Annotated in this window: 55 protein-coding genes (1 of these 55 running past the window's edge); 14 read left to right on the forward strand and 41 right to left on the reverse strand. The window is 65.0% G+C overall.

Translation table 11 applies throughout. The features are described 5' to 3' along the window. Nucleotides 1–2: 2 nt before the first annotated feature. The 15 genes from A5724_RS21195 to A5724_RS21265 all read right to left on the reverse strand — a co-directional run bounded on the left by A5724_RS21195 (nt 3) and on the right by A5724_RS21265 (nt 22,168). A complete protein-coding gene (locus A5724_RS21195; RefSeq protein ID WP_156752393.1) occupies nt 3–11,054 on the reverse strand; it encodes a hypothetical protein in 11,052 nt (3,683 codons plus the stop codon). A 55-nt stretch (nt 11,055–11,109) separates the two neighbouring features. Further along, nucleotides 11,110–11,400 (reverse strand): hypothetical protein, encoded by a 291-nt coding sequence (locus tag A5724_RS21200; RefSeq protein ID WP_156752394.1) that lies wholly within the window; start codon nt 11,398–11,400, stop codon nt 11,110–11,112. Continuing rightward, nucleotides 11,400–11,870, reverse strand: coding sequence for a YbaB/EbfC family nucleoid-associated protein (locus A5724_RS21205; protein ID WP_067806682.1), 471 nt, complete (start codon nt 11,868–11,870; stop codon nt 11,400–11,402). The genes A5724_RS21200 and A5724_RS21205 overlap by 1 nt, the downstream gene beginning before the upstream one ends. Nucleotides 11,871–11,907: 37 nt before the next feature. Beyond that, complete coding sequence (locus A5724_RS33250) at nt 11,908–12,672, reverse strand: hypothetical protein (protein ID WP_156752395.1); 765 nt, start codon at nt 12,670–12,672, stop codon at nt 11,908–11,910. 61 nt (nt 12,673–12,733) lie between these two features. Further along, the gene (locus A5724_RS21215) at nt 12,734–14,890 is read right to left on the reverse strand and encodes a hypothetical protein (RefSeq protein WP_067806685.1); all 2,157 of its coding nucleotides are present in this window, start codon (nt 14,888–14,890) and stop codon (nt 12,734–12,736) included. 17 nt (nt 14,891–14,907) lie between these two features. Further along, nucleotides 14,908–15,387 carry a hypothetical protein gene (locus A5724_RS21220; protein ID WP_067806688.1) on the reverse strand — a complete coding sequence of 160 codons (480 nt, stop codon included), beginning with the start codon at nt 15,385–15,387 and terminating at the stop codon, nt 14,908–14,910. A gap of 80 nt (nt 15,388–15,467) precedes the next feature. Continuing rightward, a complete protein-coding gene (locus tag A5724_RS21225) occupies nt 15,468–15,755 on the reverse strand; it encodes a WXG100 family type VII secretion target (protein WP_067806691.1) in 288 nt (95 codons plus the stop codon). An 11-nt stretch (nt 15,756–15,766) separates the two neighbouring features. Further along, nucleotides 15,767–16,036: a WXG100 family type VII secretion target gene (locus tag A5724_RS21230; protein WP_067806694.1), complete on the reverse strand. Its 270-nt coding sequence runs from the start codon at nt 16,034–16,036 to the stop codon at nt 15,767–15,769. A gap of 75 nt (nt 16,037–16,111) precedes the next feature. Further along, nucleotides 16,112–16,924 (reverse strand): ESX secretion-associated protein EspG, encoded by an 813-nt coding sequence (locus A5724_RS21235; RefSeq protein WP_067806697.1) that lies wholly within the window; start codon nt 16,922–16,924, stop codon nt 16,112–16,114. Next, nucleotides 16,921–18,030 carry a PPE domain-containing protein gene (locus A5724_RS21240; RefSeq protein ID WP_067806701.1) on the reverse strand — a complete coding sequence of 370 codons (1,110 nt, stop codon included), beginning with the start codon at nt 18,028–18,030 and terminating at the stop codon, nt 16,921–16,923. Before A5724_RS21240 ends, A5724_RS21235 begins: the two co-directional genes overlap by 4 nt. Nucleotides 18,031–18,259: 229 nt before the next feature. Further along, nucleotides 18,260–18,556: a PE family protein gene (locus A5724_RS21245; RefSeq protein WP_067806704.1), complete on the reverse strand. Its 297-nt coding sequence runs from the start codon at nt 18,554–18,556 to the stop codon at nt 18,260–18,262. Between the two features lie 15 nt (nt 18,557–18,571). Then, entirely contained in the window at nt 18,572–19,930 is a 1,359-nt protein-coding gene (locus tag A5724_RS21250; protein WP_156752396.1) for a hypothetical protein, read from the reverse strand. Nucleotides 19,931–19,943: 13 nt separating this feature from the next. Then, on the reverse strand, nt 19,944–20,222 hold the full coding sequence (locus A5724_RS21255; RefSeq protein ID WP_067806710.1) for a hypothetical protein: 279 nt from the start codon (nt 20,220–20,222) through the stop codon (nt 19,944–19,946). Nucleotides 20,223–20,249: 27 nt separating this feature from the next. After that, the gene (locus A5724_RS21260; RefSeq protein WP_067806712.1) at nt 20,250–21,587 is read right to left on the reverse strand and encodes a hypothetical protein; all 1,338 of its coding nucleotides are present in this window, start codon (nt 21,585–21,587) and stop codon (nt 20,250–20,252) included. 170 nt (nt 21,588–21,757) lie between these two features. After that, nucleotides 21,758–22,168: a hypothetical protein gene (locus A5724_RS21265; protein WP_067806715.1), complete on the reverse strand. Its 411-nt coding sequence runs from the start codon at nt 22,166–22,168 to the stop codon at nt 21,758–21,760. Nucleotides 22,169–22,207: 39 nt separating this feature from the next. On the opposite strand from A5724_RS21265, the gene A5724_RS21270 reads away from it, so the two are divergent. Both A5724_RS21270 and A5724_RS21275 read left to right on the forward strand, forming a co-directional pair. Further along, nucleotides 22,208–23,176 carry a diacylglycerol kinase family protein gene (locus A5724_RS21270; RefSeq protein ID WP_067806717.1) on the forward strand — a complete coding sequence of 323 codons (969 nt, stop codon included), beginning with the start codon at nt 22,208–22,210 and terminating at the stop codon, nt 23,174–23,176. A gap of 234 nt (nt 23,177–23,410) precedes the next feature. After that, nucleotides 23,411–23,665 (forward strand): WhiB family transcriptional regulator, encoded by a 255-nt coding sequence (locus tag A5724_RS21275; RefSeq protein WP_067806721.1) that lies wholly within the window; start codon nt 23,411–23,413, stop codon nt 23,663–23,665. 131 nt (nt 23,666–23,796) lie between these two features. Here the strand turns inward: A5724_RS21275 and A5724_RS21280 are convergent, their stop codons facing one another. Together A5724_RS21280 and A5724_RS21285 are read right to left on the reverse strand one after the other, a co-directional pair. Beyond that, on the reverse strand, nt 23,797–25,314 hold the full coding sequence (locus tag A5724_RS21280) for a sensor histidine kinase (protein WP_067806724.1): 1,518 nt from the start codon (nt 25,312–25,314) through the stop codon (nt 23,797–23,799). Between the two features lie 7 nt (nt 25,315–25,321). After that, nucleotides 25,322–25,537 (reverse strand): biotin/lipoyl-binding carrier protein, encoded by a 216-nt coding sequence (locus A5724_RS21285; protein ID WP_006245864.1) that lies wholly within the window; start codon nt 25,535–25,537, stop codon nt 25,322–25,324. Between the two features lie 115 nt (nt 25,538–25,652). Here A5724_RS21285 and A5724_RS35190 point away from each other — a divergent pair, with 115 nt between their 5' ends. Beyond that, nucleotides 25,653–25,748 carry a 50S ribosomal protein bL37 gene (locus tag A5724_RS35190; protein WP_006245863.1) on the forward strand — a complete coding sequence of 32 codons (96 nt, stop codon included), beginning with the start codon at nt 25,653–25,655 and terminating at the stop codon, nt 25,746–25,748. Here the strand turns inward: A5724_RS35190 and rsrA are convergent. Together rsrA and A5724_RS21295 are read right to left on the reverse strand one after the other, a co-directional pair. Continuing rightward, nucleotides 25,745–26,050, reverse strand: coding sequence for a mycothiol system anti-sigma-R factor (rsrA, locus tag A5724_RS21290; RefSeq protein WP_067806727.1), 306 nt, complete (start codon nt 26,048–26,050; stop codon nt 25,745–25,747). The genes A5724_RS35190 and rsrA overlap by 4 nt on opposite strands. Continuing rightward, nucleotides 26,047–26,709 (reverse strand): sigma-70 family RNA polymerase sigma factor, encoded by a 663-nt coding sequence (locus A5724_RS21295; RefSeq protein WP_232004935.1) that lies wholly within the window; start codon nt 26,707–26,709, stop codon nt 26,047–26,049. The genes rsrA and A5724_RS21295 overlap by 4 nt, the downstream gene beginning before the upstream one ends. A 198-nt stretch (nt 26,710–26,907) precedes the next feature. Between A5724_RS21295 and ybaK the strand changes: the two genes are divergently transcribed. Both ybaK and A5724_RS21305 read left to right on the forward strand, forming a co-directional pair. Beyond that, entirely contained in the window at nt 26,908–27,396 is a 489-nt protein-coding gene (gene ybaK / locus A5724_RS21300) for a Cys-tRNA(Pro) deacylase (RefSeq protein WP_067806734.1), read from the forward strand. Nucleotides 27,397–27,498: 102 nt separating this feature from the next. Continuing rightward, nucleotides 27,499–28,347, forward strand: a complete 849-nt coding sequence (locus tag A5724_RS21305) for an NAD(P)-dependent oxidoreductase (RefSeq protein WP_067806737.1) — start codon at nt 27,499–27,501, stop codon at nt 28,345–28,347. On the opposite strand, the gene A5724_RS21310 is transcribed toward A5724_RS21305, so the two are convergent. From A5724_RS21310 to A5724_RS21345, 8 genes are all read right to left on the reverse strand, one after another. Continuing rightward, nucleotides 28,344–29,504: an NDMA-dependent alcohol dehydrogenase gene (locus A5724_RS21310; protein WP_156752397.1), complete on the reverse strand. Its 1,161-nt coding sequence runs from the start codon at nt 29,502–29,504 to the stop codon at nt 28,344–28,346. The two genes, A5724_RS21305 and A5724_RS21310, sit on opposite strands and share 4 nt — an antisense overlap. Then, nucleotides 29,501–31,048 (reverse strand): aldehyde dehydrogenase family protein, encoded by a 1,548-nt coding sequence (locus A5724_RS21315; RefSeq protein ID WP_067806739.1) that lies wholly within the window; start codon nt 31,046–31,048, stop codon nt 29,501–29,503. Before A5724_RS21315 ends, A5724_RS21310 begins: the two co-directional genes overlap by 4 nt. 99 nt (nt 31,049–31,147) lie before the next feature. Next, nucleotides 31,148–31,390, reverse strand: coding sequence for a hypothetical protein (locus A5724_RS21320; protein ID WP_067806742.1), 243 nt, complete (start codon nt 31,388–31,390; stop codon nt 31,148–31,150). A 4-nt stretch (nt 31,391–31,394) separates the two neighbouring features. Beyond that, nucleotides 31,395–32,261 (reverse strand): oxygenase MpaB family protein, encoded by an 867-nt coding sequence (locus A5724_RS21325; protein ID WP_067806746.1) that lies wholly within the window; start codon nt 32,259–32,261, stop codon nt 31,395–31,397. Next, complete coding sequence (locus tag A5724_RS21330; RefSeq protein ID WP_067806749.1) at nt 32,258–32,440, reverse strand: hypothetical protein; 183 nt, start codon at nt 32,438–32,440, stop codon at nt 32,258–32,260. The genes A5724_RS21325 and A5724_RS21330 overlap by 4 nt, the downstream gene beginning before the upstream one ends. Nucleotides 32,441–32,527: 87 nt before the next feature. Further along, on the reverse strand, nt 32,528–33,352 hold the full coding sequence (locus A5724_RS21335) for an enoyl-CoA hydratase/isomerase family protein (RefSeq protein WP_067807234.1): 825 nt from the start codon (nt 33,350–33,352) through the stop codon (nt 32,528–32,530). A 5-nt stretch (nt 33,353–33,357) separates the two neighbouring features. Continuing rightward, nucleotides 33,358–33,939: a TetR/AcrR family transcriptional regulator gene (locus A5724_RS21340; RefSeq protein ID WP_067806754.1), complete on the reverse strand. Its 582-nt coding sequence runs from the start codon at nt 33,937–33,939 to the stop codon at nt 33,358–33,360. A 39-nt stretch (nt 33,940–33,978) separates the two neighbouring features. Next, nucleotides 33,979–34,719, reverse strand: a complete 741-nt coding sequence (locus A5724_RS21345) for an SOS response-associated peptidase (protein ID WP_067806756.1) — start codon at nt 34,717–34,719, stop codon at nt 33,979–33,981. 36 nt (nt 34,720–34,755) lie between these two features. On the opposite strand from A5724_RS21345, the gene aroA reads away from it, so the two are divergent. The 3 genes from aroA (at nt 34,756) to A5724_RS21360 (ending at nt 38,042) form a co-directional block, all read left to right on the forward strand. Beyond that, nucleotides 34,756–36,060 (forward strand): 3-phosphoshikimate 1-carboxyvinyltransferase, encoded by a 1,305-nt coding sequence (aroA, locus tag A5724_RS21350; RefSeq protein WP_067806759.1) that lies wholly within the window; start codon nt 34,756–34,758, stop codon nt 36,058–36,060. 7 nt (nt 36,061–36,067) lie between these two features. Next, the gene (rsgA, locus tag A5724_RS21355) at nt 36,068–37,048 is read left to right on the forward strand and encodes a ribosome small subunit-dependent GTPase A (protein WP_067806762.1); all 981 of its coding nucleotides are present in this window, start codon (nt 36,068–36,070) and stop codon (nt 37,046–37,048) included. Between the two features lie 130 nt (nt 37,049–37,178). Next, nucleotides 37,179–38,042, forward strand: a complete 864-nt coding sequence (locus A5724_RS21360; protein WP_067807237.1) for an SAM-dependent methyltransferase — start codon at nt 37,179–37,181, stop codon at nt 38,040–38,042. Between the two features lie 41 nt (nt 38,043–38,083). Here the strand turns inward: A5724_RS21360 and A5724_RS21365 are convergent, their stop codons facing one another. Further along, the gene (locus A5724_RS21365; protein ID WP_067806764.1) at nt 38,084–38,323 is read right to left on the reverse strand and encodes a hypothetical protein; all 240 of its coding nucleotides are present in this window, start codon (nt 38,321–38,323) and stop codon (nt 38,084–38,086) included. A gap of 160 nt (nt 38,324–38,483) precedes the next feature. Here A5724_RS21365 and A5724_RS21370 point away from each other — a divergent pair, with 160 nt between their 5' ends. Beyond that, entirely contained in the window at nt 38,484–39,332 is an 849-nt protein-coding gene (locus tag A5724_RS21370) for an aldo/keto reductase (protein ID WP_067806767.1), read from the forward strand. A gap of 22 nt (nt 39,333–39,354) precedes the next feature. Beyond that, a complete protein-coding gene (locus A5724_RS21375) occupies nt 39,355–39,996 on the forward strand; it encodes a class I SAM-dependent methyltransferase (protein WP_067806770.1) in 642 nt (213 codons plus the stop codon). A gap of 79 nt (nt 39,997–40,075) precedes the next feature. On the opposite strand, the gene A5724_RS21380 is transcribed toward A5724_RS21375, so the two are convergent. From A5724_RS21380 to A5724_RS21395, 4 genes are all read right to left on the reverse strand, one after another. After that, nucleotides 40,076–41,299 (reverse strand): fatty acid desaturase, encoded by a 1,224-nt coding sequence (locus A5724_RS21380; protein WP_067806773.1) that lies wholly within the window; start codon nt 41,297–41,299, stop codon nt 40,076–40,078. A gap of 70 nt (nt 41,300–41,369) precedes the next feature. Beyond that, the gene (locus tag A5724_RS21385) at nt 41,370–42,623 is read right to left on the reverse strand and encodes a ferredoxin reductase (protein WP_082965183.1); all 1,254 of its coding nucleotides are present in this window, start codon (nt 42,621–42,623) and stop codon (nt 41,370–41,372) included. Continuing rightward, entirely contained in the window at nt 42,623–43,090 is a 468-nt protein-coding gene (locus A5724_RS21390; RefSeq protein WP_197518749.1) for a hypothetical protein, read from the reverse strand. The genes A5724_RS21385 and A5724_RS21390 overlap by 1 nt, the downstream gene beginning before the upstream one ends. 46 nt (nt 43,091–43,136) lie before the next feature. After that, on the reverse strand, nt 43,137–44,546 hold the full coding sequence (locus tag A5724_RS21395) for a wax ester/triacylglycerol synthase family O-acyltransferase (protein ID WP_067806783.1): 1,410 nt from the start codon (nt 44,544–44,546) through the stop codon (nt 43,137–43,139). Nucleotides 44,547–44,733: 187 nt separating this feature from the next. On the opposite strand from A5724_RS21395, the gene A5724_RS21400 reads away from it, so the two are divergent. Continuing rightward, nucleotides 44,734–45,213 carry an Rv3235 family protein gene (locus A5724_RS21400; RefSeq protein WP_067806786.1) on the forward strand — a complete coding sequence of 160 codons (480 nt, stop codon included), beginning with the start codon at nt 44,734–44,736 and terminating at the stop codon, nt 45,211–45,213. On the opposite strand, the gene secA is transcribed toward A5724_RS21400, so the two are convergent. The 6 genes from secA to A5724_RS21430 all read right to left on the reverse strand — a co-directional run bounded on the left by secA (nt 45,210) and on the right by A5724_RS21430 (nt 51,106). Beyond that, complete coding sequence (gene secA / locus A5724_RS21405; RefSeq protein WP_067806789.1) at nt 45,210–48,041, reverse strand: preprotein translocase subunit SecA; 2,832 nt, start codon at nt 48,039–48,041, stop codon at nt 45,210–45,212. The genes A5724_RS21400 and secA overlap by 4 nt on opposite strands. A gap of 109 nt (nt 48,042–48,150) precedes the next feature. Beyond that, the gene (hpf, locus tag A5724_RS21410; protein WP_197518750.1) at nt 48,151–48,789 is read right to left on the reverse strand and encodes a ribosome hibernation-promoting factor, HPF/YfiA family; all 639 of its coding nucleotides are present in this window, start codon (nt 48,787–48,789) and stop codon (nt 48,151–48,153) included. Nucleotides 48,790–49,128: 339 nt separating this feature from the next. Further along, nucleotides 49,129–49,758: a ComF family protein gene (locus A5724_RS21415; RefSeq protein ID WP_067806794.1), complete on the reverse strand. Its 630-nt coding sequence runs from the start codon at nt 49,756–49,758 to the stop codon at nt 49,129–49,131. Nucleotides 49,759–49,786: 28 nt separating this feature from the next. Beyond that, complete coding sequence (locus tag A5724_RS21420) at nt 49,787–50,179, reverse strand: STAS domain-containing protein (RefSeq protein WP_067806797.1); 393 nt, start codon at nt 50,177–50,179, stop codon at nt 49,787–49,789. A gap of 81 nt (nt 50,180–50,260) precedes the next feature. Then, entirely contained in the window at nt 50,261–50,728 is a 468-nt protein-coding gene (locus A5724_RS21425) for an ATP-binding protein (protein ID WP_067806800.1), read from the reverse strand. Between the two features lie 9 nt (nt 50,729–50,737). Further along, entirely contained in the window at nt 50,738–51,106 is a 369-nt protein-coding gene (locus tag A5724_RS21430) for an STAS domain-containing protein (RefSeq protein WP_067806802.1), read from the reverse strand. 178 nt (nt 51,107–51,284) lie between these two features. Between A5724_RS21430 and A5724_RS21435 the strand changes: the two genes are divergently transcribed. From A5724_RS21435 to A5724_RS21445, 3 genes are read left to right on the forward strand one after another with little or no spacing between them, the layout of a single operon-like run. Then, on the forward strand, nt 51,285–51,749 hold the full coding sequence (locus A5724_RS21435; protein WP_067806805.1) for a (2Fe-2S)-binding protein: 465 nt from the start codon (nt 51,285–51,287) through the stop codon (nt 51,747–51,749). Beyond that, on the forward strand, nt 51,746–53,860 hold the full coding sequence (locus tag A5724_RS21440) for a molybdopterin cofactor-binding domain-containing protein (RefSeq protein ID WP_067806808.1): 2,115 nt from the start codon (nt 51,746–51,748) through the stop codon (nt 53,858–53,860). Before A5724_RS21435 ends, A5724_RS21440 begins: the two co-directional genes overlap by 4 nt. 40 nt (nt 53,861–53,900) lie before the next feature. After that, nucleotides 53,901–55,214, forward strand: a complete 1,314-nt coding sequence (locus A5724_RS21445; protein ID WP_067806811.1) for a DUF2252 domain-containing protein — start codon at nt 53,901–53,903, stop codon at nt 55,212–55,214. A gap of 4 nt (nt 55,215–55,218) precedes the next feature. Here A5724_RS21445 and A5724_RS21450 read toward each other — a convergent pair whose 3' ends face one another. The 3 genes in view from A5724_RS21450 to A5724_RS21460 are tightly spaced (at most 13 nt apart) and all read right to left on the reverse strand, a layout consistent with a single transcriptional unit that may run on beyond the window. Next, nucleotides 55,219–55,674, reverse strand: a complete 456-nt coding sequence (locus A5724_RS21450; RefSeq protein WP_067806814.1) for a ubiquinol-cytochrome c reductase iron-sulfur subunit — start codon at nt 55,672–55,674, stop codon at nt 55,219–55,221. Nucleotides 55,675–55,687: 13 nt separating this feature from the next. Beyond that, nucleotides 55,688–56,257: a DUF6529 family protein gene (locus A5724_RS21455; RefSeq protein ID WP_067806817.1), complete on the reverse strand. Its 570-nt coding sequence runs from the start codon at nt 56,255–56,257 to the stop codon at nt 55,688–55,690. Beyond that, nucleotides 56,250–56,657: the 3' portion of a hypothetical protein gene (locus A5724_RS21460; protein WP_067807240.1), read on the reverse strand. The gene runs 243 nt beyond the window's last position; 408 of the gene's 651 nt are visible here — the last part of the coding sequence; its start codon lies beyond the right edge, outside the window — the gene reads right to left on this strand; the stop codon is at nt 56,250–56,252. The genes A5724_RS21455 and A5724_RS21460 overlap by 8 nt, the downstream gene beginning before the upstream one ends.

The raw sequence follows: 56,657 nt of genomic DNA on the forward strand, positions 1-56,657 counted from the left end.
CTTCAACCTGGCGCCACGACAGCGTGGTTTCGCGGAGCCCACGCCCGACGACGCGTTCTCCGACATACCCCACCACGACCCACCACCGAGTCATCAACTGTCACACCCCGCACACCATCGGGATGCAACACACCAATCAACCACCCCGCCAACAACTCACACTGCACCTCAGACAACTCACCATGACCATCCCCCAACAACGCCGACAACGAATCCGACGCCATCAACCCGTCCAACTGCGCCACCGACAGCGCACCACCATGCCCAGGCCCCAACCACAACCGCACCTGCGCCCCACCAGCACGATTAAAAACACCACCACGACCGGAAACCCGCGCAAGTCCGCCACGATCCGATGCGTGGTCGGAAAGACGTTGACCTTCTAACGAATACTCGCCGTCGGTGGCGGTGTCGGTGATGTGGCTCGACGCCTCGACCGGACTGGGCGGCTCGCTGAAGGCATCGAACGGGTTCGGAAGCTCCCCGATGTCGTCGATGACGTCGAACGGGTTCGGCAGCAGGTCGGGCGAGCCCGGCTGCGGGGTCGGTAGCACGCGGTCCAGCAGCGCCTCCTGGGCCTCCGACGTTGTCATCCCCTCGGCCCGCAGCCGCTGGAACGTCGGCACCGCCGCGTTCAGCTCTTTGGTCAGGGTGGTCAGCTCGTGGTTCAGCGTGCCCAGCGCCTGCTGCCGAGCCAGCCCGGCCGGCAGTACGATCGCCGAGTCGATGCGCTCCTCGATGGAGGCGAGGCGGTCCAGCCAGGCCCGCGCGGTCTCCTGCACAGCGCGGACCTCGTCGGCGGTGACCCCGTCCGGCCGGGCCGGGTCGCCGCCCACCCGTCGGTCCCGCAACGCGGCGATCTCGTCATCGACGGTCCGGTGCTGCTCGATCCAGTCGTCCAGCTCCCGCATGCGGGTGGCGGCCAGATCGAAGACTTCGGCATTCTTCCGGGCGCCTTCCGCCCGGTCGTACAGATGGTGTGCGAAGGCGATCTCGTCGACCCGGGCCGATGGCTGGCTCACGTGCAGGAACGGCGACAGCTGCGTAATCTCGGTCGACCCGGTCTTCGGGTCGTACCGGAAGCCGAGGAAACCGGTGGTGTCCGCGGTCTGCTCGACCACCGCCCAGCCGTCGCTGGTCGTCTGGACGTCACCCTGGCCCGCCACGATCAATGTGCCGGGCAGCCGCCGGGCGAGTTGAGCGGCCGGGCCGTCGGCCGGGTTCGTCGCCGCCTCGCAGATCGACAGGATCACCTCGCTGCGGGGCCAGCGCGGATCCCGCTCGATGAGGTCGCCCAGCTCAGTGCCGCTCAGCCCCGGGCCGTCCGGGCGGCCGTCGGCCCACAGCTTCTCCGCGTCGCCGTGACTGGCCACCACGAAGTGACTCGCCTGGTCCGGGAACCGTTGGATGGGCTGAATGCCTGCGCCGTCGACGATGTCCTGACCGATGGCCAGGCCGACCGGCACCCGGTAGACCGCCACCTGACCGTGCCGGGCCGCCTCAATCTTCGTCGAGATCAGGTCGAGACTGACGACCGCCGCTTGGATGGCGTCGACGTCGGCCGGGTCGCCCAGGCTCGCATCGACGGCGTCGATCCACCGCAGAAGGGCGGTGTCGGCCGCATCGGCGTGGTCGCGCGCCACCGCCAGCCGGCGCCGCACGTCGGTGTTCGGCGGCACGACCGGGCCGTCACCATCCGCCGCAGTGACGTGCCCGGACCCAGACGGGCCAGCCTGACGCTGCCCTGGGCCTCGCGCCTCCTGCTCTGACCCGGTGGCCTGCGGCAGGGCGCTGCCACCCTTTTTCTCGACGCGCACAGGCAATCCAAGGACTGCTCTGACCAACTGATCGACCAAGTTTGGGGTGCTCACACGCTGCTCGTCAGCGGTGAGATTGCCGTAGGCCCGCTGGACCTCTGCCCCAACAGCTTTTACGTCGGTGGCGTCAACGTTCAACGACGCCAGCTTCGCCGCCGCGGCCGGATGCAAGCCCACCTCGTTGACAGCGCTACCGAGTACCCACCCGGCACGGTGCGGGTCGTTGGCTTCGAGGGCGGTCCAGGTTTCCCCGGCTATGCCTGACCGCCACCACGAAGGCCCGTCCGCATCGTCGCGATCGACGTCGGGACGCGCTTGTCGCGACGCGCTCGCCTTGCGACTTTCCCAAGCAGCCAAGTCGCGACGCGCATCGGCCAGCCACTGATCCCTCAGCGCCGAGAGTCCCGGTAAAGCTTCTAACTCCTCAACCCGCGATCGCAATTCCCCTTCGCTGCGCTGCCCGTCGTTGCGCTGCTTGCCCTTGCCCTTCGATGACATCTCGCTTTGCGAAGGCTGCCTCGACGGCTCGCCGTGCTCGGATAACGGCGTGTGCGGTCGCTGCTCCACCTCCGAGGCGAGCGAATCCTGCTGGTGCCCAGCGAGACTCGGGCTGACATTGTGGGTCGATGACTCGACCGGATGCGCAACCGAGGCAGCCGGCGGCAAGTCGACGGGATGCCGCACGGCCAGCGGCGGCGCGTTCGGTGATTCTGATTCATCGGTCGTCTCTTCAGCTGATGCCGGGGTGACCGTAGTCGGATGTAGCGGAGGCAGATTGATCAACACGTCTTGGGGTGGGCGCGGTTGTCCGCTTTCACCACCACCGTGAGGTGGCGCGGCCTCATCGATCCGCACTATGACAACGCGACGCGCCGCATTCTCGATCCTGTCGGGAATATCGCCGCGTAGTGGTCGTCCGCGAGATGTCGGGGGGGCGAATTCGACGCTGCCCGGACGCCCGGCAAGCAACAGCGTGACCTTGTCGTGGAGCGCCTGCGATATGAGGCGAGCGCGCTGATCGCCGACATCCGTGGCAGTAGTGTTTCGGCCAGACAACGACATCCAGCTGCCGTTGCCACCGCCGTCCACATGGACGATGAGAGGACCTCCGCCAGCTCCGGACCTGGCGGCCACCAATTCGGCCACATCGGCGGCGATAGCGTCAATGCTCTCGCGCTGCTTGTCGCCGATTTCCTTCCCCTCAACTTCGAAGTCGACATACCACGGTTCCGTCCTCAAACGCCGTAAAGGTGTGGGAAGGGGCTCGCGCGGCGTCGGCAACGGCCGACGAACCGCACGGTCCTGCGGTGAAGCGCCAGCCTCTGACGGGAACCCATCGTCGGGTTCCGCGAAGTCGCGCTGCTCCGCGAATCCTGCACCAGTACTGGAGGATTGGTGGCGAGGCACCAGGTTGGCGAATGGCACATAATCCGCGTCCTCTACCGCCCCAGTCGATGACCTAGACGGCCCCGCTGGTGATGTTGACGGATGCGCAATCGACTCAACGAGTGGCGACTCAGTATGGAGGATTGGGCTTCCGGTATCGGCGGGCGCAATCGGAAGACCGGCGTGGTGTGTGGTCGGAGTCGCGGCGGCCGGGTCCGACGCCAACAATGGCCCTGACGCGGTTGGCCCACCCAAAGGCTCCCGAGGTGGCCCGAGGTGAACACCTACCGGAGGCCTATCACTTGCCCCCCCAGCCGAACCACCCTGCCCACCGGAATTGTGTGGCATCGGTCGCGTAGCATCCGCGAGTTGCCCACGCCGTGGTGTCTGCCTCAAGTCATCCGAATCCGATGACGGTGCAGCAGATCTCGCCGAATCTATACTTGATTCGCGAGGGCGAGGAGCGCCTCCGCCGCGACGACGCACAACCCGCCGCATCGGCGGCCCCGACTCGGGGAGAGAATCAACCGGTTGCTGTTCCGAGCGCGGCTGGCGTCTTCGAAGAGGTGGTAGCTGCTGCGGCTGGCGTGCTCGCTGCCCCGCTACTTGGCCACCACGCGCATCACCCGAACGTTGCGACGGGGTCCCGGCTTTCCTGGGACGTCGCCGCGGGGCGCGCTCGGCGTCATCTGACTCAGACGACCAAGGAGTCTCACTCACAGTCCGCCGCGGGGGCCCACCGGTGGTGGCATGCGCCTGTGGGACGAGTTGCACTTCTAGCCGCTGGCTCGCCGGCCCGAGCAAAAGCGCCAGATCTTTTGCCTTCGTGGGATTTTCATTCAGATACCGGCCAATGGCGGCGACCAGTTTGGTCGTTGGCGCTTGCGGCTCGTCCACGCGGGCGGCCACCAGATTAGTCAACTCGGTGATCACATCGTGCCCGCTCGGATCAGCATTCAACTGATGGGCCAGAAAAGCGAATTTGTCGATGTCCTGCGTCGTCGCTACCAGCGTGTCGGCGTCGCGCCTGAACATCTCCTGATCACTGAAATTAGTCAGCCTCTTTGGTTTGAGATGCTTCGGTTCGCCGTAGTAGCGGGCCTCCAGCGCGACAGTGGCTAGCTGCCCGTCACCTCTCTCATTTAGCCGGTCCCCGCCCTTCGCCGTCGAGGTGGCAAACAACTGCGCCCGATCAAACAGCCGCCGATCATCGGGCGGATCCAGCACCTCATCCAGGAGTGCCTTGACGGTGAGCTTCCCACCCCCAAACGCGGAGATGTCGTGATTCATGAGATCGTCGGCCGCCAATTTCGGGTAATCCCTTTTGAAAGATCTCCCGAACAAGTCACGAATCTTCTGTGCGTGCTGACTCACTTCCCTGCGCTCTTCCGGCCCGAGCGCTCTCCAAATCGTCCGTAGCGATTGCCTAGGCATCACCAGCGTCTTTGTCTTTGCCAACCCTCCGCCGGTGTGAAGGTTGAAGATGATTGCGGCGACCTCGGCATACAGGAGTGCCATCGGCCCCATGATCGACACGAGTGGCTCAGACGCGACAAGCATCTGCATGTCCTCGTCCGGCGGACGTTTATCGGATGGGGCGTCGGTGTCCACCTGAGCCCGCCCCTGCACGATCAATCCCGCCACATCACGACCGAAACGCAGCCCCGAAAGAGCAAAACGCCGCCTCGGCTCCGATGGCCGCGCGTTGCTGGCGGCATGCTGAAGAAAGGCATAAATTCCAGCGACGGGGACATCCTCGGTGTACTGCACATAAAGCGGCGCGTCGGCGTGCATGTCCGGGTAGCGAGTGACCTCGATACTGGAGTGCCCATGGACCACATAATCGCCGTCCGCAGGGAACAATTTGCTGAGTCTCGTGCCGGGCTTCGCACTCCCCAACGTCTGAAGTAGGTCGGCGACGCGTTGCTCAAGCGAGTGACGTTCAAACGTTGAGAGTTCGCCCGCCAACGTACGTGCAGGCTCTGTCACGATCTCCGGCACCGAGATCTTCGTTTTTGGCTCGGTGGGGTGCGGTTCAGCGCCGGCGTGGTCTCTGGCTTCCGCAGTTTCGTAGTACTTGCCGTCTTTATCTACCCAGACGGTCTTCGTATCGACGACAACACTGATCATGTTGTCTTTGGACGTCAATAGGGTCGTCTTCGAATCCAAAGCCGAACCGAATATAGATAACCCGACGTTGTGGACTTCGATTTCAACGCCGTGCATTCCGAAACGATGCGATCTCGGGGGATCGAGGAGAGCTTCGGCATTGCTGATTCTGCGTGACCATTCACCCGGTGCGAGCACCCGGCCGTGGGGATCGATAACCACGGCCCATGCGCCTGCACCGGCACGCAACTCCGGGGGAACAAGATCCGGCCCAACATCGGCGCCGTATACACGCTGCTGCTGCGGATCAACCCAGCGCAACACTTCGCCACCATGATCAACGGTTGAGGGGTCGAGGGAATGCAGTGCCATCATGTGCCCAACAAACGGATCGGGTGCCATCATGTGCCCAACAAACGGATCGGTCTTGGCCGAGACAGGATTCAACAGGGGCACCGCCCGATTCGCCGCGACCACAGCCGTCGACCCCGGACGAGAGCGCACCGCCTCGCGCAACTGGCCCACATCTCTCAGCCGACCCCACCCCGGGCCGGCCACCACTCGACCTAACGCACCAGCCACCCCACCACGCTCGCGCACATCATCGTCGGAAACACCCAAAGGCCGCAGACCACCCGGATAGGCCTCTTCGAGAAACCATTTCATCGCTGCGCCACAGGCCATCCCCTCCGGAGCATCCGCCAGCTTCAGCTCAAGCCCTAACTCCGAATACGGCAATCCACCGCGGTCGACCCCCACTCCTGGCGGTGCAGGCAACTGGCGCGTCGGTCCTCCGACAAGTGTTGAACCGAAGGGCAATTGGCTAGCCGTATCCGGCAAACCTTCGTCACTGTCGTAGTCGCTGACTTCCCGATCGCCCGCCCGATCACGGCTGTGGCTGAACTTCTTGTCGACCTCGTCGCTAGCACCGCTGAAGCCACCTGGACCCCGTGAGGGCGCCACATGTGACAGACCGGCCGGTGGCCGGTGGGGTGGCTGGTGTTCGGCAGCAATGTGCAAGTCGGCGGTGTCGGTGGTGGTGGTGTGCGGTGGTGGGCCGCGGGCTTGGGGGGCCTGCCGAATTCCCATCCGCAGTGCGGCGTCGCTTTGGGAGACGGGTACTGCATCGCGTAGCCCTTGTTGCGAGTCAGTCAGGTCGACGCCGGTGTGCAGCGCGGCCCGGTACTGGATTACGGCCAGCTGGACCTGTGGATTATGCGACAACCGGAACAGGTCATCATCGGGGGAAATGTAGAACTTCACGCTGCCGGGGTCCCCGCTGCGCGCCGCGCGATTCTCGGCCTGAATGTCGATGTCTTTCGACACCTCCGAATGCCCGGTCACCACCACATGCAGGCCCCCCAACGCTTTGGCCGCATCGTCGAGCGGGATGTCCACCCCGCGCGCGCCCTGCATGTTGATCACCAACACCTTGCCCGGCTTGCCGGCCTGGGCCACCACCTCCTTGAATGCCTCATCGCGATCCACGCCCTGCTTCAAAAACCACTTCGCGTCGATACTGACGTGCTCGACATTGCGCTCATCCAAGTGCGCGGAGAGCTGTTTCACCAAGTCGTTGCGGTGCGCCAAAATCAACTGCGGACGCGCGGTGTCCCCCAGAGCCTGCATCTGTTGGACATCGTCGGCGATCGTGGTCAGCTTTTCTTTCAGATTGGCGCTCACACCAATCTCATGAGTGGTCAACCCCGATGTGTAATACCTTGAAATATCGGCGATCTGCGACGACAAACCCTGCTTGGCGAACAATTCGTTCTTGCCGTTGGCGGTTCCAGAGGCACCGACAACCTTCGAATATGTCTCATACAGGCCCTGTGAGGTCACCTTCTTATCGCCATCGGAGTCATGGCGCACGGTGAGACCGTGTTTGGCCTCCAACGCCTGGGCCAATCCCCCATTCCACCGACTCTCCGACGACGTGCGCGGGTCGTACAGAACCTGGTGGGTGGTCTGATCAATGATGTAGAGTTTGCCGGTCGTGTCATCGATCACGTAGTGGACGTTTTCGACATACTCCCAATGCGCCGCAGCGGCCATGTCCAGCTTGCCCAGCTGCGCATCAACCTCAGCGGGCGTCAACTTGCCGTGCGGGTTCAGCAGCGCAATGGCTTTGGCGATCCCAGCCTCGGTCAAACGCGCAGGCCCACCGACTGTGTCGGGTTCGCGGCCGAAGTCAGCATCGGTCAGTTCCCCAGTGGCCAACTTGTCGGACAAGAACTTGTGGATTCCCTTGATCGGGTCAGCTACCGCCCGCGGCGCGTCCGCACCGGTGCCCTCCGACAAGATGTAGTGACCGTTGGAATACACCAGCGCTTCATCGATCTCATCGATCTCGGCGTGAAATCCTGGCCCCACACCCGAATGCCCGCCAACCGACCCGTGCTTGAGCAACGTAAACGCGGCGTCTTGACTCGTACCCAGGTACACCGTGGGTTGACCCGGTCGAGGCGCCGGCGGCGGATTATCGGAATTCAACCGGTGCACCGCATACCCCAACGGTTCCATCACCGCCCGAAAATCGGGTTCCAACTGCTCAGCCAACACATCACGCGTGGTGTGCATGTGCACCGCCCCGCCCTCGCCGGCCTTGGCCAACTTGGCCGCCTCCAGCGCGTTACTCATCAAGAACAAATACGATTTGCCCTCCCCGGCAGCCATATTCACCACATCACCGCGCTCCAAGGCACCGCCGGCCGACAGCTGTGTCCACCGCAAGGACACACCCTTGGTGCGCCGCACCGCCTCATAGAGCGCGGCTTTCATATCATCGGGCGTGCCGCCCAACAACGCTTTCAGCTCCTCGGTACCCAGGTGGGTCAACCGCTCGGGTTCGGGAATGCTCGGACCAGATCGCCCGGCGATATCGAACATCGTGCGCGCGGTGTCATGCGCCTTGTTCGCCCCGGCCAGCCACGCCTCATAACGGACCGTGTCCAACGGCACCGGGGTTTCTTTCCACCCGCCCTGCCCATCCGGGAGCAACACCTTGGGCTGCGGCAGGCGGTGGCCGTTGTCATGCTTGATCTGGCGGTAGGCGATCGTTTCCCCGGTCTTGGTGTCGATCACCTTCTCGTTATCGCTGGCGAGAACATCTCCGTGGCCCGTCTTGACCACCTGTACCTCGCCCGGGTTCTCCCGAGCCCGGGACCAATTCCCATCGAGTCCGCGGTCATGGCTGGTGCCATCAGGCAAGACAACATGTTGAAGCACACCGTTGCTGTCAAACACTCCCCGGGTCCCACCAGGTAGCTCCACATGCGGCCCACCAAAACCGGGCCCCACATCGATCCGACCACCCTGTCCGGCAACAAGCCAACCGTCGACATCCCGATGCCAGGCCGTGCCATCAGCGAACCGATCATCACTGCCCACACCACCGCCGCCATCCGCTGGTGCCAATCGGTGCCGGTCAGGCTGCATTGACTCATCGGCCGAAACATCCTGAGCCACAGCCCCGTTCGACCTCGTCTTCTCCGAATCCGTGCCTGGGCCGTCACCAACCAAAGTCTCGGTGTCACTGGCGAAGTCATCGTGATCACCATCGCTGCCACGGTTGAGGTTGAACTCTTGGTCGACGTCGCTGTCACCGCGGGGAGTGATCTCAACGTCGTCACTGCCGAGCGCTTCGCTGGAGATCGATCGCGACTCGACGCTGGCATCAATCGGTTCGTCGACATGAGTTGCCGGCCGCTCAGACTGAGCGTGTCGTGCGAGGGCTTCTCGGACGAGCCGTTGCGTCTCCTGCGGCGACAACCTGGGCTTAGTCGACTTGCCCGCACCGTCTTTCGATACCACTGGCGACTCTGCCGACCGGAAGGGATTGTCCAATTTCGGCGGAGTTGCCGTCGGCTCACCCTGCCTGGCCGACGATGCCTGAGCTACTTGTCTTGTGCCCGAATCATTTTCCGATGTCGAAGTAGACTTGGCGGCCGATGCTGCGGACGCTTGGCTGGCCCCCTGCGGCGTCCCCGCCGAACCCGGCCCTGCAGGACCACGACCGCCGATTCCTGCGCCCGCCGACCGCTGCCCCGATTGGTCCCAAACCTCGGCACGCTGACCCGATCCCTTCGACGGCTGCCCGCTGCCAGACCCATTGGACTGCGCTGGATTTGCGCTCGAACTGTTCGACTCGACCGACGTACCGGTGTTTTGGGTGCCAGTTCCGTTACCCTGCGCGGTCGCTGCAACGCCAGTCTTTTGTCCAGCTAGTGTGCCGTTAGTCGATGACCCAGCGCTCTGACCGTTGTCCGTCGAAGTGGCTTGCCCGGCGGACGTACCATTCTGCGCACCAGTGCCCGAGTTCTGACCGTTGCCCGTCGAAGTGGCTTGCCCAGCGGACGTACCATTTTGCGCACCGGTGCCCGAGTTCTGACCACCGGCCGTCGCAGAACCCTGCCCACCCGCCGTACCACTCTGCGCACCACTGCCCGAGTTCTGACCGTTGCCCGTCGAAGTGGCTTGCCCAGCGGACGTACCATTCTGCGCACCAGTGCCCGAGTTCTGACCATTGGCCGACGCAGAACCCCGCCCCGTACCCGAATCATTCTGCGCGACAACGCCGTTGTTCTGCCCATCGGCCGACGCACCGCCACGCCCTGCCCCGATCGAGCTGCCGCCGTTGCCGTTATCGCCGACAAGTGTCTTTTCGGACTCTGACCACGTCGGACCGCCGGTGGAGCCGTAGGGATCCGCCGCGTTGACCGTTGGGTCATGCCCTAGATCGGAATCCTCCGTCAAGAAATCGTCGTCCGAGTCGCCGCCTAGTAGAGGTTTGGTTTCATCCCCATCGAACTCCTTTGGCGGTGGGGGGGCGTTGCCGTGATTTTCCTTGACGCCGTGGATCGCTCCCGTCATCGCACCGGGTATTGCACCGCCCAGCACCGATATAGCATCGATGTCACTGCCGGTAGCACCCGCTGCGGCGAGGTTGGCCGGTATCCCGATCGCGTAGTGAGTCGCAGCCCCTTTCACGATTTTCGTGATCACGTTCTTGGCTGGGGGGACGATGTGATTTACCGGATGGTGTAGGACGCCGCCGACCGCGCCACCGACTACACCGCCGATCGCGGCTTTCCCGATATTTTTTCCGCTGAACCCGGTGCCCCGCTTGTCGTGCTGGTATGCCTCGACCGCGACTTCTTGTAGCACGCTTTGCCAGAGCTCTTGAAATGCTTGCTTTCCGCCATACTTGATGACCTTGGGGAGGGTTACCGTGCCCTTACCGATATTTATGGCTTCTTCAATGCCGCGCAGAGCCTTCACAATTGTTTGGATCCATCGCAATTCCATGAGGGCCTCATAGCCCGGAATCCACTCCAACGAAATCCCGAAGGTGAAGGACGCGCTCGCAAGCGCATACGCGATCTCAAGCGCCGTCATCACCAACGTGGCAATGATGTTCACCTTGGCGTATTCGACATGCTGGGCGAAGTCGTGCGCCTCAGCACTCAGCGCCCTCAGTGCATCAACCTCATGGGCGATCGAGTTCTCGCCATCCAACAGGTCGTCGAACTGGGCCTTGGCCGCTGTGGCCGTGTCGCCGACGAGCACCGCGAGCGTGTCGTTGCGAACCTGGTCCAGCCCGGGAAGTAGCGCTTCTAGCTTATCGGCGGCCTGCTTCCAGTCGTCGGCGAGGCGATACATGGCGTCTTCATCGCCGTCGGGCCACTCCTGGCCGGCGATCACCGCCAGCCACTGCAACTCCGGCGGCATATGAATGGTCAAGAGCCCACCACGCCGTGTTTTATCTGAAGTTTAGGGCAAAACACACTAACTACGCCTACGAGTGTTTTTCCATGGTGTCGGCCGCGGTGTTCAATCCGTCCGCGTAGAAATCCAGAACATCAGTGAGGTTTTGGAGTATCTCGGTCGTATATTTGACCTGGTCCAGGTACCCGCCGGAGACCGTGGCGAACTGTTTGCCCATCTTGCCCGTTCCCCACGGCGCACCGCCTGAGTCGGCATTATTCAACGCCAGATTCTTCACACTTTTCGCATCATCTGACCGATCACTGAGTTCATTCGCCACTTTCCGCAAACCAGCCGGGGTCACTGCTACTTCTTTTGCCATCAGGCTTTCCTCACATTGGGATAAGCCGAACTCCCCTCGTCGACTTCGACTTGAGTCTCGGGTTCATTCGGTAGGGCTGTGGGCGGACTGAAAAACGACAACACTTCAGAGAAATCTGGCATTTCACCGTCAACGTCGGTCAACGACCGCATCGTCTGTCGGCGCCGAGTCATCGGCTCGAGCAGGGCCGCCGACTGGCGGCCAACGTCTTGTGCCGCCTTCCGAACCGCACTGACGATGTGGCCGCCGAGTTCGGCCAGCTCATTGTCATCGAGATAGTCTTCTTCGATCACGATGTCGCACACGACACCCTGCACGTCGACGGTGACCTCGACGGCACCTTCAGCGGCCGTCGCCTTGGCCATCAGCGACGTACGCTTCTCCTGCAGAGCGGCCAGATCTCGCATCTGCTCGTGCAGCAGCGACATCATGTCGCCGAGATCCTCTGCTCTCAAAAGGTTTTCCACCACACTGCCTTCCTTCTGCGTCGAAGCATCTAAATCCAGGTCACGTCAGGCCACGGCGTTTCTCCCGCAGGATCGCCACATCATCAGCGATGAGCCGGTCGATTCGTTCGTGAAGCAGCGACCTCGTCATCGGTTGAGCGCTGGCCATATCCGATGCAAAGATGTAGTCGCCGTCGTCTCGCACCTGGATCCACACCAGGGTCTCCTTATTCCAATCAGGTCCCCACTTCGCCCGTCGACGCCAATGACTCTGAACACTGGCGTAGGCAGTCACCTCCTCTTGGGGGACGGTGACATCCGCTCTGTCGGCAAACGTTTCAGAGACGGCGAAACCACCACTGTCATAGACATTTTGGTCTGGCAGCAGGTACTCGTTGACGACGATCGCAGGATGCCGCCCCGGCTTGTCGATAGGAGCCCTCTGAGCAATGGCCGCCCCGAGTTCGTACGGCGAAAGCCGATATACGTCAACGAGGTCCACGTCGGGCCTCTGTTGGGCAAGGAATCCTTGTTCGTCCTTCCGGTGCGCCACAATCCGTACGCTCGGCGTGTCGTTCGGGATGTATTGGATGTTCAACGTCACGCAGATGTCTGCGCCGGCATAGCTCACCATGTACTTGTCGAGGTGCTTCAAGTCGCCGCCTACGTACCTCTCGCGTACACCCGAGGCATGCGCGGCGACGTCTTCGACGCTGCCGAATTCCGCCGGCCGCGTATGCATGAACGGATACGGCAAGAAGTCGTAGTCGTGGACTTCGTTGAGCACCTTGAGGTCGTAGAGGTCGATGGTGTCCAGCAGAAGCAACTCCGTTTCGTACGTGTGCACGCCGAGGCGCCCGCCGCGCTTTCCGAAGTGGGTCACAGTGTCACCGGCCCCCGATTGTTTGGCCCGGCGTCACCTTTGGAACAAGGCGTGGGTCTCGTTGCGGGTGACTGTGTCGTCGTTCAGCAGCTGCTGTCCGTGCGGGTGGCTGGGCGGCTTCGTCGGTTTCGGTGCGCTGTTCGCCGTCATCGGCACCCAGCACCGGCACCACGGCGTCGATGTCGCCGAAGATCTCCTCGCCGTTCTTCTTGCGGCGCAATGCCTTGTTGGCCTTGTGCTCCTTGCCCCCCGGGCCGCGTTGACCGCCACCACCGCCGCCGCTACCCCCGCCAGCAGATCCGCCGGCTCCGGCCGAGGTCTCCGCCAGAGCTCGCTCGCCTGCTGCCATGGCGGGCAGTGCTCCCTTGGACGTCGCGGCAACTGGTGTCCCGGCCGGCCCGAGGCCGGCAGCGCCGCCGCGCGCCCCGAGCCCAGCGCCACCACCATTACCGCCGCCGGCGTGTCCCCCGGCCCCATCGAGCGTCTTCAGGTTCTTTGGGTCAAACTCCGGTGTTCCGTTGGGGATTCTTGATTTTCCTTGCAAGGCATTTAGTGCCTGCTGAGCGGCATCTGCAGCCTGGCCGGCCGCATTCGCGGCTTGGCCGGTGCCATCAGCGCCGTTCTGGCTAGGATTGCTGAGCAGGCTCTTACCAGTGCCTGCGGGGCTGTTCGTCGCGCCCGTGACCCCACCCAGCGCGCTGCTCAGACCGCTAGTGAGACCGCTCAATCCGCTCAGGGCACCCAATCCACTGTCGGCGCCTTGTGGCAGAGCCGAGAAATTGCCACCGGTCAGCGTCCGTAGATCAGCGGGGGTCATCCCGGGTGGGAGATTCGCCGCCAGAGCCTGCAAGGCCGCCGGCGGTAGGTTGGCCAAATTCGGGTCGGCCAACAGGCTCGACAGGGTGGTGGGATCGACCGTGCCACCGTTGGGGTCCTTCAACGCATTCGACACAGCATTGGAGTCAAATCCGTCACCGCCGCCACCGCCGTTCTTCAACGCATTCGCAACGGCGTTCGGATCAAACCCGTCACCGCCGCCACCGCCGTTCTTCAACGCATTCGCAACGGCGTTCGGATCAAACTTGTCACCGCCGCCACCGCCGTTCTTCAACGCATTCGCGATGGCGTTGGGATCAAACTTGTCACCGCCGCCACCGTTGGCACCCAGATTCTTCAAAGCCTTATCGAGTTGGTCACCGATGCCGCCGTCACCGCCGCCCACGCCGCCCGCGCCGCCCGCGCCCTTCGGATTGTTGGGATCCACACTGATTGGAGGCGCCTTGCCGAACGAAGGATTGCCCTGCGCGATGTCCTTGATCGCGGGGTTGTAAACAGTCCGTATCACGCTTTGCGCGTGGCTATCGAATTGGCTGTTGATGTCATTGACGTGGTGCGGGTATGCGTTGCGTAGCACGTCCAGCAACATCGCATCGTTGTGTACGTCCAACGCGATCCACATCATCATCCGCGAAAAGCCGGCTTCGAGAATGCCTAGGGCTTGCAGTCCTTTCGACAGATCAGCGATAGGGCCCTGGGACAAATCGGTGAACGTCAGCACATTGTTCTTCACCGCCTGAGCGGTCTCACCGTCCCAACCGTCAACGGCGACGAACTGAGTCGCAAAGTCCTGGGTGTCGCGCACGAGGTCGTTACCGAACTGGGTCCACAAATCGCTAAAATGCAGATCGATTGGCGTCTCCACCGCGACGTTCGCGAAAGCATTGCGCAGCTTGTCGAAGGTAAAGTTCTCCGGTACTTCGGGTACCACCGATGTCGGGTTTTTGGTTGCGCCCACTGCACCCAGGCCATCGAGCCCATTGGGCGGAGCGTCGAACTCATCGTCAACATTCGGCGTGAAGTCGGGTTTCGGGAGATGGTCTTTGTCCGCGACGCGAAAGTTGTGGCCCTGCAGCCATTTCAGTATCTTGTCGGGATCATTCCCAACCGCCTCAATCGCGCTAGCGACATCTGAACCTGTAGGATCAGCGCCACCCTCATTCCAATTCGGCGGTCGCGGCTCATCCTGATACCAGACATCACCGAACGTAGCATTGCCATTGTCGTCATAGGTGACGTGATAGATCGTGTTGCCGTTGACATCCTTCAACGGCTCATGCTTCTGCCCATCCGCCAAATTGCCGTACTCTCCGGGACCGGTCATACGAGATACAGCCCGCGCTAACCGTGATGCTCGATCGAGGCGCCGGCTTTACCTACTGCGTCCTGGAGCGCGTCAAGATAATCGATGCATTTCTGCGCCATGTCCTTCGCGCCGCCTGGGCCGTTGATGTCGTACAGCAGATTTTGTTTAGTCGCATGTGCCGAGGGGAGATCGCCCTCGTTGCCCATTTCGTCGATCGAATCCATGTATGACCGCGTGTATTGGAGCTGTTCTTTATATGTCTTGATGAGGGCGACAAGCTTCTTGCTCGACTCCGGCGTGAAGTGCAAATTGGGCGACCCGGCATCCGAGAATTTCTTGAGGTCACCCGTCAAATCGGTAATCGAGGCGCCGGTAGGATTGCCGGTGTCGCCGCCCCCGCCGGAGTCGCCCGAGTTGCCACCGGCGCCTCCGTTGCCGGAACTACCCGAGTTACCGGAACCGCCGCCGCCGTTGCCGGTATCACCCTTGTCGTCGCCTGAATTGGAAGTCGCCATCGTTGTCGTGCGCTCTCTTTCTGGTTCTGAGGAGGATGCCCGGGCTTGTTTCGTCGACCAACAAGCCCGGGCTTGCCTGCTTAATAACGAGAAGCGAGAAGCTTGTCGAGGGATTGCATGCTGTCCGCCTGCTCGTGCCCAGACCCCTGCAACTGGTCGAGCTGCTGCGCCGCGTCGTCCATTTTTGTCTTGATGAGTGCCATCTGCTGCTGCATGGCTTCGGGGGCGGAACCCTTGTAGGCGTCTTGCATCGCGTTGACGACCTGGGCTACGTCATCTTGCAGCTGGTGAAACTGCGCGATGCGGGTCTGAATTTCACCCAACGAGTCAGAGATTTGACCGAAGTTGTAGTGGATAACGTCGCTCATTGATCTACTCCTTAGCTTTCGTGTGCGATGTACTGGTTGAGGTCAGACTTCCCTTGCTCTGCAATCGAATCCAATGCGTTGATTACGGTGTCGAGATCGGCCATCAGCTCGTTGGACGCGGCCTGGTACCTCTGGGACTGCTGGCCGAGCCACCCCGTTGAGGTCAGATCCTGCGCCACGTTGTCCATCTGGTTCTTCAGGTTTTTGGCGTTCGCTTGCGCGTCAGTGACCTTCTGCAAATCGGCCCTGGCTTGTTCAACGGTGATACCCACGATGGGCATTGCGCTTCCTCCTTCGATAGATCACGCGAGTGTTTCTCGATGTACATAAATCCTTTGGCAGATTGGTGATTGGCGCTACCCGTCACCCCCTCCGGCTGTGGTCAGCTCTGCGAGCCGGGTGATCGCCTGAATGACTGCGTGATCGGTGCCGCCTTTGACGGTGGTCCATATTTCCCCCGTCGGCGACGCGCTCGGTACTGCGACGATGCGCCCACGTCTGGTGTAGAAGACACCTGCAGCCGCGGGGGCCCGGCAGATCCTGTCCTCATCAGCCACCAAGGCGTAGACCACGATCTCGGCAAATGCCTGCCGGGAGGCCAGCGCGGCACCCAGCGATAGCGCAACCGAAGTTTCGGCGCCCAGACTGCGGATCTGGTCCGCAAGAGCCACGGGATCGTCTGTGCCGGAGAGGCATTCCGCGAGCTGTTGCAGCGGCGCTGCGAACGGTTCCACAGGTGCGGCGTCGGCGCTTCGGAGTTCGCTCGCCAGAGCCTTTGCCATCGAGAGCGATTCCGCACCGTCGCGCAACGGCGACAATGTGACGACCTCCGAAATACGCCGGGCCACGACGGCAGTTGCGCCGCGTCGCGCAACGGCGACCCGTGCCGTACCTTCCGGCGTCACCATCCTAATTGCCCATTGGAGATCGGGCCGGTGCAAGGTTTCCAGCATTGCGGCCAGGCCGAGGTGCACTGCGCGGTCGGTGATCAAGTTGCGAGCCAACAGATTGCGCTTGGCGCGTTCGACTGCCGCGTCCCGATCCGGGATCGTGGCGTATCGCGGGCGAACATTCAGCACGCTGGGCAGGTCGAAAACGCCGAGCAGGCCGGCCACGGCTTGAAGTTCGTCGTGGCTCAGGCTGATCCGGTCTGACAGCGCGCTGGTCATAGCATCAGACCCTTGTCGATCCCGATGACCGCGGGTGCCGTCCAGTGGTTCGACACCTGTTCCAGGGTGGACTCGGGTTCCTCTGCGTACGCGGGGACGTCAGGCTGATCAGATTGAGCGAGTTCATCGAAGATCGAGGTGTCCGGGCCCCAACTGACACTGGACACCGTGAAGGCCGAGTCGCTCTGCTGGGCTGCAGGCAGCCAAGACACCGATGCATCTGACAGTCCGGCACCCGGCTCGCCGGTGCCATCGAGTGTTGCTGACGGCACGAGTGATTCGTGTTCGCGCTGTCCGCCGCCCGCTCGTGCCATGGCACCCGCACCCATTGGGCCATATCCACCACCCATGCCGCCGGTCCCGCTGCTCGAGTCGCTGCCAGTGCCGGTGGAGGAGAGCTGGCGCAGCCCTTTTCGGTCCGTGCTGGACGTCGCTTGGTTGGCCGCGAACGGCGCAAGTGGCGCGGGCGCCACGGCATCACTGACGGTTCGCCCTGTGGTATCGCCGCCCTCAGCGTTGTCATCAGCTGCCTTGGCTCGGCGTTCTGTCCGCAGTGCGTCGCCCTTGCACACATCAGGTGGAGTCGGTTGGTCCCAAGCAGTAGCTAAGGCGTTACACGACTCTTCGTATTGGTACATGACTGCCGTGGCGTCGGCCTGTTTGGCCGAAGTCGCATCATCCAGTTCGGCGAAGCGCCCGTTGAGGATTGCGCCGTTGTAAGCAGCCAGGGAATCCATCACGTCACGCGCGACCCTCTCCTGGACCGCCTCCGACAGACTCGGCATGGCCAGAACCGCAACACCGTTCGCGGTCGCAGCTTCCTCGGCCCGCTCACCGTTGGCGGCTGCACTGAGACTGACCGCTTGTAGCCATCCGCCGAACTGTTCGAGCTTGTCGATGACGACGTCGGCGCCTTGGCTGGTGAACGCTGCACGTACCTGGTCGAGCAGTTTTCCGTAGTCCTCAGCGACAGAAGCCATTTCGTCGGCAACCCGAACCCAGGCTGCGCCAGCTTGACCGACGGATCGCGGGCCTGGGCCGTCGGTGAGGTCTCGGGCCAGCTGCTCGGTGCTGCGCGATTCCCATGCCACGTTGGTGAATCCCATGCAATGACCTCCCCTCAACGCCGAAAGTCTAAGTCTGATCAGTTACAAGCGCGCGAAGTGCCGATTTCGATACCGTGCGGATGAATTACGTTGCCGGAGAACGTAAATTTCAGCCGCGATGACCTGATCGTCGAGTTGTGCGCGAGGTGCATACTCACTCAACGGGGCCGCAGCGCAGATGGTTCAAGGTGGACGTGTGGACCGGCGTTCAGGTAATGGCCTACAAGGGCTAGACAGCGAAGTCGTTTTCGGAGTCCAGGACGTTTTGCGTGTGTGCCCGCAAGGTCGCTGCGATCTCTCGCGCCTCGTTCGAGCCTTTACCCGCCGAATCGGCGAAGCCTGTGTGCACGTCATTCAGCGTCGACGCAACTCGCTGAGAGACCTCATCGCGGCCGGCCGCCACAACGGTCAGGTTCGGCGCTTCGACCGCCATGACCTTGTCGATGCGGTCGGCCAATGCATCGAGCTGGCCGGCCGCCTCCATGACATCGGACGGTTGCATGGAGAATTCTGAATTAATCGGCATGCTAAGGCTCCTTGTCTAGATCCGTAAATCCATATCTGAACGTTCGGCTGGATCGATCTGACCGAGCACCGGCGGGGCGGCGTTGCCGAGATCGCCGACGAGCTGGTCGTTTGAGGTGTGGAGAAACGCCGCCGGATTGTGACGCCCATCAGCGGCGCCCGCCTTTCCTGCACCACCCATCGGCCCGCCCGTCATCGCGGAGCCGCCGGCCCCGGCGGCCGCGCCGAGGGTGGCGCCGCTCTGTAAGGGTGTGCCGTCCGCACCAACTTTGGGTACCGCCGGGATTTGAGGAGCCAACTGCGAATTGGCGGCACCTGTGGGCATACCCTTTGCGGCGCCTGCACTTCCACCGGCTTTCGGCGACGCAGGCTTGTTCACTGCGGCAGGATCGTTTGTCGGATCGTTGGGGTTGCGGTCGTCAGGTCCACCAGCGCCGGACTGAGCCGCCTGCGTGGCGGCAGTCACCCCCTCCATCACCGGCGAGATCAGACTTGTCCCCACTTCTGTCAGCGGGCTCAAGAACTGCAAGGCCGACCCAATACCCGGTGCCGCTGCCGTGCTCACCGCAGGCACGGCGGCCGTGGTTGCGGTCGTCGCCGCCAGCCTGGACGTCGAGGCTGCCAGAGGAACGGGCGCACCTACCGCACTGACCTGCGCCGCCTGTGCGCCGATGGCTCCTTGCGCTTCGGTCATCGCGTCCGTGGCCTCTGTGACAGCTTCAGTCGCGGCTTGGATGGCCTGAGCTATTCCCCAGGGAAAAATGATGTTTGGTCCGATCGCGATGATCTTCGCGATGAACTCGTTGATGATGGCGATCAGGCGCGCTTCGGTCTGGCTGACCGTCGCGACGACCGAGGACAAGCTCTGCCCCAAGCTCGACGCCTGACTTGCCACCTTGCTTCCGTCGGCGACTGCTGCCGAAGTCGCGGCCCCTGCTGCGGGTCCGGCGACTCCCTGCCACACGCTCGCAAGCTGCGCCATACCCTGCGCCAAGGGTTCTGCGGCAGACTCGAACGCCTGTGAAATCCCCTGGAATATCTGCGTCGGGTCGGACCCGTTGTTGAACTGACCAGTCCCCAACGTCCCCAGTGCATCGGTGGCGGGCTTGATCATTTGCGTCGGATCCAGGGGATTCGCGGGTGCGGGCGCTCCGCCGTCGGTGCCATCCGGGGGCATCACATGCGACGGTATCCGCGGCAATCCGAGGCGGGCCAGAATGTCCTGAACCGGCTGATTCAGATAATCCGCCAGGTTTGTCTCATGGGCGTTGATGACCTGCTCGGGGTCAAAGGCAGGCTGCCCTTGTTGCACAAGGTCCGGTGAAATCGTATGCGCTGATGGAGTATTCGCTGCCGATTGCAGCGCGGCTGCCATTCGTGACTCGCGATCACACGCCGTCAGCGGCGAGGTACGCGGCGTTGGAGGCGTTGGTCTGCCCACCGATCGCGCCGTGAACCGCACCGACTGTCAATGTGCTGAACAAGTTGTTCGTCTGCGCGGAAGCGTAGGACAAAAGGTAATTGGCACCGATTGGGCCAACCGCTGCGACAGCCGCACTGAACATCGCTCCCGCGTCCGCGGACCCCGCATCCGAGATCATCTCCCCCGCGGCGGTGTTTGCGCTGGCGAATGCCTGCAGCCCTGCTGGGACGACCGAAAGGACCATGCCGTCAAACCTCTCTCGAGTGATGTGTTACGTCGTGTTGAGGAGCTCAAATCGCTTGCAGGACATATCTTGTGATGCCAATCGAACTGTATACGAATAGGCATCACACCGCAGCCGCTGCGACTGGTTCAATGCTGCAGTGAGGTCCCGATTAGGTTCGCCTGAAAGAGCATCGATAACCTCGTCCACTGCGGCCTCACTGTCGATGGCGGCGGTCAACAATGACGCGCACGCGGATCTTCTAGCGGACTGGGTTATTTCAGCCATCTCCACCAGCGTTGCCTCGTCAGCGGATCCCCAGACAGCTGGCAACGCCATCTGGAGTTCGTGATAGGTGTCCGTTGCGCCCCGCCACCAACCTTCTTCTGCCCACGAATACCAAAAACTCAACAACCCATGCTGACAACGGATATTGAGCACCGCTTCGTTCACCCACACCGGCGCGCCCGCGAACAGAACCGGCATAGGTTCGTCGCCGGAACAGCCGGCAGTCAACAGCGGCGACTCCGACCAGCCTCCCAATAGCACTGCCAGGTCGCCTGGCAGGAGAACCAACGTTGCACCGCTAGGGGTTTCGGACTCATACCAAGCAAGCCCCGGCGTGACTCTCAGGCCCTCTTCGGATTCAACACCCATGTGCAGCGCGCCAAGTACGGGCCACCGGGCCCACATGTCATGGACGCCTGCCAAGTCATCCATTGGCGTTGCTGCTCGACACGCAGCCATGTCGTCCAGATAGTTCTTGGTGGGCTGTAGTTGATCTCCGGGGAATGGATCGTCGCCGTAGTCGTAACCGACGACAATCTCGGCCTCGTTGCTGATATCGAACACCAGTCGCCACCACGACCCAGCCGACGCCACCGCTGTGAGATTGAGTTGTTCACGCACAAGCGCCGTGATGTTGTCCGGAACGTCGGCGAGCTGTAACCGCCTGCCGTCGGCGGTCTCGTATCCGACATACGCAGTTTCATCGGCGACGGTCAGTGCGAACTCCGCGCGGCACCATAGCCAGTCATCCGGAGCGAGGGAGATCAATTGTTGGCCAATGAGGTCGGCCCCCTCCGAGGTGAATGAATCCTGTGCCGCGCCACCGTTCACCTCGCCACCATCGTCGCCCTCTGAGGTACGGCCGAATTGGTGCATCGGCAATGCACCGTCCGATGACAGCGACGACATCCCGAACGCGCGCGCGTGTACCGACACCTGCTCGATCGCACCGGTATCGCTCACCAGGGATTTCGGTCGCTCGAGTGGTCGCTTCTGATCGTCCGATTCCGAGGTATACACCGACCAGCCGCTGTCGGATCGGTTTGCCGCCAAACCTTCAGTGGGGTAATCCAGTTCGGCGGCCCCGACGTTCTGCACTACCGCAAATATAGCTTCGGCGGCATTCACTTCCAGCGGTCTCTCATCGATCGCACAATGTCGATAACGTCAACGCGTCGAGATTTCATGCACCGCGGGAACCGAGATGCGGCGCAACCGAAAAGTGTTACCGCCGAACTGCTGCCGGGCCTCGACTAAGCGCGTGCCGGCTAATCTTTGCCGTCGGTATCCGTTGAAGCCGCACCAAGCCACTGCAGCGTCGCCGGACTGAACAACAGTGCGAGCGTCACCAGCGCGACGACAGCAACTGGAATGGCATACAGCCACTGCTGCGAGCCGACACCCATGTACCACGCCACCGGCAGCAGCAGAAGCTGCGCGAACACCGCGATGCCGCGGCCCCAACGCCGTCCTGTCCACAACGCCCACCCAGCGGCGAGCACAGCCCCGCCCATGATCACGAACCAGCCCGCGGTGCCGTATCCGCTGAGCCACGGCTGGTCCTCGACGCCGCTCAGATGGCGTACCACCAACACCACCGCGACACCCACCAGCACGACCCCCTCCAGCCCGACGATGACAGCGGCCTGGCGGACGGTTGATGGCGAGGGCACGATCACGCCGTCGAGCCTAGAGGCGGGCGGTTAGGCTCGGACCCCGTGCGCGCCGTGCTGATCGTCAACCCCAACGCGACGTCGACCACTCCAGCGGGCCGCGACCTGCTCGCCCACGCGCTGGAGAGTCGCGTGAAGCTGACCGTCGTGCACACCGACCACCGCGGCCACGCCATCGAAATCGGCAGGGATGCGACGCGGGACGGGGTCGACATGCTGATCGTGCACGGCGGCGACGGCACGGTGAACGAGGTCGTCAACGGCATTCTCGGCGAGGCGGGACCGGGCGGGCCCGCACCGGCTGTAGGCGTGGTGCCCGGCGGATCGGCGAACGTGTTCGCCCGCGCGCTGGGCATCAGCCCTGACCCGATCGAGGCGACCAATCAACTCATCGACCTGCTGTCGGCGCACGGAAGGCGAAAGTCCTGGCGCCGCATCGGCTTGATGGACTGCGGGGAGCGCTGGGGCGTGTTCACCGCAGGCATGGGCGTCGACGGCGACGTCGTGGCCGCTGTCGAGGCCCAACGCGCGAAGGGCCGCAAGGTGACGGCGTCGCGCTACATCCGCGTCGCGATCCGTGAGGTGCTCGCCAGCGTCCGCAAGGAACCGACCCTGACGCTGCACCTGCCGGACCGGGAGCCCGCCGCGGGGGTGCACTTCGCGTTCGTGTCGAACTCCAGTCCGTGGACGTATGCGAACACCCGGCCGGTGTGGACCAACCCCACGACGACGTTCGAGACGGGTCTCGGCGTGTTCGCCACCACGAGCGCGAACGTCTGGGCCAATTTGGGGCTGGTGCGCCAGATGATGAGTAAGAAACCGCGGTTAGAGGCGAGGCATTTGATACGCGACGACGACCTGGGGTGGGTGCGGGTGACCAGCGACACGCCGGTCGCGTGTCAAATCGACGGGGACTACCTCGGTCCGCGGGAGGCGATGACGTTCACGTCGGTGCCCGACGCGCTGGGCGTGGTTGCTCCTCCTGCAAAAGTACGCTCTGATCTGCGCAAATAGCACCGACTCGGCCGATTCAGGGCGCAGGTTGATTAAGTGTAGTACAAACGAATGAGGGGTCCGCCAACGACCCTAGTTAGTGACATTACCCACTTGTTAACTCGCGAGTATTGACATCTGTTCAGCCTGTGAAAGCATCGGAAGCAACAGTGCAGAAACATTTCGAATGCACGCGTTAACAGCCGAAGAAAAGCTCGTGCGCCCTGCTGCGCACACAGTTAGGAGATTAGAACCATGGATTGGCGCCACAAGGCGGTCTGTCGCGACGAGGACCCGGAACTGTTCTTCCCGGTGGGGAACAGCGGGCCGGCGATCGCGCAGATTGCTGACGCGAAGCTCGTCTGTAACCGCTGCCCGGTGACCACAGAGTGCCTCACCTGGGCGTTGGATTCAGGCCAGGACGCGGGCGTGTGGGGCGGCATGAGCGAGGACGAGCGTCGCGCACTCAAGCGCCGCAACGCCCGGACGAAGGCCCGCAGCGCGGTCTGACCCCAGAATTCAGTTACGGCCCCGGCAAAATTTGCCGGGGCCGTAACTGTGTGCAAATGCAATTGATGCGAAATAGATCACAAAAACCACAATTGCAAAATCAGGTCACAAACTGTGGCCGTACTGTGCGGTTACTGAGCCAATCGCGGCTTGCGGCCGATGGGAACGCGCAGCACCACATCGGTGCCGCCGGTCGGCACATCGTGCATGCCGAGCGAACCGTCGAGTTCCGCCGACACCAGGGTCCGCACGATCTGCAGCCCAAGCCGGTCGGACTTCTCCAGGCTGAACCCGTCCGGCAGGCCACGCCCGTCGTCGTGGACGACGACGTCCAGCCACCGCGCTGACCTCTCGGCGCGGATCGTCACGCAGCCCTGCGCCTTGGTGGCGTCGAAGGCGTGCTCGATGGCGTTCTGCACCAGTTCGGTGATCACCATGATCAACGCGGTGGCACGGTCGGCGTCGAGCACACCGAGGTCGCCAACCCGGTTGATGCGGATCGGAGTGTCAACTGTCGCAACGTCATTCATGATCGGCAGGATCCGGTCGACCACCTCGTCGAGGTTGACCTCCTCGTCCACCGACATCGACAGCGCGTCGTGCACAAGGGCAATGGACGACACCCGTCGGACGGATTCGATCAGCGCCTCGCGGCCCTCGGCGTTGTTGGTCCGCCTGGCCTGCAGCCGCAACAGCGCCGCAACGGTCTGCAGGTTGTTCTTCACCCGGTGGTGGATCTCGCGGATGGTGGCGTCCTTGGAAAGCAGCGCGCGGTCGCGGCGCTTGACCTCGGTGACGTCGCGGATCAACACCGCCGCGCCAACAGCCCTGCCGTGCACCACCAATGGCAGCGTGCGCAGCAGCACGGCCGCTCCCCCGGCGTCGACTTCCATCCGCATGCTCGATCCGCCTGCGAGCGAGTCACGGACGTGGTTGGCCAGTTCCTGTGCCTCGAACGGATCACCGATCAGCGGCCGTGTCACCGCGACCAGGTTGTGGCCCTCGAGTTCGGCGGCAAGGCCCATCCGGTGATAGGCCGAGATCGCGTTCGGACTGGCGAAGGTGACGACGCCCGCCTCGTCGAGGCGGATGAACCCGTCGCCGACGCGCGGACTGGACCGCGACATCGCCAGGTCGCCGACATTCGGAAACGTGCCCTCCGACAGCATCAGCAGCAGGTCGCCCGCGCAGTCCAGGTAGGCGCTCTCCAGCGGGCTGGCATTGTGGGCACCCAACGCCGTCTGATGCGTCAGCACGGCCACCACTTCGTTGTTGTAGCGCACAGGAACCGCTTCGACCTGCAGCCCCGCGGCGATTCTGGCCGCGATGTTGGAGTTGGCCGAATCCTGTTGTCCCGCATCGTTTTCCCGGCCGATCGTGCCGGAATGAAAAGCTGCGGTGACCAAGGGCAGCTGGTCGCCAGGGGTGACCGTACCGACGGCGTCGGCCAGCAGCACGGTCGGTGCGGTGTTCGGCCGCACCTGCGCGACGCACACCAGCTGACCGTCGTCGCGCCGTACCCACATCAGGTAGTCGGCGAACGACATGTCAGCTAGCAGTTGCCACTCCCCGACCACGGCATGCAGATGGTCCACGGCGCTGCCGGGTAGCACCGTGTGCTCGGCGAGCAGATCACCGAGGGTGGACATCGGAAAGTCAGCTGATCACGGCGATGAGGTCTCCGGCCTGGATGACGTCACCAACGGACACGCTCACCTTGCTGACGGTGCCGGCGACCTCGGCCAGCACCGGGATTTCCATCTTCATCGACTCCAACAGCACCAGGGTGTCGCCCTCACCGATCTGGTCGCCCTCGTGAACCACGACCTCGAGCACACTGGCCACGATCTCGGCGCGAACATCCTCGGCCATCTTCACCCCTTTCGGCTGCTCCATGCCGCTCTATCGAACCACAACGGCACGATTCGGGCGCGCTGCCAGGTCATGAGACAATGGCTGCAAAGCACAACCAGACGGAGGAACCATTATGGCCAAGCGTGGCCGCAAGAAGCGCGACCGCAAGCATTCCAAGGCCAACCACGGCAAGCGGCCCAACGCCGGCTCAAAGTCTGTGGGGCGCTAGCCCCGCCGAATGATGGTGGTGCGGCTGAGCTCGATGCGCAGCCGCTCACGTAGCCGATCAGGTGCCTTCTCTCCGCTGCACTTCTTCGCGATCAACGCCTTGACCCGCTCCTCGACGCCGTAATAGCGCAAGCAGCTGGGGCACTCCTCGAGATGATGGCGGAGCTTGTCGCGCGTCTCGGCGGTGCACTCACCGTCGAGCAGGGTCCATACCTCGGCGATCACCGCGGCGCACTCCGGGTGTTCGGGATCTACCGGGCCGATTGGCGGGGACCAGCGGTCCTCGGCGTCACGGTCACTCATGACGTCACCTCCTCGGGCGTGTCGAGCTGGCCACGGATGAAGCCGCGGTCCCTCGCCACGTCGGCCAACAGCTCGCGCAGCTGGCGCCTGCCCCGGTGCAGCCGGGACATCACGGTCCCGATCGGCGTATCCATGATTTCGGCGATCTCCTTGTACGGGAAGCCTTCGACGTCTGCGTAGTACACGGCCATCCGGAACTCCTCAGGCAGGGCCTGCAGGGCGTCCTTGATCTCGCTGTCCGGCAACGCCTCCAGCGCCTCCACCTCCGCCGAGCGCAGCCCGGTCGAGGAGTGCTCAGCGTTGGCAGCCAGCTGCCAATCGGTGATCTCCTCGGTCGGATACTCGGACGGCTGCCGCTGCTTCTTGCGGTAGCTGTTGATGTAGGTGTTGGTCAGAATCCGGTACAGCCACGCCTTCAGGTTGGTGCCCTCGCGGAACGAGCGGAACCCGGCGTAGGCCTTCACCATGGTTTCCTGCAGCAGGTCCTCGGCGTCCGCAGGGTTGCGCGTCATGCGCAGAGCACCGCCGTAGAGCTGGTCGAGCAGCGGAATCGCGTCGCGCTCGAACCGCGCCGTCAGTTCGGCGTCGGTCTCTTCGGGTTTGTCGAGCGCCGACGTATCCGGCCCGGTATCCGGCGCCTGTCCGTCGATGTCGGTCATTGTGGGGAACACCGTCCCTTCCGTCGCGGCGCCACCAAACAAGCCCGGCACGTCGACCGCACGGTCCAGGCATATGGCAGGCACCAAAGACCCCTTCCCTCGATCCTAGAGGCAATGACCGACCCGGCCCGTTTGCGGGCCGAATCGCTACCAATAACAGCACGCACAGGCGCGGTTGTTCCCACATACGCTGGGCGCGTGGCACGTGCGGCGACTCCGGCGATCGCGGCCCTGTTGGCTGCGCAGGCCCCACACGAGGTCCTGCAGTACCACCACGACCCTCGCAACTCGTCGTTCGGCGAGGAGGCGGTGGCCGAGCTTGCGCAGGTCGAGGGCGTCAACCCGGAGCAGGTGTTCAAGACGCTGGTCATCGCGCTGCCCAAGGGGCTGGCGGTCGCGGTGATCCCGGTGCCGTCGAAGTTGTCGCTGAAAGCGGCGGCGGCAGCGCTCGGCGTGCCGAAGGCGACGATGGCCGAGCGGGCGGCCGCCGAGCGCTCGACGGGCTACGTGGTAGGCGGGATAAGCCCTCTCGGCCAGCGCAAGCCGTTGCCGACGGTGGTCGATGCCTCGGCGCTGCGCTGGGACCGGGTGCTGTGCAGCGCCGGTAAGCGCGGCTGGGACGTGGCGCTGCATCCGCAGGACCTGATCCGGCTGACCAACGCGGTCACCGCCGACATCTGCGCCTGACTCTTCGCCGAACGTGGGTTACCCGCACGCTTTGAGGGTGCGAAGCGTGCGTTAATCCCGCAGTCGCGCATCCGCCGAGCGAGAGCGCCCTAGGGTGAGCCCATGTCGCTTTCGCAGAAGACCATGTTCATCTCCGGCGCCAGCCGCGGCATCGGCCTGGCAATCGCCAAGCGCGCGGCCGCCGACGGCGCCAACATCGCGCTGATCGCCAAGACCGCCGAACCACATCCGAAGCTGCCCGGCACGGTGTACACCGCGGCCAAGGAACTGGAGGAAGCCGGCGGGCAGGCGTTGCCGATCGTCGGCGACATCCGCGGCGAGGAGTCGGTCGCGGCGGCGGTGGCGCAGACGGTCGAGCAGTTCGGCGGCATCGACATCTGCGTGAACAACGCCTCGGCGATCAACCTCGGCTCCATCAAAGAGGTGCCGCTCAAGCGCTTCGACCTGATGAACGGCATCCAGGTGCGCGGCACATACACCGTTTCGCAGGCTTGCATCCCGCACATGATCGGCCGCGACAACCCCCACATCCTGACGTTGTCACCGCCGATCCGGTTGGACCCGGAATGGCTCAAGCCGACCGCGTACATGATGGCGAAGTACGGAATGTCGTTGTGCGCGTTGGCCATGGCCGAGGAGTTGCGGGAGGACGGCATCGCCTCTAACACGCTGTGGCCGCGCACGCTGGTGGCCACCGCCGCGGTGCAGAACCTGCTCGGGGGCGACGAGGCCATGGGCCGCGCGCGCAAGCCCGACGTGTACGCCGACGCGGCCTACGTCATCCTCAACAAATCTGCCCGCGAATACACCGGCAACGCGCTGCTGTGCGAGGACGTGCTGCTGGACTCCGGTGTCACCGACCTCTCGGTCTACGACTGCGTGCCGGGATCCGAACTGGGCGTCGACCTCTGGGTCGACACCCCCAACCCGCCGGGATACACGGGGCCTTAGTCGAATTCGATGACGCCCCGGATATTGCGCCCTTCTCTCAGGTCCGCGATGGCGTCGTTGATCTCGTTCAGCTTGTAGCGCTTGGTGATCAGCTCGTCGAGCTTGAGGTGCCCGTTGCGGTACATGTCCAACAGCATCGGCATGCTGGCCCGCGGATTCATGCCGCCGTAGATCAGCCCCTTCAAAGTTTTGCAGCTCTGCAGCATGTCGACGAGCAGCATCGGCACCATGCTCAATTCGAACTTCGGAACCCCGGTGATCAGGCAGGTGCCGCCCTTGCTGGTCAACGCCAGCGCAGGGGTCAGCATGTCTGCTGTGACCACGCTCGGCGTCAGTACAACGCGGTCCGCCATCACCCCGCGGGTGAGCTCCCTTACCTGAGCAATGGCCTCCTCCATGGAAGGACTGGTGTCCGTTGCGCCGAAGAACTTTGCCGAATCACGCTTGAATTCAACGGGATCCACCGCGATCACCATATTGGCGCCAGCTGCGCGCGCACCTTGCACGGCATTGATTCCCACCCCACCCGTCCCGACGACGACGACGGTGTCCCCCGGTTTCGTGCCGACGCCGGTGGTGCCCGACCCCCACCCCGTGGTCACGCCGCAGGACACCAGCGACGCCGCTTCCAGCGGAATCGACTCATCCAGCTTGATCACCGATTCCTCTGCGAGAAGGCCATATTCGGCGAATGTGCCGAGCTGACAGAAAGCCGTGACATCCTCGTCGCCGAGGTGACGGCGACGGGCGCCGTCGATCGATTCCTTGGTCAGCATGGCTGCGCCGTTGTCGCACAGATAGGTCATCCCCGATACACACCATCGACACTTGCCACATGCGGCGATGAACGAGTATGAGACGCGGTCGCCGGGCTTCACAGATCGGACGCCAGGACCGACCTCGGCGACGACGCCGGCACCTTCATGACCGCCGATCAACGGGAAGTAGTCGAGGCGGGGCATCCCCATGGCCTCCATCATCGCGGCGAGGTCCGGTGTGGGAACCATGTCACCCGTCGAGAAGTGGTCGTCGGAATGGCAGATGCCCGCGACCGCCATCTTCACCAGCACCTCGCCCTCGCGTGGCGGGTCGAGCGTGATTTCCGTGATCTCCCAATCCTGCCCCACCCCGCGAATCACCGCGCCCTGACACTTCATCGGGCACCCCCGCGCGGCTTTAGGCCCAGCCGTCGCAGTCCGCGCGCCGCAGAGGCGCGCATCAGCCCCATCGCGATCCGGAACCTTCGGCGCGAGTAGGGGTACCAGAGCGGTTCATTGGCCTGAGTCGGAATTCGGGGCGTCGTAATCGCCTGTGGCCGACAATATTTGAGAATCCCCTCGGCGCCGCCGTTGCGGGCACCGATCCCGGAGTCCTTCCAGCCCGGCATCGGTACGTTGAACTGAAAACCGTTGGCCAACGCATCGTTGATGTTGACGGCGCCCGCTTCCAGCCGACGGGCGACCCGCTCGCCGCGCGCAGGATCACCCGTCCAGACCGTCGCGGACAGACCGTAATTGGAGTCGTTGGCCAGCCGGACCGCTTCATCTTCGTCGGCGACCTTCACCACCGGCAGCGTCGGACCGAACGTCTCCTCGCGCATGCATGCCATCGAGTTGTCTGCGTCGGCAAGCACGGTGGGCTGAAAGAATGTGCCGACTCCGGTCGGCTTTCCACCCGTGGTCACTCGCGCCCCGCTGGCGACTGCCTGCTCGACGTGGCGGGCGACGATGTCGCGCTGCGCCGCGGTGGCCATCGCGCCGACGTCGAATCGGTACTTGTCGTCGTCCTGGCCCTGACGCAGTCGGCTCACCTTGTCGGTGAGCTTGGCGACGAATTGGTCGTAGATCGGCGCCTCGACGTAAACCCGTTCGATCGACACACACACCTGCCCCGAGTTGTTCATCCCACCCCACGCAATGCCGTTGACCGCACGTTCGAGATCGGCGTCCGCCAACACCACCGCGGGGTCCTTGCCGCCGAGTTCGAGGCTGTACGGGATCAACCGCTCCGCGCATGCCACCGCCACCTTGCGGCCCGTCGCCGTCGAACCGGTGAAGTGCACGTAATCCGAGTTGGCGATGACGGCGGCCCCGGTCTCGGCGTAACCGGTGGTCAGCGCGAGCACCGGCGGCGCCCCGATCTCAGCCCAGCCGCGGGCGAATTCGACCGCGCTCAGCGGGGTCACCTCCGACGGCTTGAGAAGCACGGCGGCGCCCGCGGCCAAGGCGGGGACGCCGTCGATAGCCGCGTTCGCGAACGGGAAATTCCAGGGAATGATCATCCCCACGACCGGATACGGCCGGTATACGGTCGTCAGCCGCTTGGTCATCATCAAGACGTTGTGCGGCCTCGGGTGGCGGTCGGCGAGGAAAGCCTCGGCGTTGCGCGCCCAGTACTCCAGCAGTCCCGAGGTCAGAGGTACCTCGATCGAGGCATCCGCGCGCACCTTGCCGGTTTCCGACTGGACCACATCGGTGAGGTGCTCGGCGTTGTCGAGCACCCATCCCTGGAATTTCAACAGCCAGGTCTTGCGGCCTCGTGGACCAAGGGCCTCCCACTCGGGTTGGAAGAGCCGAAGTTCGCGGGCCTTGGCAGCGACGGTTTCGGCCGAATCGTTCGGCACCGTCCCGACGACCGTGCCGTTGGCCGGATTACGCACCTCAATGCTGCTTTGTCGGATTTCGGGTTGGATGGCGGTCATGTGTGGTCTCCCGTTTCAAGGCGTTGCTGGAAGTGCGCCGTCAGTCAGAATCCCACCGCCGGGCGACCGCGCGCCGAGTATTGGCACACTCGACTGCCGTCACACCACGCAGACGTCGACGCCGAACAATCCCGCCGGCCAGAACAGTGCCGTCAACCCGTAGGCGCCGATGTCGGCGCCCGCCGGTATCCGGGTCTGCAGATGCGTCTGGATCAGCGCCACGTGCTCGGCTCGGAAAAAGGCGAACACCAGGCCGATCACGACGTATGGAACGGCCAGCCACATCGCGAACTCGATCATCGCCCCGACGCTGACCTTCCGGCTCAACAGACGACGCAGCATGACCTCACACCAACGCTCGGTGGCTGCGCACCCGCCTGCGGACGTCAGCCAGCAGCAGGTAGCTGCCGCCCTGGCGGACGAACACAGGAAGGAATCGGTTGACGAAGGCGACCAGAAGAAACAGCGACTCGAACTGGCGCTGTTTGAAACCGCTCCACCGCACACCCATCGCATCGCGGAACACCGGCGCAAGAAACCCGACGGTGAGGAACTTGAGCAGGGGCCGAAACGGCAGCGCGAGAACGGGATTGATCATCCGCAGGTCCAGCAGATCCCGCAGGTAGGCTCGGACATGGTCGTCGATGTGCACGCGTCGGCAGGCCTGTTCCCAATACGTGTCGAAGTCCGCGCGCGTCGGCGGCCACTGCTGCTCGGTGACCTGCAGCGTGGTGCCAAGCGTCCACGCCGAGCGGTAGAACCGGTCGGCCTGTTCGGCCGTCATCGGGCCGCGCAGCAGTTGGTAGCTGTCCTCCAGGCCGACGAAAAGGCAGGCGGCGACCCACATCTGCAACTCTCGGTCGAATGCGTTGTAGCGGACCGGGCTTTCTGCGGTGGACTTGACGTGGCGGTGGGCACCGTTGACGGCTTCGCGTATCGCGGCGCGGTCGTCGGGGCGGCCGAGGACCGCTACCGCCAGGTACTGGAACGTCGTCCTGGCCCGTTTCCACGGGTGCTTGAGCAGATTGCCGGACTCCACCTTGCTCTCGCTGACGCCGTAGCCCACCTGCGGCCACGACAACTGCATGATCACGTTGGCGGCACCGGCGGCGAACGCCCAGAAGTCCAAGGCCTCGGCCACGCTCACTTCGGCGTCCGGATCCCAACGCGAGGTGCGCCGACGGATGTCGATGCGGCAGTCGGCGAGCGTCATGCCAGGCACACCGCCGAGACCAGCAGCACCGGCCACCACAGCACCGCCCGCCAGCCGCCGCCGAGCAGCGCCCACAGCACGCCGATGGCCAAGTACGGTGCCGCGAGCATCGCGGCGGTGCCGATCCATTCCGCGATCGTCATCTCGAAGCTCAAGACCTTTCGCACCATGCTGAGCATGAGCGGTTATGTTAATGGCTATTCGGAATGCGATGGACCGATTCACGGTTGTTTCAGCGGATAAACCCGCCGAATGTGAACCGCGATCTACTTCAGCATTGTCCGCACACTTAAAGCGAACGCGGCGGTGGTGAAGCACGCCGGTTCGGCGAACTCCTCGAGCGTGATCGCGTCGTTCCAGTCGGCGTCGGCGGTGGCCCGCAGCAGCGGTTTGCTCATCGCGACGGCGTGCGGCGGCAAATCGGCTATGCGCGAGCACCATTCGTCGGCGGCGGCGAGTAGCCGGGCGTGTTCGACAACCTCCTGAACCAACCCGAGACGCAACGCGGTGTCGGCGTCGATGTGATCGCCGCGCAGGTAGTACGCCAGCGCACCCTGATATCCGAGCCGGCGGGTGAGCGCCCAACTGGTACCCACCTCCGGGATCAGGCCGAGCTTTCCGAACGCGGGCACGATCACCGCACGGTCACTGGCGACGACGAGATCGCAGGTCAGCGCCCACGCCAAGCCCACGCCCGCCGCCGGTCCGTTGAGCGCGGCGATGAAGATCGTGTCCGAACGCGCGATGAGCCGGGCGATCCCGCCGAACTCGCGGCGGATCCAGCGCCACACGTCGGCCACTCCCTCGGGCTCGCCGAGCGATTCGACCGCGATCTTCATCATCTTCAGATCGCCGCCCGCACTGAAGCCGGGATCTGCGCCGGTGAGCACGACGGCGCGGACGTCGTGGTCGGCGTCGAGCGCCTCGAGAGCCCGTCGCAGTTGCCGCACCAGCGGAGCGGACAGCACGTTGAGCCGGCGCGACTCGTCCAGCGTCACCACCGCCCTATCCCCGCGATGCTCGACGTGGACGCGCTCCGGTGCGTCCGGATCGTCGCCACCTGCGACGATGGTGCGATACATCGATTCCATCTGATTCACTCCTCGATATCGTTGGCGCGCAACGCTGTCCATGCCGCCGTGGCGAAGATGTCGACGACACCGCGCGGCATCGTCTGCTCGTCGCCGGCAAGCCAGTAACGGCTGAACTCCTGGGCCGGGCCGAGCCAGAGCGCGGCGGTGACCCCCGGCCGCATCGGCCGCAGCGCTCCATACGTGTGATGCGGCCGCCACCAGTCCCGGACAGCGGCGAAGAAATCCCGATTCGCATCGCGCAGCGACGCACTCTCCAATCGGTCGCCCAGCAGCAACGTGGCCTCGCCGCGGTGTCCGCCGACCCACCGCAGGTGATATGCGACGCCGCCGCGGACGCCGAGTTCCGCGGTGTGCTGGCTGCGCAGCATCTCCACGAATCCGGCCTGGTACTCGCTCATCACCTGGGCGTAGACCGCCGCGGCAAGCGCGGGCTTGTCCGGAAAGTGGTGGTAGAGCGCGCCGACGCTCACTTCGGCCTCGCGCCGGACCTCCTCCAGCGTCGGCACCAGCGCGCCGTCGACGGCGAACCGGCGTCGCGCTACGCGCAGTAACCGGTCCCGAGCGTCGGTTCCCGACCGGGGCACGAGAAAGACTCTAATTGAACAGAGAAATCCTCGGTAGGGTTAGAGCAGCGTCGCCTGCTCGGGTTCCGGCTTTGCCGGTTCGATCAGCTCAGGCCCGTTGTTGCGGACGCTGTTGACCAGCCGTGCCACCTCGCGGATCTCGATGCGGTCGAGATCGCCGTGGCCACGCAGCAGGCCCTCATCGATGGGCGCATCGGGATCCAGCCAGCGGTCCCAGTCGTCGCGGCTGATGGTCAGCGGCATGCGGTCGTGGATGTCGGCTAGCGGACCAGCGGCATCGGTGGTGATGATGGTGCAACTCAGCAGCGGCGGTGCGTCCTTCGGGGCGTCCTTCGCACGCCACGTCGACCACAGCCCGGCCATGAACAGCATCTCGCCGTCACCGCCGTACATGTAGAAGGGCGTCTTGGCGCCCTTCTCGCCGCGCCATTCGTACCAGCCGTCCATCGGCACCAGACACCTCTTGTTCTTCGCGGAGTTGCGGAACGCCGGTGAAGTGGTCACCTTCTCGGCCCGCGCGTTGATCAGCAGCGGCCCCTTGGTGTCCGGACCGCCGTCTTCCGACGTCTTGGCCCACGGCGGCACCAGGCCCCAGCGCATCGACCGCACCCGCCGCGTCGACTCGTCGTCGGGTTCGGTGTGCCGTTTGACCACCGTGCTGATGGTCGTGGTCGGCGCGACGTTGTAGTTGTCCTTCAGCGCGGCCGTGCTCTCGTCGATGGCCTGGATCTTCTGCGCCAACAAGGCCGGATCGGTGGTCACTGCGAATCGCCCACACATATATCCCATGGTGGCACGCGGAGCCGACAGGGCAGGATGTACCACGTGAGCAACTGGCAGGCACCGACGACGTCGACCCCCGTGCATGCCACCGTGACCATCCCCGGTTCGAAGTCGCTGACCAATCGAGCGCTGATTCTGGCCGCGCTGGCGACACCGAACGGGACGTCGACGCTGCGCAATGCGCTGCGCAGCCGTGACACCGACCTGATGATCGGGGCGCTGCAGACGCTCGGCGTCACCGTCGACGGTGCGGGCCCCGAGTTGACCATCCGCGGAGCCCTCACGCCGCGACCGGGTGCCCGGATCGACTGCGGGCTGGCGGGCACGGTGCTGCGATTCGTCCCGCCGGTGGCGGCGCTGAGCACCGAGACGGTGCTGTTCGACGGCGACGAACAGGCCAGGGGGCGCCCGATCGGCCCGCTGCTCGACGCCCTGCGCGGGCTCGGCGTCGACGTCGACGGCGACGGACTGCCGTTCTCGGTGCGCGGCGCGGGCGCGGTGGCGGGCGGCACGGTGGAGATCGACGCGTCGGCGTCGTCGCAGTTCGTCTCCGGTCTGCTGCTGTCAGGGGCCTCGTTCACCGACGGCCTGACGGTCGTCCACACCGGCGAAACCGTGCCGTCAGCGCCACACATCGCGATGACGGTGTCGATGCTGCGCGAAGCCGGCGTGACCGTCGACGACGGCGAGGCCAACCGTTGGCACGTCGCACCGGGTCCAATTGCGGCGCGGCAGTGGACCATTGAACCCGACCTTTCCAACTCGGTGCCGTTTTTGGCCGCGGCCGTGGTCACCGGGGGCGTGGTTCGGGTGGCCGGCTGGCCCGACGACAGCATCCAGCCCGCAGCCGACGTCTTCGCGATCCTCGAGAAACTGGGTTCGGTTGTCACCCAAGGCAATTCATACCTGGAAGTGCACGGCAGCCCGAACTACGGTGGCTTCGACGTCGATCTACACGACGTCGGGGAGCTGACACCGGCCGTGGCCGCGCTGGCGGCGTTGGCGTCGGACGGATCGGTCTCGCAGCTGCGCGGGGTCGCTCACCTGCGCGGTCACGAAACCGACCGACTGGCGGCGTTGTCCGCCGAGATCAACCGTCTCGGTGGCCAATGCGAGGAGACACCGGACGGACTGCGCATCACCGCGCGAGCGCTGCACGGCGGCGTGTGGCTGTCGTACGCCGACCATCGGATGGCCACCGCAGGCGCCATCGTGGGGCTGCGGGTGCCCGGTGTCGAAGTGGAAGACGTTGGCACGACGGCAAAGACGCTGCCGAAGTTCCCGCAACTGTGGGCCGAGATGCTCGAAGGGCAGGGGGCCGCCGGACGTGAGGATTGAGTAGCTTTTGAGCCCTCGCGAGTACGACGAGTCCGATGTCCGGGTGCGGCCCGGCCGGGGCTCGCGGCCGCGAACCAAGACCCGTCCTGACCATGCCGATGCGCAGGAAGCCATGGTGGTCACCGTCGACCGCGGCCGGTGGGGCTGCGCGCTGGGCAGGGACCCGGACCGGCGGGTCACCGCGATGCGGGCCAGGGAACTGGGCCGCACCCCGATCGTCGTCGGCGACGACGTCGGAATCGTCGGCGATCTGTCCGGCAGACCCGACACACTGGCCCGCATCATCCGTCGCGGTGATCGCCGAACGGTGTTGCGGCGCACCGCAGATGACACCGATCCGACCGAGCGGGTGGTGGTCGCCAACGCCGATCAGCTGCTGATCGTGGTGGCGTTGGCCGATCCCCCGCCGCGCACCGGCCTCGTGGAACGCGCGCTGATCGCGGCCTACGCCGGCGGCCTCGAGCCGATCCTGTGCCTGACGAAGACCGACCTGGCCCCGCCGGAACCGTTCGCCGCCCACTTCGCCGATCTCGACCTGACGATCACCACCGCAGGCCGCGACGATCCGCTGGACGCCGTCGCTCCGTTGCTCGCCGACAAGGTGACGGTGCTGCTCGGCCATTCCGGTGTCGGCAAGTCGACATTGGTGAATCGCCTTGTGCCCGATGCGGACAGGGCCACCGGTGCGGTGACCGACGTCGGCAAGGGCCGACACACCTCGACGCAGTCGGTCGCACTTCCGCTGAGCTTCGGCGGCTGGGTCATCGACACGCCCGGGATCCGGTCGTTCGGGCTGGCGCACATCGAACCCGACGACGTGCTGCTCGCATTCTCGGATCTGGCCGAGGCGATCAAGGACTGCCCACGCGGATGCGGGCACATGGGACCGCCCGCCGACCCCGAGTGTGCGCTGGACACGCTGACCGGACCGGCCGCGGGGCGCGCGGCCGCGGCGCGTCGCCTTCTCGCCGCGTTGCGAGAGGGCTAGCAGAAGGCTGGGAGTCCGCTTGGCCTCATTGCTCGTTATTTAGGGTAAATGTTAAAACGGCTAAGTGAGTGCTGAACGGACAGACGACGACACCTGGGACCTGGCCACGAGCGTGGGTGCCACCGCGACCATGGTCGCCGCGGGAAGGGCCCGCGCCACCCGAGCCAACCTCATCGAGGACCCTCTCGCCGAACCTCTGGTCCGCGCGGTCGGGATCGACTTCTTCACCCGCTGGGCCAGCGGCGAGCTGGCCGCCGTCGACGTCGATATGCCGGGCGCGTTCTTTGGTATGCAACAGATGACCGAACTGCTCGCCGCACGCACGCAGTACTTCGACCGCTTCCTGGCCGCCGCGACCGCCGCAGGCATCCGCCAGGTCGTGATCCTCGCCTCGGGACTGGACGCCCGCGGATATCGGTTCGCCTGGCCCGGGGGCACCGTGGTGTTCGAGATCGATCAACCTGAGGTGTTGGCTTTCAAAGCCGCGACGCTGGCCGACCTCGGCGCCAAGCCGACGGCGGACGTGCGCACCGTCCCGATCGACTTGCGCAAGGACTGGCCGACGGCGTTGCGGGAGGCCGGCTTCGATCCGGCGAAGCCGTCCGCGTGGACAGCAGAAGGTCTGCTGCCCTTTCTTCCCGCCGAGGCACAAGACCGCTTGCTGGACAAAATCACCGAACTCAGTGCCGAGGGCAGTCGGCTCGCTTCGGAGGTGGCGACGACATCATCCGCGGGCGACAGCAGTCGGTTCTGGGACTCGCTGGAGGAAGTCACCAAGCGCTGGCAGGAGCACGGATTGGACATCGAACTCGGCGCACTCGGTTACTCCGACGATCGTGAAGACGTCGCCGGTTACCTCGACGCCAGGGGCTGGCGGTCGGATGCGATCTCTCTGTCGAGCTTGCTCGCCGAGGCCGGATTGCCTGTGCCGCCTGACGACAACGCGTTCGGAGACAACTACTACTGCACCTCGGTGAAGCAAGACACGAACTGAGGCCCTCCCGGGAATCGGAGGGCCTCAGTGGCTTTGGTTGCTCAGGGGCGGTAGCCGGACTCGAAATGCTGGATGCGCCACACACCGTGGTGGCCGTGCCAGCCGGGCATCGCCTGCGGCGCGGGGTGCGCCTTGACCCCTGGGCTGTAGAAGTGGCCAGGGACGGTCGGTTGGGTGGTCGTGGCCGCGCAGGCCGCGCCCGCCAGCCCGATGGCGGCACCGCCGATGACGCCCGCTGAGACGATGGAAACAGCAAAGGCGCGCGCAACGTTGATGGTCATTGTGAATTCTCCTGTGTGAGTTGGCTTTTCGGCTCTTGCACCGGTGTTTTCCGGCGATGAATCAAGAATGCGCTGTTCGACGGCCACGGTCTGTCCGGTGATCGGCCTGTGCAGCGGTGGAATTCGGCGTCCCCCGATCGGGGGAACTAGGCTCGACACCGTGAGCCAAATACCCATGATTTCCCTCAACGACGGCGCGAGCATCCCGCAGCTCGGATTCGGCACCTACAAGATCGCCCCCGACGAGGCGGCGTCAGCGGTGCGAACAGCGCTCGACGTCGGCTACCGGCACGTCGACACCGCGCAGATGTACCGCAACGAGAAGGGCGTCGGACAGGCCATCCGCGAGTCGGGCATCGACCGCGCCGACGTGTTCGTCACCAGCAAGCTCAACAACGGTTTCCACAAACCCGACGACGCGCGCCGCGCCTTCGACGGCACACTCGCGGCGCTCGGCTTCGACTACGTCGATCTGTTCCTGATCCACTGGCCGCTGCCGACGCGCTACGACGGCGACTTCATCTCGACGTGGCGCACGCTCGAGGAGTTCAAGAGCGACGGCCGGGCCCGCAGCATCGGGGTGTCGAACTTCCAGGTGTCACACCTGCGGCGACTGGCCCGCGAGACGGACACGACGCCCGCGGTCAACCAGGTCGAGGTGCACCCGTATTTCGCAAACGCCGAAGTGCGCGACTACGGCCGCGAACACGGCATCGTGACCGAGGCGTGGGCGCCCATCGCGCGCGGCACCGTGGTGGATGATCCGGCTGTCACGCGCATCGCAGCAGAGGTCGGCAAGTCGGCAGCGCAAGTGGTGTTGCGCTGGCATATTCAGCGCGGCGATGTGGTGTTCCCCAAATCGGTAACGCCGCAACGGATCAAAGAGAACTTCGGCATCTTCGATTTCGAACTCGGCGAGGCCGAAGTGGCTGCGCTGTCGGCGCTGGACAAAGGCGAAGCCGGCCGCACCGGGCCCAACCCCGACCAGTTCGACAACGTCGACACCTAGCCGTTGCGAGTAGAGTGCGACAGTGACCGAACTAGGCTTCCTGGACCGCACACGCGAAGGATATGACCTCACCGCATCCGAATACGCCGAACGGTTTCACGATCACCTGCACAACAAGCCACTCGACCGTGCGATGCTCACCGGGTTCGCCGGGATGGTCAACAGCAACGGGCTGATCGCCGACGTCGGTTGCGGCACGGGTGCCACGTCGCGCCTGTTCGCCGACCTCGGGCTCGACGTCGTCGGTATCGACTTGTCCCCCAGGATGATTGCGCAAGCGCGACGGCTCAACCCCGGGTTGCGCTTTCAGGCCGGGTCGATGACCAAGCTCGACTTCGAGGACGGCCAGTTCGACGGTCTGTGCGCGTGGTACTCGGTGATCCACATCCCCGACGAGTCGCTGCCCGCGGTGTTCGCCGAATTCTGCCGCGTGCTACGGCCCGGCGGGGTGGCGTTGGTCGCCTTTCAGGTCGGCGACCAACCACGCACGTTCAAAGAGATGTTCGGCGCGCAGGTGTCGTTGACGTTCTATCGCCGACAGCCCGACACCGTCGCCGTGCTGCTCGACGAGGCTGGTCTGGCACCGTACGCCGGTCTGGTGCGTGACCCCGACGACGACGGCTTCGAATCAACGCCGCAGGCTTACCTGATCGCGCGCAAGTAGCCGCGAGAGACCGCAAAATGCCACCGCCACTCGGCGTGTCGACGTGCAAACACGGTCTCTCGCGGGAAGGGAAGGGCAGTCAGGCGTTGCGCTTCGCGCGGCGCCGGGCGCGCACGGCGGCGATCGCTGACTTCAGGCCACTGCGCTGCGTCGGCTCGAGCTCGGCGAACATCCGTTCGCTGCGCGTTTCCGGCGCATCGTCGGCGGTGTCGCGCAGATACTTGTCCGGCAGCGACAGCTTGGCGATGGTGCGCCACGTCTTGCCGTACTGAACCAGGAACGAACCCGTCGTGTACGGCAGGTCGTACTTTTCGAACACCTGGCGCACCCGAATCGAGATCTCGTGCAGCCGGTTGCTGGGCAGATCCGGATACAAGTGGTGCTCGATCTGGTGGCACAGGTTGCCGCTCATGAAGCGCAACACCGGACCGTTCTCGAAGTTGGCGCTGCCGAGCAATTGGCGCAGATACCACTCGCCCTTGCTCTCGCCTGCCATGTCGGTCTTGGTGAATTTCTCTGCGCCGTCAGGGAAATGGCCGCAGAAGATCACCGCGTTGGCCCAGACGTTGCGGATGACGTTGGCCACCGCGTTGGCCTTCAGCGTCGACTTGAAGGTCGCACTGGGCGACAGCGAGGTCAGCGCCGGATAGGCGACGTAGTCCTTGACCACCTGACGGCCCGCCTTGGCCGAGAACTCGCGCAGCCGCACCATCGTTGCGTCGCGGTCGTCGCGGCCCTTGAACATCCTGCCGAGTTCCAGATGCTGCAGCCCGACACCCCATTCGAAACCGACCGCGAGCATCGTGTTGTAGAACAAGTTGCCCAGATTGAACGGCTTCCACTTCTCGTCACGGGTGACGCGCAGCAGGCCATAGCCCACGTCGTCGTCCATGCCGAGGATGTTGGTGTACTTGTGGTGCATGAAGTTGTGAGTGAACCGCCAGTGCTTGGCGGCGCCGCTCATGTCCCACTCCCATGTGGTGGAGTGGATTTCGGGATCGTTCATCCAATCCCATTGGCCATGCATGACGTTGTGGCCGATCTCCATGTTCTCGATGATCTTGGCCACGCCCAGGGTCACTGTGCCCGCCCACCACGCCGAGCGCCGTGAACTCGCGGCCAGGAGCAGCCGGCCGGCCACCTCCAAGGCCCGCTGGGCGGCGATGGTGCGGCGAATGTAGCGTGCATCGCGCTCGCCTCGGGAGTCCTCGACATCCTGGCGAATTGCGTCCAGTTCGAACGCGAGGTTGTCGATATCGGCTTCGGTCAGATGCGCGAATGCCGGTACGTCCGTGATTGCCATGTTCTTGCCTCCCTTCTATGAACCTACGCTATCGTAACCTACGACTCCGTAGGTTACCAGCCGGTAAAGGCTAGACGTCCAGTACGCAATCGCCGGATGCCGCGGAAATGCACGTCTGGATACGAGTACCCGGTTCGTGCTCGACGCCGGTGCGTAAATCGCGGACATGGCCGTCGAGCAGGCCCACCACACACGACTGGCAGATGCCCATCCGGCAGCCGAACGGCATCTGCACGCCAGCCTGCTCTCCCGCGTCCATCAGCGGGGTGGCGGCGTCGACTGTGACCTTCTTGCCGGCGCGCGCGAACTCGACGGTGCCTCCCCGACCCTGCACCTGGCCCTTCGATGCGGCGAAGCGCTCCAGATGCAGGTGCTCGGCGATGCCCGCCGCCGACCACACACCCTCGGCCTGGTTGAGCATGCCCTCGGGGCCACAGGCCCAGGTCTGGCGCTCACGCCAGTCGGGCACCTCGTCGTCGAGGCGGGACAGATCCAGACGCCCTTCGATGCGCGTCGACCGCAACCGAATCCGGTAGCCGTCGTGGCTGCGCGCCAACTCGGCCAGCTCGGCGGCGAATATCACGTCGGATTCCGTTGGCGCCGAATGCAAATGGACTACGTCGGTGATCTGGTCTCGACGGGCCAGTGTGCGCAGCATCGACATCACGGGTGTGATACCGGAGCCGGCGGTGAGGAACAGCACCGAGGCGGGCGCCGGGTCGGGCATGACGAAGTTGCCCTGTGGCGCCGCCAACCGGACGACGGTGCCCGGTGCCAACCCGCCGACCAGATGCGTCGACATGAACCCCTCGGGCATGGCCTTGACCGTGATGGTGATGACGCGCGCCTGGGTCACCGGACTGGAGGTCAACGAATACGAGCGCCACCGCCAGCGCCCGTCGACCAGCACGCCGATGCCGATGTACTGGCCAGGCTGATAGTCGAACGAGAAACCCCACCCCGGCTTGATCACCAGGGTCGCGGAGTCGACGGTCTCGCGGCGGACCTCCAGCACCCGGCCGCGCAGTTCGCGCGCCGACCACAATGGGTTGGCCAGCTTCAGGTAGTCGTCGGGTAGCAGCGGGGTGGTGATCCGCTCGGCAATCGCGCGGGCGGCATCCCAGCCGCGGTGCTTACCGGCGCCCTTGATCGTGGGCCGCACGGTGTCCGCGAGAACGGCCGCGGGTCTGCTCGTGCTGTATTTCTTGCCCAAAGAAAGCTCCTGCCCCAGTTTCAGGATTGCGCTCCCGATCCGGTTAGCACCGGTCCGGGAGACAGAACCTACGGTACCGTAGGTTTTCCGCTTCAGCCAAGGGCGCACCATCAGAGCAGCTCGAGCAGGAAGGGCAGCTCTTGCGGGGCGTACCAGGCGAGATCGTGATCCTGGGCATCGCCGACGGTGAATTCGGCGTCCTCGTCGCCGAGGTCGGCGGCGTCGACGGCCTCGATGGCGGGCACCACGGCGGCTTCGGCGTCGGCGTTGTCGACGTACGCGGCGATCACGTCGTCGTAGGCCAGCGGCCCCGCCAGCCGCACCACTGCGTCGTCGAGATCCGGGCGCGGCGTCGCTCCGTCGACGTCGGCGACCACCACCGCCCGGCGCGGCGGCAGGTTCGACGTGCCCTCGCCGGACAACAGCCGCAGCGACGCCAGCGCGGCTTCGCGCAGCGCCACGTCGGCCAGTTCGTCGTCGTCACCCTCGGCGTAGGCCTCGCGCAGCGTCGGCGTCACCGCGAACGCGGTCCCGCTGCGGACGTGCAGCACTCGATCGGCGACCAGCTGCTGCAACATGGCCAGGGTCGCGGGAACATAGACGCGCACCCAAGGAGGTTAGCCGCTATTGCGCGGCTTCCAGCAGTTCGTCCAGCGATTCCCGTAGCAGCGACGGGAACACGCCGACATCGCTCATCGCGTCGCGGTCGGCGTTGATGCCGAAGTAGAGCATGCCGTTGTAGGACGTCACCCCGATCGCCAGCACCTGGTTGTTCAACAACGGCGGCACCGCATATGTCTCCAGCAGCTTGGTACCTGCGACGAACATCTGCTTCTGCGCGCCAGGCACATTCGTGATCAGCAGGTTGAACTGGCGTGCGGAGAACGTGGTCGCTACACGAATACCCATGGCGTGCAACGTCGGTGGCGCAAATCCAGACAGGGTGACGATGGTCCTTGCGTCGACGAAGCTGGCGTGGGTCGGATGCGATTCGGTGGCGTGCGAGACCTGGGACAGCCGCACGACGGCGTTGCCCTCCCCGACGGGCAGATCGACGAGGAACGGCGTCACCTCGCTGATCGCCTGCCCGGGGGCGGTGGAATCGAGTTCCGCGTCGGGGTACACCGACATCGGTGCCATCGCGCGTACCGTCGTCGACGATGTCACCGGTTCTCCGCGCGACATCAGCCAGTTCCGTAGGGCTCCCGCCACCACAGCCAGCACGATGTCGTTGATGTCGCACTCGTAGCGCGTCCGCACCGAGCGGTAGTCGTCGAGCCGGTGGGCAGCAACAGTGAACCGTCGGTTACGCGAAACCGTGGTGTTCAAGGGACTGTTCGGCGCCGTCCCACGGGCGACGGTGCGGGCCACGTTGACGACGCGGCGGCCGACCTCGACCAGCTGACCGGCGTTGGTGGCCACCTCGGTCACCGCCGATCGGACGGCCGCCATCTGCTCGGCGGGCCGCATGATCCACTCGCCCACCGCTCCCAACACCAGCTGGCGGTCGCTCGGCTCACGCGCGGGAATCCAGATGTCCTCACCGAACTCCGGCGGCTTCTGCGTGCGATCGGCGATCACGTGCCCGATCGCCAGCGCCGTCACCCCATTCACCAGCGCCTGATGCGATTTGGTGTAGATCGCGATGCGATTGCGGGCCAGCCCCTCGATCAGGTACATCTCCCACAGCGGCCGCGACTTGTCCAGCGGCCGCGAGCCGAGCCGCGCGATCAGCTCGTGTAGCTGCGCGTCGCTGCCCGGCGACGGCAACGCCGACCGCCGGATGTGGTAGGTGATGTCGAAGTCCCTGTCGTCGATCCACACCGGCCTGGCCAGGCCGAGCGCGACCTCGCGCACCTTCTGCCGATAGCGCGGGATCTGGGGCAGCCGCTGCTCGACGGTGGCCAACAGGGTCTCGTAGCTCAGCCCGTTGCGCGGTTTGCGCAGGATCGACAGCGTGCCCACATACATCGGGGTAGAGGTGTCTTCCAGGTGATAGAACGACGCGTCCGACGTCGACAACCTGGTCACCATCCGATGCGCCCCCCTCTAGACGTTCATCCCTGTCACTTGGCCCCCGTGCAGGTTATCGGCCGGATGTGAGTGCCTGCATCACGGGTGCATTCGGTGAGTCCGGACGTCGGGAAGCCGTGCGATCATGACTATGTCTGCGACTCTCCAGCAGATGCCGTCCTCGTCGTACGACCGCTGGAGAGCATCCATGACCGCATCCCGAGTTCCGTCCGAACGGGTGTCGCTCACGACGCCGATCATCGACTGCGAGCCACCGCCGGTCGGCCTCGCCGCGTGCCCCCCGCCGTCGTCGGCCGCGCTGCACCGCCGCACCGCGCGCACCCTTCGACCGGTCCGTCCGCTGCCACGCAGTCCCTTGCCGCCGCCGACGGTGGTGGCGTTCGCCGATGCGGCGCTGCGCCGCATCCTGGAGGTGATCGACCGGCGCCGACCCATCCCGCAACTGCGCCGGGTGGTGGCGCCCGCCTTGATCGACACCCTCACCACGTTGACGCGCGTGCCGCAGAACGCGGCCGCTTCGCTCGGCCGGGTCCGGGTACGGATGGTCGACGATCGAACCGGTGAGCTCTTCGCGACCTACACCCGCGGACGCCGGGTGCGGGCCATCGCGGGACGCATCGAGTGCCGGGACGACCGCTGGCGGGTGGTCGCCCTGCAGATCGGTTAGCGCCTACGCATTCCCTTGGCGGCCTTGGCCTGCTGGCGGGCGGCCTCGCGCCGCTCACGCCTGCTGGTGCCCCTCGGGGCGGCGTGCTTGGGTCCGCCGCCGCCGTCGCGCTTCACCTGCGTCGACCCGTCCTCGGACGGGCCGCTGTAGGTCAGCGGCGGCGCGGAGTCCTCAATTCCCTTGGCGCGCAACGCCGGAGCCGGTTCCGCACGCTCCTTGGTGGCCAGCCCACCCTGGGGGCTGTCCTGCGCCTTGGCCGCGGCCTCGGCGGCGAACTGCGCGAGCCCGGACGGCGCGGCGACCGGCGCGACACTGGGCGCGGGCGCGGCCTCGACGGTGACGTTGAACAAGAAGCCGACCGACTCTTCCTTGAGCCCCTCGAGCATGCCGACGAACATGTCGTAGCCCTCGCGCTGGTACTCGACCAGCGGATCGCGCTGCGCCATCGCGCGCAGGCCGATGCCCTCCTTGAGGTAGTCCATCTCGTAGAGATGCTCGCGCCATTTGCGGTCGAGAACGTTGAGCAGCACGTTGCGCTCCAACTGCCGCATCGCCCCCTCACCGGCGATCTCCTCGAGTTGCTTCTCCCGCTCGGCGTACGCGCGCTCGGCGTCGGTGATCAACGCGTCGAGCAGTTCGTCGCGGGTCAGTTCGCCGGGCTCGCCGACCGCGTCGGAATCCAGCAGGTCGTGATGGTCGATGCCGACCGGGTACAGCGTCTTGAGCGCGTCCCACAGCTTTTCCAGATCCCAGTCCTCGGCGTAGCCCTCGGCGGTGGCGCCGTCGACGTAGGCGGTGACCACGTCGACGAGCATCCGGTGCGCCTGCTCGGCGAGGTTCTCGCCCTCCAGGATCAGCCGGCGCTCTTCGTAGATGACCTTGCGCTGCTGGTTCATCACCTCGTCGTACTTGAGGACGTTCTTGCGGACCTCGAAGTTCTGCTGCTCCACCTGGGTCTGCGCGCTCTTGATCGCGCGGGTGACCATCTTGGCTTCGATCGGCACGTCGTCGGGCAGCTGCAGCCGGTTGAGCAACGCCTCCAACGTCTCGCCGTTGAACCGCCGCATGAGTTCGTCGCCCAGCGACAGGTAGAACCGCGACTCGCCCGGATCGCCCTGTCGACCGGAACGGCCACGCAACTGGTTGTCGATGCGGCGCGACTCGTGGCGCTCGGTGCCGAGCACATACAGGCCGCCGACGGCGCGGACGTCCTCGGCTTCCTCGGCCGCCTCGGCCTTGACCTTCGGCAGCACCTCGTGCCACGCGGCCTCGTACTCGTCAGGCGTCTCGACCGGGTCGAGGCCCCGCTCGCGCAGCGCCTTGTCGGCGAGGAAGTCGACGTTGCCGCCGAGCACGATGTCGGTACCGCGGCCGGCCATGTTGGTGGCGACGGTGATGGCGCCCAACCGGCCCGCCTCGGCGACGATGTTGGCTTCCTGTTCGTGGTACTTGGCGTTGAGCACGTTGTGCGGGATGCGCCGCTTCTGGAACTGGCGCGACAGGTACTCCGAGCGTTCGACGCTGGTGGTGCCGATCAGCACCGGCTGACCCTGCTCGTACCGCTCGGCGACGTCGTCGACGACTGCGATGTACTTCGCCTCTTCGGTCTTGTAGATCAAATCGGACTGATCGGCGCGGACCATCGGCTTGTTGGTCGGGATCGTCACGACACCGAGCTTGTAGATCTCGTGCAGCTCGGCCGCCTCGGTCTGAGCGGTGCCCGTCATACCGGACAGCTTCTTGTAGAGCCGGAAGTAGTTCTGCAGTGTGATGGTGGCCAGCGTCTGATTCTCGGCCTTGATCTCGACGTGCTCCTTGGCCTCGATGGCCTGGTGCATGCCCTCGTTGTAGCGGCGGCCGATCAGCACGCGACCGGTGAACTCGTCGACGATCAGCACCTCGCCGTCGCGGACGATGTAGTCCTTGTCGCGCTGGAACAGCTCCTTGGCCTTGATCGCGTTGTTGAGGTAGCTGACCAGCGGCGAGTTGGCCGCCTCGTAGAGGTTCTCGATGCCGAGCTGGTCCTCGACGAACTCGACGCCGAGTTCGTGCACGCCGATGGTGCGCTTGCGCAGATCCACTTCGTAGTGGACGTCCTTCTCCATCAGCGGGGCCAGCCGGGCGAACTCGGTGTACCAGTGCGACGAGCCGTCGGCTGGCCCGGAGATGATCAGCGGCGTGCGGGCCTCGTCGATCAGGATGGAGTCGACCTCGTCGACGATCGCGAAGTTGTGCCCGCGCTGCACCAGGTCGGCCAGCGAATGCGCCATGTTGTCGCGCAGGTAGTCGAAGCCGAATTCGTTGTTGGTGCCGTAGGTTATGTCGGCGTGGTAAGCCGTCCTGCGTTCTTCAGGGGTGAGCCCGGAAAGGATCACGCCGACGTTGAGCCCCAGGAACCGGTGCACGCGGCCCATCCACTCGGCGTCGCGTTTGGCCAGGTAGTCGTTGACGGTGACGACGTGCACACCCTCACCCGAGAGCGCATTGAGGTACGACGGCAGCACCGCGGTCAGGGTCTTGCCCTCACCGGTCTTCATCTCCGCGACGTTGCCGAAGTGCAGCGCCGCACCGCCCATCACCTGGACGTCGAAGTGCCGCTGCGAAAGCACCCGCCAGGCGGCTTCGCGGGCCACCGCGAACGCCTCCGGGAGAAGGTCATCGAGATCGGTACCGTCGGCTACCCGCTTCTTGAATTCGTCGGTCTTGGCGCGCAACTCAGCGTCGGTGAGCTTCTCAACGTCGTCAGACAGGGTGTTGACGTAGTCAGCCACACCCTTGAGGCGCTTGACCATGCGGCCTTCGCCGAGACGGAGCAACTTGTCCAGCACGCGATTTCCTCAGCTTTTCTCAATGGGTTCGATGGACCTCAGGCTTTATCAGACGAGGTCCATCGTAGGTGACCCGTCGAAATTGCTGGTCGAAGCCGCTGGAAAGCGTCTAGGCGAGCCTGATCAATCCGTAGTCGTACGCGTGCCTGCGGTAGACCACACAGGGCCTGTCGCTCTCCTTGTCGTGGAAGAGGAAGAAGTCGTGGCCGACGAGTTCCATCTCGTAGAGCGCGTCGTCGACGGTCATCGGGGTCGCCGGATGTTCCTTGACGCGCACGATGCGCCCAGGCTCGTGATCCTCGATGGCTGCTCCGTCGGTCTGCGGGGTGTCGTCGGTCGACGGTGTCGGCGGCAGCGGGTCGACGGCCGTGGCCTGCGCCAGCGATACCGGGGTCTTGTCCCCGTAGTGCACCTTGCGGCGGTCCTTGCTGCGGCGAAGCCGGCTTTCGAGTTTGCAGACCGCCGACTCGAGGGCGGCGTAGAAGCTGTCGGCGCATGCCTCGCCGCGGACGACCGGGCCGCGTCCGCGTGCGGTGATCTCGACGTGCTGGCAGTTCTTCCGCTGGCGCCGGTTGGGCTCGTGGTCCAGCTCGACGTCGAACAGGTAGATGGTGCGGTCGAATCGTTCGAGTCGGGACAGTTTCTCGGAAACGTAGATGCGGAAGTGGTCGGGGACCTCGACGTTGCGACCCTTGACGACCACCTCTGCGTTCGGGGTCGGTTCTGGCCGCTCGTCCTCGATCACCATTGTTGTGCGGTCGGAGTCCACGGAATGACTTGACATGCTTTACAACTCGCTCTCTACGGAGTCGCACGCTGAGCGTGCCCGGCTTGTGTTCTACAAACGCGCCAGCGGGGTTTGCATGTCCGCGCCACCCGCCGGTGCAAGGTGTCGACTACTCACCTCCTACCGCTGATGGCGATACAAGCGCTGCGTTCAAAAGCGCCGCCGTGAGGCATTCACGGGTGGTTGTTGCCGACGGTAATCGTGTTCACCCGGGAGTGCCAGTAAATTCGCGCACCCGTTTTCAGTTCTTCACATGGTGCTGATTCGGGCGGTGTCGCGGCAGCCGAATCGTCGCTGACGTCAAGCGTTCGCGATCGCCAGCACTCCGACGACGTGGGCCCCTGCGGCGTGCAGGACGCGCACCGACTCGCCTGCCGTCGCGCCCGTGGTGACGATGTCGTCGACCACCAGCACCGCGCCCGTGACCGCCTCGACGAGCTTCACCCGTCCCGCGACATTGCGTTGCCGGTCGGCGCCGGACAGTCCGACGGAGTCACGGACCAGCCCCCGCATCCTCAGCGCCGCGACGACGCGCAGCCCCGCGTGCCCCGCGATCGCCGCTCGCGCGATCCGCGTGACCGGGTCGCCGCCTCTGCGGCGGGCGGCGGACCGCCGGGTCGGCGCGGGCACGACGGTGAGCGGCGTGCCGATCAAACCCCAGCCGACGAGGTTGCCGATCGCGGCTGAAACGGCAACGGCGAGCGGGCGAACCAGGTCGGCGCGACCGTGTTCCTTGACGGCGACGATCGCGGCCCGGCGCGGCCCGGCGTAGCGGCCGAGGGAGAACACGGGCACGCCCGGATCGACGCGCGGCGTGATCAGGTGCGGGTGGTCGGCGCTGACCGCGAATTGGCGCGCGCAGGCGGGACACCAACGCGTCGCGGGCGCCGCGCAGCCGCCGCACTCGAGCGGCAGGACGAGATCGAGCATGTCCGCAGTGTCGCGGCCAGCTGTGACATCAGGCGGACTCGGCGACTCCCAGCGGCGCGGGGACAGCCGGGATCAGTCCTTCGGGGTCGCACATTTCGAGCACCCGCGACACCGCCGCACCGGCCACGACGGTCCACGGCGTCGACGTACGCGACAGGTGTGCGTTGATGGCGTGCAGCGCGGCGATTGAATCGATCGCCATGAAGTCCAGCCCTCGCAGATCGAGGGTCAGGTGGCCGGCCGTGGTGGCGGCATCGCAGACCGCGGCCGCGAACTGCTTGCCGTTGTAGCTGTCCACTTCGCCGCGCACCGACGCGATGACGTCGGACCCGGCGCTCCGGCTGGTGACGGTCAATCGACGCGACCGCGTCGCGTGCGGTGTGGCGTCGCGCACCCGGCCGCGGATGGGGGTGACGGTCATGCGCGCTCGCTTTCGGAGATGCTGGTGTGACTCGCCCAGCGAAGCGCCTGTTCCCCTATGCCGAACTGGTTAAACCCCGGATCACGCCGACGCGGCGAACGTCTCCCCCTCGACCGGCCGCACGCCGCCGAATCGCAGCACGACGACGGTGCCAGTGGGGGTCCGGTCGATCTGCGCTTCATCGGTTAGGGCCTTCATGAGCGGTATGCCGCGGCCTCGCGTGTTGTCAGGCACCGTGTGCACCGTCTCGCGCCAGGTCCCGAAGTCCCGGATGGTGACGTCGAGCCGGTTGGAGGTGTTGTCGTGGCGGGCCTCGATCGAGAGGGCGCCCGGCGCGGGCCTGCCGACGTACGCGAACTCGGCGGCGTTGGCCAGCGCCTCGTACACCGCCAGGATCGCGTCGCTGAGCTTGATCTCGTCGAGGGCGAATCGTTGCCCGAGCCAGTCGGCGAAGTCCCGCCGCAACTGCGACACAGTTGCGACGTCTGCGGTGCCGCTGCCGACGAACACGTGTCCGTCGGGGCGCGGGTTGTTACTTGATTCGCTCACAGTGTTCGGTCACATACCCGAATCCGGCCGATTACATTCGGAAAAACTGTTGAGAGCTACGTCTCGTGTGCTGAACACGTCGATGACGTCGGTGACCCCGGTGATCTTCATCGGCCTGCTGGTGGCGGGACCGTCCGCAACCACGGCGAACCGGGTGCCCGGGGTGATCTGGTCGCAAATCTCGATGAGCAGCTGCATCCCCGCCGAGGCGAGGAAGGTCAGGCCGAGGAGGTCGACGATCAGACCTGTGGGTTTCTTCGCGAGGGCGGCCTGCACCGCCTCGTCGAGCTGCGGCGCGGTCGCCATGTCCAGCTCACCCGACATGGCGACGACCGCCACCCGGCCGAGCCACTCTTCGTGGATCTGCTCTTTGCCCATACCTCACCCAGCGTCGAAGCGCCCGTCGGTCGACGGGTCGTGCGTTTACACAGGCTGCAGTCTGAACCGGGGAACAGATTAGTTGACATCGCATGGGCCGGCCCACCCACGTCGCCGGCAGCGAATTCACAGCTGCGGTTCAGGGCCTGCAGGTGGCAGGGGCGGTGATGCTGGAGGCATGGCAGAAGTTCACGTCAACGGCCGCACCCAACACGTCGATGCGGACGACGACACCGCCCTGCTGTACGTGTTGCGCAACCACCTCGGTTTGAAGGGCACCCGGTTCGGCTGCGGGCTCGGCGTCTGCGGTGCCTGCATGGTGCTGGTCGACGGGCACCGGGCGTACTCGTGCGACACCCCGCTGTGGGCGGTGACGGAGAAGGCGGTCACCACCGTCGAGGGGTTGGGCGACGACGGCTCGCCGCATCCGGTGGCCCGCGCCATCGTCGAGCATCAGGCCGCACAGTGCGGCTACTGCATGTCCGGCATCGTGGTCAGCGCCGCGGCCCTGCTCGCGGCCAATCCCGATCCCGCCGAAGACGAGGTGCGCGCCGCGCTGGACGACAACCTGTGCCGCTGCGGCGCGCACAACCGGGTGGTGCGCGCGGTGCTCGCCGCCGCCGCCGAGATGCGGGCCTCGTGACCGCGCTACCTGTCACGCTGGCCGCCAACCCGCGGCTCGGTGACTGGCTGCGGATCGGGTCCGAGGGTGAGATCGAAATCCGTTCCGGCAAGGTCGAATTGGGCCAGGGCGTGTTGACGGCGCTGTCCCAGGTGGCCGCCGAGGAACTCGACGTCGACGTCGCCCGCATCGCGATGACGCCTGCGAGTACCGACGCCAGCCCCGACGAGGGGTTGACCGCGGGCAGCCTGTCCATCCAGCAGTCGGGGGCCGCCCTGCGGCAGGTGTGCGCGGAGGTACGTGACATCTACCTCGGCGTCGCCGCCGACAAGCTCGCGGTGCCCAAGGAGGACCTCACGATCGACGATGGGCAGATCTGCGCCGCGGACGGCGCGGCGACCAGCTACTGGGAACTGGCCGACGACACCCTGCTGGATCGGGTCGCCACCGGTGCGGCCGCCCCGAAACCCGCATCGGCGTACCGGGTCGTCGGCACCAGCGTGGGTCGGGTCGATCTGCCCGGCAAACTGGCGGGCGCACCGAGTTACATACACGATCTGACGCTCGATTCGATGGTGTACGGCAGGGTGGTCAGGCCCCCGTCACGCGGGGCGACGCTGCGCGAGATTGACTGCACCCCAACCCAAGCCATGTCCGGAGTGCTCGCTGTGGTCCGCGACGGCAACTTCCTGGGCGTCGTCGCCGAACGCGAGGAAACCGCGCTTCGGGCCGCGGATCTGCTGCGCAGGGATGCGGCATGGGATCAGCCGCCGACTCTGCCCGACGAAGACGACCTGCCCGCGTTCTTGACCTCCGCGCCCGCGGAGACCACCGTCATCGCCGACGCCGGGCACTGCCCGACGACAGGCGTGGTCCGCTCGGTCACCGCGGAATACCACCGGCCGTATCTGGCGCACGGTTCGATCGGACCCTCCTGCGCCGTCGCGCTCGCCGAGGACGACCGGCTGCACATCTGGACCCACAGCCAGGGCATCCACGTGTTGCGTCGGGAAATCGCGCGCGCACTTGATATTTCACCGGACCTGCTGAGTGTTCGGCACGTCGACGGCGCGGGCTGCTACGGCCACAACGGCGCCGACGACGTGGCGATGGACGCCGCTCTGCTCGCGCTGGCCGTCCCCCGCCGGCCGGTGCAGGTGGTGTGGTCACGGCCCGATGAGCTGGGTTGGTCGCCGTTGGGTCCCGCTGGCGTGGTGCGACTTTCGGCCGACTGCGGCCCCGACGGCGCCGTGTTGTCCTGGCGGCACGAGATCTGGGGCGGCAGCTACATCAGCAGGCCGGGCATGACACCCAACCTGGCGTTCCTGGCGGCGAGCCACCGCGCGGGCGGAGAAGAGATCAAATCGGGCGGCGAGCCTGAACAGGAACGCGGCGGCGGGGCGACCCGCAACGCCGTTCCCGGCTACGCCTTTGGAGTCCACCAGGTGGTGAACCACCTGCTCACCACGATGCCTTTGCGAACGTCGGCGTTGCGGTCGCTGGGTGCGCACCTCAATGTGTTCGCCGCGGAGTCGTTCATGGACGAACTCGCCGCGGACGCCGGACGGGACCCTATCGAGTTCCGGCTGGCGCACCTGTCCGACCCGAGGGCCAGAGCGGTACTGGAACACGTTGCCCGGCAGTCGGATTGGTCGTCGTGGCGGGCCGGCGACGCGGTCGGGCACGGCATCGGATATGCCCGGTACAAGAATTCGAGCGCCTACTGCGCGGTGGTCGCCGAGGTCGAGGCCGTCACCGAGGTCCGGGTGCGCCGGCTGACCATAGCCGTCGACGCCGGACTGGTGATCAACCCGGACGGCGCGGCGAACCAGATCGAGGGCGGGGCGATTCAGGCCACCAGTTGGACGGTGAAGGAACGGGTGCGGTTCGACCGGTTCACCGTCACCAGCGACACCTGGGACAGCTACCCGATCCTGCGGTTCTCCGAGGTGCCCGCCGTCGCCGTCGACCTGTTACCCGGAGCGCACCATCCCTCGCTCGGGGTCGGGGAATGCGCGCAGGGCCCGACGGCGGCCGCGATCGCCAACGCGGTGGCCGACGCGCTCGGTGTGCGGGTGCGCTCGCTGCCGCTGACACCCGAGCAGATCGTGGCCGCGCTGCCAGAGGCCTGAGCGGCGGCATATCCGGCGGTCCCGACGGGTATCCGGAAGGATGGCCGACAGCGAGGCGCGCGAGTCCTTCATCGTCGACTGCCTCGTGCAGGCATTCGCCGACCTGATGAAGGCCGACCCCGACGCCTTCCGGACCAAGTTCCGCAAGATGGCCGCCGACCCGTTCGCGTTCTACCGCGGCAGCGCCTGCGTGTTTTACGCCGACCTGGCCGACCGCGACGACCGGTGGGCCGACGACCGGACCGCGCGGGTGTGGATACAGGGCGATCTGCACGCGGAGAACTTCGGCACCTACATGGACGGCTCCGGTGTGTTGATCTTCGACGTCAACGATTTCGACGAGGCTTTCGTCGGGCATTTCACTTGGGACTTACAACGATTCGCGGCCAGCGTCGCATTGATGTGCTGGCAGAAGGCGCTGTCGGATGAGGAAATCGCCTACCTGATCGAGACATTCGTGCGTGCATACGTCGACCAGGTGCGGTGGTTCGTCGACGTCGAGGACGACTCGTCGTTCTCGCTGAACCTGCAGACCGCCCGCGGCGCCGTGTTGGCGGCACTGCAGTCGGCGCGGTTGTCGACCCGCTCGCAGATGCTCGAGCGGATGACGCACGTCGACGAATCGGATCGGCGGTTCCGCGATCTGCCCGGCGTGCGGCACCTCGACGAGGCCGAACGCGAGAAGGTCACCGACGCGTTCGACCGCTACCTGAAGACCATCCCGGAGACCAAGCGATTCCACGGCATCGCCTACGACATCAAGGACGTGATCGGCAAGACGGGCATGGGCATCGGCAGCGCAGGCCTGCCCGCCTACACGGTGCTGATCGAAGGTTTCAACCAGGCACTGGACAACGACGTGGTGCTGTCGATGAAGCAGGGCAACGTCGCCGCACCAAGTCGGGTGGTCGACGACCCGGATGTGCACCGGTACTTCAAACACCACGGCCATCGGACCGCCGTCTCTCAGCGTGCCCTGCAGGCGCACGCCGACCCGCTACTCGGCTATACCGACATCGACGGCGTCGGCTACGTGGTCAGCGAAATATCGCCGTACGAAGCCGATTTGGACTGGAGCGAGCTCACCGAGCCCGATGAGCTCGCCGAAGTCATCGAACAACTCGGGCAGGCGGTGGCCAAGGTGCACTGCGTCAGCGATACCGACAGCGATCAAACACTGGTCGACTTTCAGACCGAAGACGCGATCGTCGACGTGATCGGCGACGACATCGACGATTTCGTCGCCGATGTCGTCACGTTCGGGATGGAGTACGCCGCGACCGTGCGCGACGATCATCGCCACTTCGTGGAAGCGTTCCGGGAGGGCCGCATTCCCGGAGTCAGTTCAACCTAGACGCTCACCCGAGGACGATCGAATCACCCTGCACCGTGACGTTCTCGGCTTGCAGCGGCTTGTCGGCCGGGCCGTGGGCCACCGTGCCGTCCAGGTTGAATTTGCTGCCGTGGCAAGGACAGTCGATGGTGCCGTCGGCCACCTTGTCCACCAGGCAGCCCTTGTGGGTGCATTTCGCGGAGAATCCCTTGAACACTCCCGCGGTGGGTTGGGTCACCACGACCTCGCCGACGATCACGCCCGAACCGACGGGCACATCGGCTGTCTTGGCAAGGGCCTTGCCCCCGGGCGCAGCGGTGCCACCGGGTGAGGTCGGCGCGGCGCTGGTGGCGCTCGATTCGCTTGCCGCGTCGTCCTTTTTGCCGTAGGTACTGCACGCGGCGACGACGGCGGTCACCAACCCCAGCCCTGCGCCGAGGAGTACCTTCTGCCGTGAGATGGGGAACTCGGAGATATTCATGGATTCCTTTCAGTTAGAACGTGATGCCGTTTGTGTCGAAGAACCAGAGCGCCGAGGTCAGCCAGACGTAGACTAAGCCGAAAAACACTAGTCCGCCCGCCACCGGAATCACCCATGCCCGAAGGCCTTTGCGGGTGAGCAGCACCATCTTCGTCACGAAAGCGCCGTAGAAGAAGCACCCGAACAGCGAATGGAACAACACCCGGTTGTCGTAGGACTCAAAGCCCAGTGCGTACAGGCAGTGCACCGCGACCGGGACGCTGACCAACACGGCCAGTCGGCCCGACCACACATGTGCGGGGCGCATCCATGCCGGCGCGTTGCCGCCCGGGATCAGTCGGTACATCGCAAACGCGGACACCAGTTGGAACAGCGCCAGCACCACGGCGATGGTCGCCAGCCATGACTTCACCGCGGTGCCGCTGGAGAATCCCGCGACGCTGATCGAAAAGAACTGCGGCTCATGCAGTTTCCCGAACACACCGAGACCGACCGCGACGAATGCGCCGAGCGCGACCGCGCCGAGCACCGCGGCGTCGCCCTTGACGGTACTGATTCGCTGGGTGGCGGCGGGGTCAGACATCGCTGTCTCCTTCGACCCGGATCGCCCTGACCTCGATGCCGTCGATATCGGCGATGCCCTCGGTAGTCAACGTCGGCGCGGGAACGGTCGAACCGTCTTCACGCCGCTGCACACCCGTCACCTTCCCGTCGCCGTCGACGATCCAGCTGTTGCGCACACCCGCGTTTTCGTAGACGTAGAGACCGGCGGGCGGTTGCCCGATAGGAGCGGTGAAGTCCCACTTCTTCGCGCCGATGGACAGCGTGCCGACGATGGCGTCGCCCTGAAGGCGACCGTCGAGCCGGCTTGTCTTGTCCTTGTTCTCAAGGCTCACCGCGCCGTTGACCGCGCTGCCCCGCAGCCACGACTCGACGGTGTTGCCGTCGCAGGCATAGGCGATGGCCTTGTCGCCATCGACGGT

The organism is Mycobacterium sp. ACS1612, assembly GCF_001667505.1.
Taxonomy (GTDB): Bacteria; Actinomycetota; Actinomycetes; order Mycobacteriales; family Mycobacteriaceae; genus Mycobacterium.

What these genes read in the sequence shown, in the direction of transcription:
- A5724_RS21200 (WP_156752394.1), bottom strand. Translation starts at nt 11,400, where the DNA reads ATGGCAAAAGAAGTAGCAGTGACCCCGGCTGGTTTGCGGAAAGTGGCG.
- A5724_RS21215 (WP_067806685.1), bottom strand. Translation starts at nt 14,890, where the DNA reads ATGACCGGTCCCGGAGAGTACGGCAATTTGGCGGATGGGCAGAAGCAT.
- A5724_RS21220 (WP_067806688.1), bottom strand. Translation starts at nt 15,387, where the DNA reads ATGGCGACTTCCAATTCAGGCGACGACAAGGGTGATACCGGCAACGGC.
- A5724_RS21225 (WP_067806691.1), bottom strand. Translation starts at nt 15,755, where the DNA reads ATGAGCGACGTTATCCACTACAACTTCGGTCAAATCTCTGACTCGTTG.
- A5724_RS21230 (WP_067806694.1), bottom strand. Translation starts at nt 16,036, where the DNA reads ATGCCCATCGTGGGTATCACCGTTGAACAAGCCAGGGCCGATTTGCAG.
- A5724_RS21235 (WP_067806697.1), bottom strand. Translation starts at nt 16,924, where the DNA reads ATGACCAGCGCGCTGTCAGACCGGATCAGCCTGAGCCACGACGAACTT.
- A5724_RS21240 (WP_067806701.1), bottom strand. Translation starts at nt 18,030, where the DNA reads ATGGGATTCACCAACGTGGCATGGGAATCGCGCAGCACCGAGCAGCTG.
- A5724_RS21245 (WP_067806704.1), bottom strand. Translation starts at nt 18,556, where the DNA reads ATGCCGATTAATTCAGAATTCTCCATGCAACCGTCCGATGTCATGGAG.
- A5724_RS21250 (WP_156752396.1), bottom strand. Translation starts at nt 19,930, where the DNA reads ATGGCAGCCGCGCTGCAATCGGCAGCGAATACTCCATCAGCGCATACG.
- A5724_RS21255 (WP_067806710.1), bottom strand. Translation starts at nt 20,222, where the DNA reads ATGGTCCTTTCGGTCGTCCCAGCAGGGCTGCAGGCATTCGCCAGCGCA.
- A5724_RS21275 (WP_067806721.1), top strand. Translation starts at nt 23,411, where the DNA reads ATGGATTGGCGCCACAAGGCGGTCTGTCGCGACGAGGACCCGGAACTG.
- A5724_RS21280 (WP_067806724.1), bottom strand. Translation starts at nt 25,314, where the DNA reads ATGTCCACCCTCGGTGATCTGCTCGCCGAGCACACGGTGCTACCCGGC.
- A5724_RS21285 (WP_006245864.1), bottom strand. Translation starts at nt 25,537, where the DNA reads ATGGCCGAGGATGTTCGCGCCGAGATCGTGGCCAGTGTGCTCGAGGTC.
- A5724_RS35190 (WP_006245863.1), top strand. Translation starts at nt 25,653, where the DNA reads ATGGCCAAGCGTGGCCGCAAGAAGCGCGACCGCAAGCATTCCAAGGCC.
- rsrA (WP_067806727.1), bottom strand. Translation starts at nt 26,050, where the DNA reads ATGAGTGACCGTGACGCCGAGGACCGCTGGTCCCCGCCAATCGGCCCG.
- A5724_RS21295 (WP_232004935.1), bottom strand. Translation starts at nt 26,709, where the DNA reads ATGACCGACATCGACGGACAGGCGCCGGATACCGGGCCGGATACGTCG.
- A5724_RS21305 (WP_067806737.1), top strand. Translation starts at nt 27,499, where the DNA reads ATGTCGCTTTCGCAGAAGACCATGTTCATCTCCGGCGCCAGCCGCGGC.
- A5724_RS21310 (WP_156752397.1), bottom strand. Translation starts at nt 29,504, where the DNA reads ATGAAGTGTCAGGGCGCGGTGATTCGCGGGGTGGGGCAGGATTGGGAG.
- A5724_RS21315 (WP_067806739.1), bottom strand. Translation starts at nt 31,048, where the DNA reads ATGACCGCCATCCAACCCGAAATCCGACAAAGCAGCATTGAGGTGCGT.
- A5724_RS21320 (WP_067806742.1), bottom strand. Translation starts at nt 31,390, where the DNA reads ATGCTGCGTCGTCTGTTGAGCCGGAAGGTCAGCGTCGGGGCGATGATC.
- A5724_RS21325 (WP_067806746.1), bottom strand. Translation starts at nt 32,261, where the DNA reads ATGACGCTCGCCGACTGCCGCATCGACATCCGTCGGCGCACCTCGCGT.
- A5724_RS21330 (WP_067806749.1), bottom strand. Translation starts at nt 32,440, where the DNA reads ATGCTCAGCATGGTGCGAAAGGTCTTGAGCTTCGAGATGACGATCGCG.
- A5724_RS21335 (WP_067807234.1), bottom strand. Translation starts at nt 33,352, where the DNA reads ATGGAATCGATGTATCGCACCATCGTCGCAGGTGGCGACGATCCGGAC.
- A5724_RS21345 (WP_067806756.1), bottom strand. Translation starts at nt 34,719, where the DNA reads ATGTGTGGGCGATTCGCAGTGACCACCGATCCGGCCTTGTTGGCGCAG.
- aroA (WP_067806759.1), top strand. Translation starts at nt 34,756, where the DNA reads ATGTACCACGTGAGCAACTGGCAGGCACCGACGACGTCGACCCCCGTG.
- A5724_RS21360 (WP_067807237.1), top strand. Translation starts at nt 37,179, where the DNA reads ATGGTCGCCGCGGGAAGGGCCCGCGCCACCCGAGCCAACCTCATCGAG.
- A5724_RS21365 (WP_067806764.1), bottom strand. Translation starts at nt 38,323, where the DNA reads ATGACCATCAACGTTGCGCGCGCCTTTGCTGTTTCCATCGTCTCAGCG.
- A5724_RS21380 (WP_067806773.1), bottom strand. Translation starts at nt 41,299, where the DNA reads ATGGCAATCACGGACGTACCGGCATTCGCGCATCTGACCGAAGCCGAT.
- A5724_RS21385 (WP_082965183.1), bottom strand. Translation starts at nt 42,623, where the DNA reads ATGGTGCGCCCTTGGCTGAAGCGGAAAACCTACGGTACCGTAGGTTCT.
- A5724_RS21390 (WP_197518749.1), bottom strand. Translation starts at nt 43,090, where the DNA reads ATGTTGCAGCAGCTGGTCGCCGATCGAGTGCTGCACGTCCGCAGCGGG.
- A5724_RS21395 (WP_067806783.1), bottom strand. Translation starts at nt 44,546, where the DNA reads ATGGTGACCAGGTTGTCGACGTCGGACGCGTCGTTCTATCACCTGGAA.
- A5724_RS21400 (WP_067806786.1), top strand. Translation starts at nt 44,734, where the DNA reads ATGACCGCATCCCGAGTTCCGTCCGAACGGGTGTCGCTCACGACGCCG.
- hpf (WP_197518750.1), bottom strand. Translation starts at nt 48,789, where the DNA reads ATGGTGATCGAGGACGAGCGGCCAGAACCGACCCCGAACGCAGAGGTG.
- A5724_RS21415 (WP_067806794.1), bottom strand. Translation starts at nt 49,758, where the DNA reads ATGCTCGATCTCGTCCTGCCGCTCGAGTGCGGCGGCTGCGCGGCGCCC.
- A5724_RS21420 (WP_067806797.1), bottom strand. Translation starts at nt 50,179, where the DNA reads ATGACCGTCACCCCCATCCGCGGCCGGGTGCGCGACGCCACACCGCAC.
- A5724_RS21430 (WP_067806802.1), bottom strand. Translation starts at nt 51,106, where the DNA reads ATGGGCAAAGAGCAGATCCACGAAGAGTGGCTCGGCCGGGTGGCGGTC.
- A5724_RS21435 (WP_067806805.1), top strand. Translation starts at nt 51,285, where the DNA reads ATGGCAGAAGTTCACGTCAACGGCCGCACCCAACACGTCGATGCGGAC.
- A5724_RS21445 (WP_067806811.1), top strand. Translation starts at nt 53,901, where the DNA reads ATGGCCGACAGCGAGGCGCGCGAGTCCTTCATCGTCGACTGCCTCGTG.
- A5724_RS21450 (WP_067806814.1), bottom strand. Translation starts at nt 55,674, where the DNA reads ATGAATATCTCCGAGTTCCCCATCTCACGGCAGAAGGTACTCCTCGGC.
- A5724_RS21455 (WP_067806817.1), bottom strand. Translation starts at nt 56,257, where the DNA reads ATGTCTGACCCCGCCGCCACCCAGCGAATCAGTACCGTCAAGGGCGAC.